The organism is Chryseobacterium sp. GW823-FHT05E08, assembly GCF_058795655.1.
In genome coordinates, this window is the sequence record NZ_JBXAHY010000001.1 from 677,047 (window position 1) to 734,717 (window position 57,671).

50 protein-coding genes and 1 tRNA gene (2 of these 51 only partly in view) are annotated in these 57,671 nt (G+C 31.6%); 19 read left to right on the forward strand and 32 right to left on the reverse strand.

Features of this window, described 5'->3' with window-relative positions:
* The 5 genes from AC1Q7L_RS03190 to AC1Q7L_RS03210 all read left to right on the forward strand — a co-directional run.
* Window positions 1-2,188, forward strand: partial view of a reprolysin-like metallopeptidase gene (locus AC1Q7L_RS03190; protein WP_492305460.1) — the 3' portion only. The gene continues 746 nt to the left of window position 1, outside the view; 2,188 of the gene's 2,934 nt are visible here — the last part of the coding sequence; the start codon falls outside the window, past its left edge; it ends in the stop codon at window positions 2,186-2,188.
* Between the two features lie 424 nt (window positions 2,189-2,612).
* Entirely contained in the window at window positions 2,613-3,080 is a 468-nt protein-coding gene (locus tag AC1Q7L_RS03195) for a pyrophosphohydrolase domain-containing protein (protein WP_492305459.1), read from the forward strand.
* A gap of 1 nt (window position 3,081) precedes the next feature.
* Window positions 3,082-3,648, forward strand: coding sequence for a TlpA family protein disulfide reductase (locus AC1Q7L_RS03200; protein ID WP_410690475.1), 567 nt, complete (start codon window positions 3,082-3,084; stop codon window positions 3,646-3,648).
* A gap of 3 nt (window positions 3,649-3,651) precedes the next feature.
* Window positions 3,652-4,257: a DUF4230 domain-containing protein gene (locus AC1Q7L_RS03205; RefSeq protein WP_492305458.1), complete on the forward strand. Its 606-nt coding sequence runs from the start codon at window positions 3,652-3,654 to the stop codon at window positions 4,255-4,257.
* A gap of 12 nt (window positions 4,258-4,269) precedes the next feature.
* Entirely contained in the window at window positions 4,270-4,455 is a 186-nt protein-coding gene (locus AC1Q7L_RS03210; RefSeq protein ID WP_410690473.1) for a hypothetical protein, read from the forward strand.
* A gap of 69 nt (window positions 4,456-4,524) precedes the next feature.
* Here the strand turns inward: AC1Q7L_RS03210 and leuB are convergent, their stop codons facing one another.
* The 4 genes from leuB to AC1Q7L_RS03230 form a co-directional block, all read right to left on the reverse strand.
* Window positions 4,525-5,649: a 3-isopropylmalate dehydrogenase gene (leuB, locus tag AC1Q7L_RS03215; protein WP_492305457.1), complete on the reverse strand. Its 1,125-nt coding sequence runs from the start codon at window positions 5,647-5,649 to the stop codon at window positions 4,525-4,527.
* Window positions 5,646-6,236: a 3-isopropylmalate dehydratase small subunit gene (leuD, locus tag AC1Q7L_RS03220; RefSeq protein ID WP_492305456.1), complete on the reverse strand. Its 591-nt coding sequence runs from the start codon at window positions 6,234-6,236 to the stop codon at window positions 5,646-5,648. The genes leuB and leuD overlap by 4 nt, the downstream gene beginning before the upstream one ends.
* 89 nt (window positions 6,237-6,325) lie before the next feature.
* The gene (gene leuC, locus AC1Q7L_RS03225; protein ID WP_492305455.1) at window positions 6,326-7,711 is read right to left on the reverse strand and encodes a 3-isopropylmalate dehydratase large subunit; all 1,386 of its coding nucleotides are present in this window, start codon (window positions 7,709-7,711) and stop codon (window positions 6,326-6,328) included.
* 30 nt (window positions 7,712-7,741) lie between these two features.
* On the reverse strand, window positions 7,742-8,905 hold the full coding sequence (locus AC1Q7L_RS03230; RefSeq protein WP_492305454.1) for a 2-isopropylmalate synthase: 1,164 nt from the start codon (window positions 8,903-8,905) through the stop codon (window positions 7,742-7,744).
* 147 nt (window positions 8,906-9,052) lie between these two features.
* On the opposite strand from AC1Q7L_RS03230, the gene AC1Q7L_RS03235 reads away from it, so the two are divergent.
* A complete protein-coding gene (locus tag AC1Q7L_RS03235) occupies window positions 9,053-10,597 on the forward strand; it encodes a hypothetical protein (RefSeq protein ID WP_492305453.1) in 1,545 nt (514 codons plus the stop codon).
* A 38-nt stretch (window positions 10,598-10,635) separates the two neighbouring features.
* Here the strand turns inward: AC1Q7L_RS03235 and AC1Q7L_RS03240 are convergent, their stop codons facing one another.
* Entirely contained in the window at window positions 10,636-11,610 is a 975-nt protein-coding gene (locus AC1Q7L_RS03240; RefSeq protein ID WP_492305452.1) for a dipeptidase, read from the reverse strand.
* A 140-nt stretch (window positions 11,611-11,750) separates the two neighbouring features.
* Here AC1Q7L_RS03240 and thrS point away from each other — a divergent pair, with 140 nt between their 5' ends.
* From thrS to AC1Q7L_RS03270, 6 genes are all read left to right on the forward strand, one after another.
* A complete protein-coding gene (thrS, locus tag AC1Q7L_RS03245; protein WP_492305451.1) occupies window positions 11,751-13,670 on the forward strand; it encodes a threonine--tRNA ligase in 1,920 nt (639 codons plus the stop codon).
* Window positions 13,671-13,770: 100 nt separating this feature from the next.
* Window positions 13,771-14,271, forward strand: a complete 501-nt coding sequence (gene infC, locus AC1Q7L_RS03250) for a translation initiation factor IF-3 (protein ID WP_410690464.1) — start codon at window positions 13,771-13,773, stop codon at window positions 14,269-14,271.
* 244 nt (window positions 14,272-14,515) lie between these two features.
* Entirely contained in the window at window positions 14,516-14,713 is a 198-nt protein-coding gene (rpmI, locus tag AC1Q7L_RS03255) for a 50S ribosomal protein L35 (RefSeq protein ID WP_072406970.1), read from the forward strand.
* A gap of 116 nt (window positions 14,714-14,829) precedes the next feature.
* The gene (rplT, locus tag AC1Q7L_RS03260; RefSeq protein ID WP_054508924.1) at window positions 14,830-15,174 is read left to right on the forward strand and encodes a 50S ribosomal protein L20; all 345 of its coding nucleotides are present in this window, start codon (window positions 14,830-14,832) and stop codon (window positions 15,172-15,174) included.
* Between the two features lie 103 nt (window positions 15,175-15,277).
* Window positions 15,278-16,450, forward strand: a complete 1,173-nt coding sequence (locus AC1Q7L_RS03265; RefSeq protein ID WP_410690461.1) for a M28 family peptidase — start codon at window positions 15,278-15,280, stop codon at window positions 16,448-16,450.
* A gap of 103 nt (window positions 16,451-16,553) precedes the next feature.
* On the forward strand, window positions 16,554-17,726 hold the full coding sequence (locus tag AC1Q7L_RS03270) for a M28 family peptidase (RefSeq protein WP_492305450.1): 1,173 nt from the start codon (window positions 16,554-16,556) through the stop codon (window positions 17,724-17,726).
* A 43-nt stretch (window positions 17,727-17,769) separates the two neighbouring features.
* Here AC1Q7L_RS03270 and hisIE read toward each other — a convergent pair whose 3' ends face one another.
* The 14 genes from hisIE to AC1Q7L_RS03340 form a co-directional block, all read right to left on the reverse strand.
* Complete coding sequence (hisIE, locus tag AC1Q7L_RS03275) at window positions 17,770-18,357, reverse strand: bifunctional phosphoribosyl-AMP cyclohydrolase/phosphoribosyl-ATP diphosphatase HisIE (protein ID WP_492305449.1); 588 nt, start codon at window positions 18,355-18,357, stop codon at window positions 17,770-17,772.
* On the reverse strand, window positions 18,351-19,106 hold the full coding sequence (hisF, locus tag AC1Q7L_RS03280) for an imidazole glycerol phosphate synthase subunit HisF (RefSeq protein WP_492305448.1): 756 nt from the start codon (window positions 19,104-19,106) through the stop codon (window positions 18,351-18,353). The genes hisIE and hisF overlap by 7 nt, the downstream gene beginning before the upstream one ends.
* Window positions 19,099-19,821, reverse strand: coding sequence for a 1-(5-phosphoribosyl)-5-[(5-phosphoribosylamino)methylideneamino]imidazole-4-carboxamide isomerase (gene hisA, locus AC1Q7L_RS03285; RefSeq protein ID WP_492305447.1), 723 nt, complete (start codon window positions 19,819-19,821; stop codon window positions 19,099-19,101). Before hisA ends, hisF begins: the two co-directional genes overlap by 8 nt.
* Before the next feature lie 2 nt (window positions 19,822-19,823).
* Window positions 19,824-20,402: an imidazole glycerol phosphate synthase subunit HisH gene (gene hisH, locus AC1Q7L_RS03290; RefSeq protein ID WP_492305914.1), complete on the reverse strand. Its 579-nt coding sequence runs from the start codon at window positions 20,400-20,402 to the stop codon at window positions 19,824-19,826.
* A gap of 1 nt (window position 20,403) precedes the next feature.
* The gene (gene hisB / locus AC1Q7L_RS03295; protein WP_492305446.1) at window positions 20,404-21,501 is read right to left on the reverse strand and encodes a bifunctional histidinol-phosphatase/imidazoleglycerol-phosphate dehydratase HisB; all 1,098 of its coding nucleotides are present in this window, start codon (window positions 21,499-21,501) and stop codon (window positions 20,404-20,406) included.
* Window positions 21,501-22,526, reverse strand: coding sequence for a histidinol-phosphate transaminase (gene hisC / locus AC1Q7L_RS03300; RefSeq protein ID WP_492305445.1), 1,026 nt, complete (start codon window positions 22,524-22,526; stop codon window positions 21,501-21,503). The genes hisB and hisC overlap by 1 nt, the downstream gene beginning before the upstream one ends.
* A 3-nt stretch (window positions 22,527-22,529) precedes the next feature.
* Window positions 22,530-23,807, reverse strand: a complete 1,278-nt coding sequence (gene hisD, locus AC1Q7L_RS03305) for a histidinol dehydrogenase (protein WP_492305444.1) — start codon at window positions 23,805-23,807, stop codon at window positions 22,530-22,532.
* Between the two features lies 1 nt (window position 23,808).
* Window positions 23,809-24,666 (reverse strand): ATP phosphoribosyltransferase, encoded by an 858-nt coding sequence (gene hisG / locus AC1Q7L_RS03310; RefSeq protein ID WP_492305443.1) that lies wholly within the window; start codon window positions 24,664-24,666, stop codon window positions 23,809-23,811.
* Window positions 24,667-24,916: 250 nt separating this feature from the next.
* Window positions 24,917-26,014 (reverse strand): glycosyltransferase family 4 protein, encoded by a 1,098-nt coding sequence (locus AC1Q7L_RS03315; RefSeq protein ID WP_492305442.1) that lies wholly within the window; start codon window positions 26,012-26,014, stop codon window positions 24,917-24,919.
* Window positions 26,011-26,787 (reverse strand): polysaccharide deacetylase family protein, encoded by a 777-nt coding sequence (locus AC1Q7L_RS03320; protein ID WP_492305441.1) that lies wholly within the window; start codon window positions 26,785-26,787, stop codon window positions 26,011-26,013. Before AC1Q7L_RS03320 ends, AC1Q7L_RS03315 begins: the two co-directional genes overlap by 4 nt.
* The gene (locus tag AC1Q7L_RS03325) at window positions 26,787-27,719 is read right to left on the reverse strand and encodes a glycosyltransferase family 2 protein (protein ID WP_492305440.1); all 933 of its coding nucleotides are present in this window, start codon (window positions 27,717-27,719) and stop codon (window positions 26,787-26,789) included. The genes AC1Q7L_RS03320 and AC1Q7L_RS03325 overlap by 1 nt, the downstream gene beginning before the upstream one ends.
* 7 nt (window positions 27,720-27,726) lie before the next feature.
* Window positions 27,727-28,896 (reverse strand): glycosyltransferase family 87 protein, encoded by a 1,170-nt coding sequence (locus tag AC1Q7L_RS03330; RefSeq protein WP_492305439.1) that lies wholly within the window; start codon window positions 28,894-28,896, stop codon window positions 27,727-27,729.
* A gap of 31 nt (window positions 28,897-28,927) precedes the next feature.
* Window positions 28,928-29,740: a 2,3,4,5-tetrahydropyridine-2,6-dicarboxylate N-succinyltransferase gene (locus tag AC1Q7L_RS03335; RefSeq protein ID WP_066758522.1), complete on the reverse strand. Its 813-nt coding sequence runs from the start codon at window positions 29,738-29,740 to the stop codon at window positions 28,928-28,930.
* Window positions 29,741-29,944: 204 nt separating this feature from the next.
* Window positions 29,945-30,514, reverse strand: coding sequence for a C40 family peptidase (locus tag AC1Q7L_RS03340; protein ID WP_492305438.1), 570 nt, complete (start codon window positions 30,512-30,514; stop codon window positions 29,945-29,947).
* A gap of 235 nt (window positions 30,515-30,749) precedes the next feature.
* On the opposite strand from AC1Q7L_RS03340, the gene AC1Q7L_RS03345 reads away from it, so the two are divergent.
* The gene (locus tag AC1Q7L_RS03345; protein WP_492305437.1) at window positions 30,750-31,397 is read left to right on the forward strand and encodes a hypothetical protein; all 648 of its coding nucleotides are present in this window, start codon (window positions 30,750-30,752) and stop codon (window positions 31,395-31,397) included.
* A gap of 184 nt (window positions 31,398-31,581) precedes the next feature.
* Window positions 31,582-31,655: transfer RNA gene (locus AC1Q7L_RS03350), tRNA-Ala, on the forward strand.
* Window positions 31,656-31,749: 94 nt separating this feature from the next.
* On the opposite strand, the gene AC1Q7L_RS03355 is transcribed toward AC1Q7L_RS03350, so the two are convergent.
* Window positions 31,750-32,280 (reverse strand): antirestriction protein ArdA, encoded by a 531-nt coding sequence (locus AC1Q7L_RS03355; RefSeq protein ID WP_492305436.1) that lies wholly within the window; start codon window positions 32,278-32,280, stop codon window positions 31,750-31,752.
* Between the two features lie 867 nt (window positions 32,281-33,147).
* Here AC1Q7L_RS03355 and AC1Q7L_RS03360 point away from each other — a divergent pair.
* Both AC1Q7L_RS03360 and AC1Q7L_RS03365 read left to right on the forward strand, forming a co-directional pair.
* Window positions 33,148-33,834, forward strand: coding sequence for a hypothetical protein (locus AC1Q7L_RS03360; RefSeq protein WP_492305435.1), 687 nt, complete (start codon window positions 33,148-33,150; stop codon window positions 33,832-33,834).
* Between the two features lie 704 nt (window positions 33,835-34,538).
* Entirely contained in the window at window positions 34,539-34,967 is a 429-nt protein-coding gene (locus AC1Q7L_RS03365) for a hypothetical protein (RefSeq protein ID WP_492305434.1), read from the forward strand.
* 31 nt (window positions 34,968-34,998) lie between these two features.
* Here the strand turns inward: AC1Q7L_RS03365 and AC1Q7L_RS03370 are convergent, their stop codons facing one another.
* The 12 genes from AC1Q7L_RS03370 to AC1Q7L_RS03425 all read right to left on the reverse strand — a co-directional run bounded on the left by AC1Q7L_RS03370 (window position 34,999) and on the right by AC1Q7L_RS03425 (window position 50,063).
* Window positions 34,999-35,331 (reverse strand): hypothetical protein, encoded by a 333-nt coding sequence (locus tag AC1Q7L_RS03370; RefSeq protein WP_492305433.1) that lies wholly within the window; start codon window positions 35,329-35,331, stop codon window positions 34,999-35,001.
* A gap of 6 nt (window positions 35,332-35,337) precedes the next feature.
* Entirely contained in the window at window positions 35,338-38,952 is a 3,615-nt protein-coding gene (locus AC1Q7L_RS03375; RefSeq protein ID WP_492305432.1) for a DUF6443 domain-containing protein, read from the reverse strand.
* Window positions 38,953-38,958: 6 nt separating this feature from the next.
* The gene (locus AC1Q7L_RS03380; protein WP_492305431.1) at window positions 38,959-41,967 is read right to left on the reverse strand and encodes a hypothetical protein; all 3,009 of its coding nucleotides are present in this window, start codon (window positions 41,965-41,967) and stop codon (window positions 38,959-38,961) included.
* Between the two features lie 6 nt (window positions 41,968-41,973).
* The gene (locus tag AC1Q7L_RS03385; protein ID WP_492305430.1) at window positions 41,974-43,515 is read right to left on the reverse strand and encodes a T9SS type A sorting domain-containing protein; all 1,542 of its coding nucleotides are present in this window, start codon (window positions 43,513-43,515) and stop codon (window positions 41,974-41,976) included.
* A gap of 344 nt (window positions 43,516-43,859) precedes the next feature.
* On the reverse strand, window positions 43,860-44,093 hold the full coding sequence (locus AC1Q7L_RS03390) for a hypothetical protein (RefSeq protein ID WP_492305429.1): 234 nt from the start codon (window positions 44,091-44,093) through the stop codon (window positions 43,860-43,862).
* Between the two features lie 160 nt (window positions 44,094-44,253).
* Complete coding sequence (locus tag AC1Q7L_RS03395; protein WP_492305428.1) at window positions 44,254-44,583, reverse strand: hypothetical protein; 330 nt, start codon at window positions 44,581-44,583, stop codon at window positions 44,254-44,256.
* Between the two features lie 15 nt (window positions 44,584-44,598).
* Window positions 44,599-44,949, reverse strand: coding sequence for a hypothetical protein (locus AC1Q7L_RS03400; protein WP_492305427.1), 351 nt, complete (start codon window positions 44,947-44,949; stop codon window positions 44,599-44,601).
* Window positions 44,950-45,227: 278 nt separating this feature from the next.
* The gene (locus AC1Q7L_RS03405) at window positions 45,228-47,177 is read right to left on the reverse strand and encodes a UvrD-helicase domain-containing protein (RefSeq protein ID WP_492305426.1); all 1,950 of its coding nucleotides are present in this window, start codon (window positions 47,175-47,177) and stop codon (window positions 45,228-45,230) included.
* Window positions 47,159-49,114 carry an ATP-dependent nuclease gene (locus tag AC1Q7L_RS03410; RefSeq protein ID WP_492305425.1) on the reverse strand — a complete coding sequence of 652 codons (1,956 nt, stop codon included), beginning with the start codon at window positions 49,112-49,114 and terminating at the stop codon, window positions 47,159-47,161. The genes AC1Q7L_RS03405 and AC1Q7L_RS03410 overlap by 19 nt, the downstream gene beginning before the upstream one ends.
* Window positions 49,115-49,294, reverse strand: a complete 180-nt coding sequence (locus AC1Q7L_RS03415; RefSeq protein ID WP_492305913.1) for an AAA family ATPase — start codon at window positions 49,292-49,294, stop codon at window positions 49,115-49,117.
* Between the two features lie 117 nt (window positions 49,295-49,411).
* Window positions 49,412-49,756, reverse strand: a complete 345-nt coding sequence (locus AC1Q7L_RS03420) for a hypothetical protein (protein WP_492305424.1) — start codon at window positions 49,754-49,756, stop codon at window positions 49,412-49,414.
* Window positions 49,757-49,763: 7 nt separating this feature from the next.
* Window positions 49,764-50,063: a hypothetical protein gene (locus AC1Q7L_RS03425; RefSeq protein ID WP_492305423.1), complete on the reverse strand. Its 300-nt coding sequence runs from the start codon at window positions 50,061-50,063 to the stop codon at window positions 49,764-49,766.
* Between the two features lie 291 nt (window positions 50,064-50,354).
* On the opposite strand from AC1Q7L_RS03425, the gene AC1Q7L_RS03430 reads away from it, so the two are divergent.
* The 3 genes from AC1Q7L_RS03430 to AC1Q7L_RS03440 all read left to right on the forward strand — a co-directional run.
* Complete coding sequence (locus AC1Q7L_RS03430; RefSeq protein ID WP_492305422.1) at window positions 50,355-52,268, forward strand: ATP-binding protein; 1,914 nt, start codon at window positions 50,355-50,357, stop codon at window positions 52,266-52,268.
* A 31-nt stretch (window positions 52,269-52,299) separates the two neighbouring features.
* On the forward strand, window positions 52,300-56,145 hold the full coding sequence (locus AC1Q7L_RS03435) for an nSTAND3 domain-containing NTPase (protein ID WP_492305421.1): 3,846 nt from the start codon (window positions 52,300-52,302) through the stop codon (window positions 56,143-56,145).
* A 579-nt stretch (window positions 56,146-56,724) separates the two neighbouring features.
* On the forward strand, window positions 56,725-57,671 hold the 5' portion of the coding sequence (locus AC1Q7L_RS03440) for a hypothetical protein (RefSeq protein ID WP_492305420.1). It continues 421 nt past the right edge of the window; the window shows 947 of its 1,368 coding nt (coding positions 1-947); the start codon lies at window positions 56,725-56,727; the stop codon falls past the right edge of the window.

Consider the following 57,671-nt stretch of genomic DNA (forward strand, 5'->3'; position numbering starts at 1 on the left):
TATCGCTAATAATGATGCGGTAATTTATACCAACGCTTCTACAGATCCATATTCTGCAGCTTCAGGAATGAGCAGTTGGAATTCTCAACTTCAATCAACCCTAACTTCTGTAATTGGTGAAGCAAATTACGATATCGGTCACTTATTCGGAGCTTCCGGAGGTGGAGGAAATGCAGGTTGCATCGGTTGTGTTTGTACAAACGGTTCAAAAGGAAGCGGTTACACTTCTCCGGCAGACGCAATCCCATCAGGAGATAATTTTGATATCGATTATGTAGCTCACGAAATGGGCCATCAATTCGGAGGAAATCACACATTCTCTCATACTAATGAAGGAACTGGTGTTAATGTAGAACCAGGTTCTGGATCAACAATCATGGGATATGCGGGAATTACTGCTCAGGATATTCAGCCACATTCAGATGCGTTTTTTCATGCAGTGAGCATTCAGCAGATCACTAATAATATTAAAGCTAAAACCTGTCCTGTAAGTACTTCAACAGGAAATTCAATTCCAACAGCTAACGCAGGTTTAGATTATACAATTCCAAAAGGAACTCCGTTTATGCTGACAGGAACAGGAACTGACGCCAACGGAGATTCATTAACATATGTTTGGGAGCAAATGGACAACGCTTCTTCTTCTCAAACAGGAGCTAGTTCTGCGGCAAGTGCTACGAAAGCAACAGGCCCAACTTTCAGATCTTGGACTCCACAGACTACTCCTGTGAGATATTTCCCAAGAATGGCCTCAGTTTTAACAGGAGCAACCACAACCGCAGGTTCAGAAATCACTGTTGAAGCTTTATCTAATGTTGCCAGAACGTTGAATTTCAGATTTACAGTTCGTGACAACAGAGCGGGAGGTTCAGGAAATAATTCTGATGATGCGATTGTTACAGTTAACGGAACGGCTGGACCATTCAGTGTAAGTTCTCAAAATTCCGCAACAACTTACACGGGAGGAACTTCTCAAACCGTAACCTGGAATGTTGCAGGAACTACCGCCAACGGAGTAAACGCTGCCAACGTAGATATTCTTTGGTCTACCAACTCAGGAACAACATGGACTACTCTATTGGCAGGAACTCCAAACGACGGAACTCAGGCTGTAGTTATTCCAAATGCTTCTACAACAACAGGAAGAATTATGGTAAAAGGTTCTAATCATATTTTCTTTGATGTAAATAATGCTAATATTACGGTAAATGCAGGCTCAGGAAGTGGTGATGTGATCGCTCCTACTGCTCCTACTTTAGCTGCTTCAGGAACAACTTCTACAAGTACAAATCTTTCTTGGTCTGGTGCAACAGATGCGGTAGGTGTTACAGGTTATGATGTGTATCAGGGAGCTTCATTAATAGGTTCTACGGCTTCAACTACTTACACTGCGACAAGTTTAACACCATCAACAACTTACAGCTTTACAGTTAAGGCAAAAGATGCAGCAGGAAACGTTTCGGTTGCAAGTAACTCTGTGAGCGTAACAACTCTTGCGGGAAGTGCAGTAAGTTACTGTTCAGCGACTTCAACAAATACAGCTGATGAGAGAATCGGAAATGTAAAATTCGGAACAATCAATAATACTTCTACAGGAACTGCTGGATATGAAAACTTCACAGCTGTTTCTACAAACGTAACAAGAGGAAGTGCTTATACTGTTTCAGTAACTCCGGTTTGGACATCAACGGTTTACAGCGAAGCTTACGCAGTTTACATCGATTACAACGGCGACGGTGACTTTACAGACAGCGGAGAATTAGCTTGGTCTAAAACAGGTTCTACAACAACTCCTGTAACAGGAAGCATCACAATTCCGGCAACAGCAACTGTAGGAAATACAAGAATGAGAGTAATGATGCAATATAATTCTGTTCCAACATCATCTTGTGGTTCATATACTTACGGACAAGTTGAAGATTATACACTAAATATTGTTTCTTCAGGAAAAGGCGATCTATTGGGTACTAAAGATTTAATGACAGACATTAAATTATATCCAAATCCTGTAAGAGATATTTTAAATGTTTCAAATACGACAACAGAAGATTACAAAATCTTCGATATGGGTGGAAAACTAATTAACTCAGGAAAACTTCAAAGAGGATCTGCGAATGTGAGCAATCTTACCAAAGGTGCTTATATGATCCAAATCGGTGAGATCTCAAAAAGATTCATCAAAAACTAAATAACCTTCATCACTTTAAATTTTGAGATAAAAGGCTGTCCATTTGGGCAGTCTTTTTTATGGGTAATGAGTAATAGGTAATAAGTAATTTTGATTATGAATTATGAATTATGAATTATGAATTATGAATTATGAATTATGAATTATGAATTATGAATTATGAATTATGAATTATGAATTATGAATTATGAATTATTTCTGTTAAGTTTCTATACTCCAATTGTCAACATCAATAGAAACGGGCTTTAGCCAAAACCTAATTTTCAATATTTTTTAACTCTTTTGGTCATACATAGAGCATCTTAATTTTAAACCTAAAAAATTAATTCTACATTCAATCAATGATAAAACGTGAAAAACTAATCTCTAATTTCTAGCTTCTAACTTCTAAAAATTTTATATTTGTCACAAATTTAAAAATTTCATGGAAAAAATTGACAGCCTGAACCAAGTAGCAGAATTCCACACAACTTTCAAAGCGCCTATTTTAGATACTCCACAGATTCCTTCTCCGGAAAGATGTAACCTTAGAGTTGAGCTTTTACAGGAAGAATTAAACGAATTAAAACAAGCGATTGCAGATAATGACATCGTGGAAATTGCAGATGCACTTTGTGATTTGCAATATGTTTTAAGTGGTGCCGTACTAGAATTCGGACTTGGCAACAAATTTGTAGAGCTATTCAACGAAGTTCAGCGTTCCAATATGTCTAAAGCTTGTGATAATGAAGAACAGGCACAGGAAACAGTTGAGTTTTATAAAGAAAAAGAAGTTGGATCTTTCTATGAAAAATCTGGAGAAAAATTCAATGTTTACAGACAGGCAGATCATAAAGTATTGAAAAACAAATACTACTCTCCTGCTGATTTAAAAACAATTATCGAAAAATAATATGAAAAAAATAATCACAAATGTTGTTACCATTTCATGCTTGGTTTTTGCAACTCAGCAGTTCAGCGCTCAAAAAGTAGTGGTGAACCGTGAAGTTGAAACGACTAAGGATGGAAAAATGCTTTTAGGAACTCAAACTAAAGATCAGTTTACAAAAGCACCTTACGCAGATTGGTATGTGAAAGAGCATGACGAATATGCAATTGACCAAAAAGCGATCAGTGAACTTAGAAAGGATAAAATAAATTCTTACAATATCACTGTTTTCATGGGAACTTGGTGCGAGGACAGTCACAGAGATTTTCCAAGATTGATGAAGATTTTGGAAGAAGTGAAATATCCCGAAGGAAAATTAACGATTATTGCCGTAAACCGTAAAAAAGAATCTCCTTCTGGTGAGGAAGGGCTTTATAATATTCAGAAAGTTCCTACGATTATTGTTCAAAAATATGGCAAGGAAATTGGAAGGATAATAGAAATGCCTACAACAGGTTATATTGAAAGAGATTTGGTTGAAATTTTAAAGAAAGACGACAAATCTGTAATAAAAGAAATATTTAAAAAATAGATATTGAGAAATAATAGAATCATATTACCATTTTTAGCAGGAGTTGCGATCATGTTGCTTCTCTTCTTTGGTCTTAAATCTTGTCTAAATCTTGCCGGAAAAACGGAAAAATCGGATTATTATATTCTGACAAATCAAATTTCTAAAATGAATAAAATGGTTGTGTTGGAGCAGGATGTTTCTTCGATGCAGAAAACAAAGATGGGTTACGAAGTGTTCGGAAGTGAAGTTTCGAGCAACAGCATTATTACTTATACAAAGACTAATGCTCAGGTTTCCTATGATTTAAACAAAATGAAAATGGAGGTTGATTCTATTAATAAAAAATTGATTATCACAGAATTACCCAATGCAGATATAAGAATCACTCCAAGTGTTGAAATACAGTCTCTTGACGACTCTTTTTTCAATAGAATTTCTGAGAAAGACATTAAAAATGTAACTCAAAAAGCAAAAGATGCTGCTTTGAAATCTATTGATCAAAATAAGCTAAGAAACGAAGGACGTCAACAATTAATGGAAAATCTTAATAATATTTTCGTTTTGGCAAAGGCTTTGAATTATACTATAGAAGACAAAACCGGTCAGCTAGGTATTTTAGGACTTTAAAAATTTAAAGCTATGAATTCAAAAGACGATAACAAAAAGAAAGAATCTACAAATTCTGCAGAATCAAAAAAGCAAAATCAGGATTTTCCTGATATTCCTGCTTCTTCGAAAAAAACAAATCCGCCTGATATTGATAAAGAAGACATTCAAAAAGCCTCTAAAAACAAAACAGGAAAAACGGATAATACAGATCAATAAAATTAAAAGTCTGCTTCGAAAGAGGCAGACTTTTGTTTTAAAAAAAAATAATATCAAACGTATAACGTACTACACGATGGTAGACTTTCCGATTTTAATATTCTCAAAATTATAATATGTTTTTTCAGAATATTTAATATAATCAACGATAAAATCTCCTACTTCACTCGTTGAATATGATTGTTTTGAATTAAGATCAGCAGTAACATATTTACTTTCAATTGTATACTCTACAGATTGTCTTAATTTATGAGCGGCATCCTCTAATTTTAAATGATCCAACATCATGGCAGAACTCAATATAGAGGCAATAGGATTTGCAATTCCTTTTCCTTTAGCCTGAGGATAAGAACCATGGATAGGCTCAAATAAAGCACTCGAATTTCCAATCGAAGCTGATGGCAACAAACCTATTGAACCTCCGATAACACTGGCTTCATCAGAAATAATATCTCCAAACATATTTTCCGTTAAAATAACATCAAACTGCTTTGGATCAAGAATCAACTGCATCGCTGCATTGTCTACAAACATAAAATCTAATGTAACATCAGGATATTCTTCCGCAATTTCTTTACATACTTTTCTCCATAATCTGGAAGTGTCCAACACATTCGCTTTATCGATAAGAGTTACTTTTTTCCTTCTTTTTTGCGCATCCTGAAAAGCCAAATGAGCAATCTGAGTAATATCTTCTCTGTTGTACCTGCAGACATCATAAGCATAAGCTCCATTTTCTTCAGTAAATTTTTCACCAAAATAGATTCCGCTTATCAATTCTCTATAGATCTGAATATCCGTTCCTTCAATAATTTCCTGTTTCAACGGACTTTTTGAAATAAGTGAAGAATATGTTTTCAAAGGCCTGATATTCGCAAAAAGACCTAGTTCTTTACGAAGTTTTAAAAGCCCTTGCTCCGGTCTTACTTTCGCATCAGGATTATTATCAAACGAAGGATCACCGATGGCTCCAAAAAGAACTGCATCAGAATCTTTGCAAAGTTTCAGAGTATCGTCCGGCAATGGATTTCCTGTTTTGAAAATAGCGTCAGCGCCAACGATTCCGTACTTGAAATCGAAATTATAATTGAATAAACTACCGATTGTATTCAATATTTTCACACTTTCATTGGTTACTTCCGGACCAATTCCATCTCCGGGAAGTACTGCTATTTTAAAATAATTTCTGCTCATATTATTTGTGTTTTTAGTTCAAATTCTTGTATCGCCTGTTTTTTGCTGATTAAAAAATCAATATCGTCATAGCCATTTAAAAGACATATTTTTTTATAAGAATCAATTTCAAAATTTTCTGTTTTGTTTTTAAAAGTGATCGTTTGTTTTTCTACATCTACGGCAATCTCACTTTCAGGATTTTCTGTGATCTCATTTAAAATTTCTTTTAAAAATTCTTCTGAAACTTTTATGGGAAGCAATCCGTTGTTGAGGGCATTTCCTTTAAAAATATCCGCAAAAAAACTGGATACAATAATTTTAAATCCAAAATCGGTTAATGCCCAGGCGGCATGTTCACGGCTGCTTCCGCAACCAAAATTATTACCTGCAACAAGGATTTCTCCACTGTATTTTGGATTATTTAAAACAAAATCAGGATTCGGCTCATTTGTATGAACATCATATCTCCAGTCTCTGAAAAGATTATTTCCAAAACCTTTTTTATCGATACTTTTTAAAAATCTCGCCGGAATGATCTGATCCGTATCTATATTTTCTGCCGGCATAGGCACGGCTCGCGATTGTAATCTAACTAGTTTTTGCATTTGTTTATCGTAAATAAAGATAAAAGCTGTCTTTGAGAATATGATGGATTTACATTTACAAAAACAGCATTCTCTCTCATCATTTGTTTCTAATTTAAATTTTCAAAAATTGAAATTCTTCCTTCAATGGCAACTTTTGCTGCGGTTAGCGGACTAGCCAAAATGGTTCTTGCTCCCTGCCCTTGTCTGCCTTCAAAGTTTCTGTTTGATGTTGAAACACAGTACTCACCTTCCGGAATTTTATCGTCATTCATAGCGAGACATGCAGAGCATCCGGGTTGTCTGATCTGAAATCCTGCCTCATTAAAAATTTTATCGAGTCCTTCTTCATAAATCTGCTTTACCACCTGTTGCGAGCCCGGAACAATTAAGGCCTGAACCTGATCTGATTTATTTTTTCCTTTAATATATTGAGCTGCAGAACGGAAATCTTCAATTCGGGCATTGGTGCAGCTTCCAATGAAAACGTAATGTACTTTAATATCAGAAAGTGGTTGACCAGATTTTAAACCCATATATTTCAGAGCTTTTACTTCTGATTCATTTTGAGGAACAGGAATTGTTTCATTAATTGAAATTCCCATCCCCGGATTGGTTCCGTACGTGATCATCGGATGAATTTCTGAAGCATCAAATGAATATTCTTTGTCAAAAACAGCCTGATCATCGGTTTTCAAAGTCTTCCAATATTCTACTTTTTCTTCCCATTCTTTGCCTTTCGGGGCAAAAGTTCTTCCTTTTACATATTCGAAAGTGGTTTCATCAGGAGCAATCATTCCGCCTCTTGCTCCCATTTCGATGCTCATATTGCAGATAGTCATTCTTCCTTCCATTGACATTTCTTCAAAAACATTTCCGGCATATTCACAGAAATAGCCTGTTCCGCTGTCTGTTCCAACTTTTGAAATGATATACAAAATCACGTCTTTAGGCTGAACATTTTTATTTAATTCACCGTTAACGGTAATTCTCATTGATTTCGGCTTATTCAATAATAAACACTGACTCGCAAAAACCTGTGCCACCTGACTGGTGCCAATTCCAAATGCAATCGCCCCAAAAGCACCGTGTGTTGAAGTATGGCTATCTCCACAAACAATACTCATTCCGGGTTGTGTAACTCCTAATTCGGGAGCAATAATGTGAACGATTCCCTGATATTCATGCCCTAAACCGTATAATTCAATATGATTTTTTTTGCAGTTTTCTGTGAGTTGTTCTACTTGATTTCTTGAAGATTCATCCCTGATCGGCTGATCCTGATCTAATGTCGGAACGTTGTGATCTGCAGTCGCAACAATCTGTTTTGGACGGAATACTTCCAGATTTCTGGCTTCCAATTCGGCAAAAGCCTGTGGGCTTGTTACCTCATGGATCAAGTGTTTATCAATGTATATAATTTGAGGGCCGTTTGGGATCGTTTCGACAATGTGAGCATCCCAAACTTTATCAAAAAGTGTTTTATAATTGTTCATTTAAAGGTCTATTAATGTAAAATGAAAGATCTATCCTATTTTTCTGGTAACTTTTTCGATAATTGCATTTAAATCATCGTTTTTAACTTCTTTTTTCATGTCGGCAATTTTTAAAAACTCCTCATACAAAAAGTCAAGCTCGTTTTTAGTAACATCAAAACCAATATGTTTAAATCTGTAAGCTAAAGCTGAACGTCCACTTCTGGCTGTTAAAATGATTGATGACGCATTTACACCCACTTCTGCAGGATCAATAATTTCGTAAGTTTCCCTATTTTTAATGACCCCATCCTGGTGGATTCCTGAGCTGTGGGCAAAAGCATTGCCTCCAACGATGGCTTTATTTGGCTGTACAGCCATTCCCATCAGATCAGAAACCAATTCACTCATTGAATTGAGCATTCTGGAGTTGATATCAGTATGTAATTTTAAATGTGAATGCTGTTTTAAAACCATTACCACTTCCTCCAATGCTGTATTTCCAGCTCTTTCACCTAAGCCATTAATGGTACATTCAATTTGTCTGGCACCATTGATCACTCCTGAAATAGAATTCGCAGTAGCCAATCCCAAATCATTGTGGCAGTGGCAGGAAAGTATGGCTTTATCAATTCCCTTTACATTTTCCTTTAAATATTTGATCTTGGCGCCATATTCTTCAGGAAGGCAATAACCCGTTGTATCAGGGATGTTAAGGACGGTTGCGCCTGCTTTAATTACTTCTTCGCAAACTTTTGCTAAATATTCGTTATCTGTTCTTCCTGCATCTTCCGCGTAAAATTCTACATCTTCTACAAAGGTTTTCGCATATTTTACAGCGTTCACGGCTCGTTCTATAATATCTTCCCTATTTGAGTTGAATTTATATTGAATATGGGAATCCGAAGTTCCTATTCCTGTATGAATTCTCGGTCTTTTGGCATATTTCAGCGCTTCTGCTGCAGTTTCAATATCTTTTTTGTTAGCTCTTGTCAATCCGCAGACTTTTGCGTTTTTTACTAATTTTGAAATCTCTGCAACAGAATGAAAATCTCCGGGACTTGAAATCGGGAAACCAGCTTCAATAACATCTACTCCTAGCTCGTCCAGTTTTTCGGCAATAACTAATTTTTGTTCTGTATTTAATTTACAGCCAGGGACTTGCTCTCCATCACGCAATGTGGTATCAAAAATTTCAATTTTTTCGGAATTCATAATGAAGTTTTTTACTTAATTTTGATTCAAAACTAAAGATTGAATTGTTCTTTGATTTTGATTTCATCAAAAAAATACAATATTCAAATGATGAAGTTTTAAACACAAAAAACTAATAATCAAATAATTATATCATTAAAATCTACAATGGCAGAATTACAGAAAGATTTTTTATTTGTACTTATTAAATCATTAACAACTTCCGAAAAACGACAATTTAAGCTCTATGTTAATCGCCTAGGAATTAATATCGATGCTAAATTTCTGTTACTTTTTTCAGAATTGGACAAAATGAATGAATATGATGAGAGCATTATTATAGGAAAAAAGATTTCGACGAAACAACAGCTTTCTAATCTTAAGGCTCATCTCTACAAACAGCTTTTAGTAAGTCTGCGCCTGAATCCAAGTCATCAAAATTTTAGAATTCAGCTTCGTGAGCAATTGGATTTTGCCAATATTCTTTATCAGAAAGGACTTTACAAACAGGCTTTAAAAATATTAGATAAAACCAAGCAGACCGCTCTGGAATTAGATGAAAAAAGTATCGCGTCAGAAATCATCGATCTTGAAAAAGTAATTGAATCACAGTTTATTACACGAAGTATTGCCGGAAGAGCTGAAGAATTGATCAGGCAATCTAATGCGGTAAGCAAGCAAAATCAATATACAACGCAGCTTTCTAATCTTTCATTGAAATTATACAGTGAAATGCTTACTCATGGCTACGTAAAAAATGATAAAGACCGAGAAGAAATCTTAGAAATATTTAATTCACAGATTAAAAATATAAAACCGTTTAAACTTAATTTTACCGAAAAGTTATGGTATTATAAGGCTCATGTATGGAAGAATCAATTACTGCAGAATTATAAATATACTTTAAAATATGCTTATCAGTGGGTTGAATTATTTCATCAAAACCCTGAAATGATCGCCAGCCATCCCGTTTGGTATATTAAAGGCAACACCTATCTGCTTAAAATCCTTTTTCTTTATGGTAATATTGATGTGTTGGAAAAGCAGTTTGAGCATTTTAACAAAATGGTTCAGTCACAAATTTTTGTACAAAACGAAAACCTGCAGTCCCTTATTTTTCTTACACATTACAATACCCTGATGAATATTCACTTTATAAAAGGTGAATTTTTCATGGGTACCAAGCTTATTCCGGAAATAGAGCTTAAAATGGATAAACTTCGCGATAAAATTGACGAGCACCATTTTATGATCCTCTATTTAAAAATGGCAGCTATGTTTTTTGGAAGCAAAAAATATGTAGAATCCATCTTGTATTCTATGAAGATCATCGAATCTAAAGGAAGTGTACAGGAGGATTTATTATTCCATACCAGAATTCTTATTTTAATGTCAAAATATGAATCGGGAAATGATGAAGATTATGACGAATTTATAAAAGCTACCTTGAAATTTGCGCTTAAAATGAAAAAACCGGAAGAGTTTCATTTTGAAAGCATTACATTTTTTAAAAATCTTAATGGATTATTTTTAAATAAAAGAAAAGAAGCCTTCAAGTCATTTAATAAAAAGCTGGATGAATTTTCTAAAAACGAATACTACAGAAGATCATTATTTTATATTGATATCCACGGTTGGGTGCAGTCTAAAGTTCAGCAGATAGACGTGATAGAAATTATAAAAAGAAGGGTGAAATATAAAAGGAAAAGTTAAAATGACGGTTTAAAAAAATATAAACCGCCACTTAAAAGTTATGCCCAAAGTTTTTCAATAAAACTCAAAGCATTTTTGTGACTAATCTTTTCCATTATTTCAGGTGAAAAATCCTCTGCTAATCTTTTGTTGATTGAATTATACATTGTTGAATTTTTAAACTCATCAAAGAAAAAAGGATAACGGGATTGATCGGGATGCTCATCGTCAAAGAAAAAGTCTGCTCCATACGCGATGCAATTTTCTGCACCTAAGTCCAAACCGTATTGAATATGCTCGTAAAATCTTTCAGGCTGGTGATGATCAATATAATCTTTGATAAAATTAAGTCCAATTAAACCTTCTCTTTTAATTAATTCTTTAACCAATTCATCTGGAAGATTTCTGTTATTTTTGTATACATTTCTATAGTTGGAATGACTTGCAAGAATGGATATTTTATAATTTTTCTGATCAACATAATTAAGAATATCATACGCTAATTGATCGCTTGTATGAGCCAAATCAATCGCGATTTTCTTATCTGCTATATAATCGATTAAAATTTTTCCGTCATCTTTCAAACCTACTTCAGAATTATTTCCACCACCGAAACGATTTTCAGAATGATGGGTAAGTCCGATATATAATACTTTTTGAGTATTTTGAATGATAGTTTCAAGGTTTTTAAATCCAATATCCAAATCAGTATCTTCTTCACAAAATGAGGAACCATTTTCAATAGAAGCAAGAACTCCTACTCTATTTTTATTTTCAATATTGCTGTAATTTTTAGTGTCAAAAAGAAAAAAATCTTCGCTTTTTAATAGATCTGCGAAAATTTCACTTTGTTTGATCCCTTCTGCTATACTATTTTTTCCCGTTGCTGTATAAATAGCCATTACCTGAAGCTTTACATGGCCTTCTTTTAAATAAGGTAGTGAGCATTTCACTTGTTTATCATCAGTTTTCGAATCTGGTCTTAATAAATAGTATAATAAGTCGCAGTGTAAGTCGATATTTAAGTCATTCATAATGAGAGTGTAAATTATTTATAGAAAATTAAAAAAGTTTTTCTTTACCTTTAGCATTAAATATTGCTTCAAATATACGTTAATATCGCTTTTTAAATAAAAAATGCGTATTTTTGCAACTTAAAATTTCTTAGTAAACAATGATAAAAATTACACTTCCAGACAATAGTGTCAAAGAATTTGAAGGAGCAGTTACTCCTTTAGATGTGGCAAAATCTATAAGCGAGGGATTGGCTAGAAACACCATTTCCGCAATTGTTAATAACAAACAAGTAGAGATCACCACACCTATAACCACGGATTCTACGGTACAGTTGTTAACCTGGAATGACGATCTTGGAAAGAAAGCTTTCTGGCATTCTTCTGCCCATCTTTTGGCGCAGGCTATCATGGAATTTTATCCAAATGCTAAGTTAACAATCGGTCCAGCGATCGAAAGTGGATTCTATTATGATGTAGATTTCGGAGACGAAGTTTTATCTGAAAAAGATTTTGAGAAGATTGAAAAGAAAGTATTGGAAAATGCTAAAAAAGCTTCAACATTCTCATTATACCCTGTATCTAAAGAAGAAGCATTAAAAACATATGCAGATAATCCTTACAAAGTTGAGTTGATCTCTAATCTTAATGATGGAGAAATCACTTTTGTAACACACGATAACTTCACAGATTTATGTCGTGGAGGACACATTCCTAACACAGGGATTGTGAAAGCAATGAAGATCTTAAATGCTGCAGGAGCTTATTGGAGAGGAAGTGAAAAAAATCCTCAATTAACAAGAGTTTACGGTATTTCTTTCCCTAAACAGAAAGAATTGACTGAATATCTTGAAAGATTAGAAGAAGCTAAAAGAAGAGATCATAGAAAATTAGGTAAAGAACTTGGAATTTTTGCTTTCTCTGAAAAAGTAGGTGCCGGTTTACCACTTTGGTTGCCAAAAGGAACTGCTTTGAGAAGAAAACTGGAAAATTTCCTTTCTGTTGCTCAGAAAAAAGGAGGTTATGAATTCGTAATGTCTCCACATATCGGTTCAAAAGAACTGTATGTAACTTCTGGTCACTGGGATAAATATGGTGCAGACAGCTTTCAGCCGATCAAAACTCCAAATGAAGGAGAAGAATTCATGCTGAAGCCAATGAACTGCCCTCACCACTGTGAAATTTACAAAACTTCACAATGGAGCTACAGAGATTTACCTAAAAGATATGCAGAATTCGGAACTGTTTATAGATACGAGCAAAGTGGAGAGCTTCACGGATTAACTAGAGTTCGTGGATTTACTCAGGATGATGCTCACCTTTTCTGTACTCCGGATCAGCTTTCGGAAGAATTTGAAAAGGTAATTGATTTAACGCTTTATGTGTTTAAATCTTTAGGATTTGAAGATTTTGTAACTCAGGTTTCTTTAAGAGATCCGGATAACAAAGAAAAATATATCGGTTCTGATGAAAATTGGGAAAAAGCCGAAAGTGCAATCATTAACGCTGCTCAAAAGAAAGGTTTGAAAACCGTTGTTGAATATGGTGAAGCTGCATTCTACGGTCCTAAATTAGACTTCATGGTGAAGGATGCTTTAGGAAGAAAATGGCAGTTAGGAACTATTCAGGTAGATTATAATTTACCGGAAAGATTTGATCTTCATTATATTGGAAGCGATAATGAAAAACACAGACCGGTAATGATCCACAGAGCACCATTTGGTTCTATGGAACGTTTTATCGCGATTTTATTAGAAAATACTGCCGGAGATTTCCCATTATGGTTAAGTCCTGATCAGTTTATAATTCTACCAATCAGTGAAAAATATGCAGATTATGCGAAAAAAGTTTCACAATTTTTAGAAAATCACGATATTAGCGGTCAGATTGATAACAGAAATGAGAAAGCGGGTAAAAAAATCCGTGATGCAGAATTAAACAAGATCCCATTCATGCTGGTTATAGGCGAAAATGAGGAAAGAGATGGCACGATTTCTGTGAGAAGACGTGGAGAAGGAGATCTTGGAGTGATGAAAATGGAAGATTTCGTCAATTATTTTAAAAAAGAAGCGGCAATATAATTATTGCCAAATAGAAAGTTAACCAATAAAATTTAATACAATAGCACAAAGATTTAACAACAGGGGCCCACAAAGACGTCCTGTACAGGAGGACTTACACTTGATCAACGATAAAATTCGTGTGAGAGAGCTTCGTTTAGTGGGCGATAACGTAGAGCCGGGAATTTATCCAATCGACAAAGCAAGACAGCTTGCTTCGGATCAAGAATTGGATCTTGTAGTGATTTCCGATAAGGCAGAACCGTTTATTGCAAGAATATTAGAATACAAAAAATTCTTATATGAGCAAAAGAAAAAACAAAAAGAACTTAAAGCTAAGCAAGTAAAAGTGGTAGTAAAGGAGATCCGTTTCGGACCTCAGACTGATGACCATGATTATGAGTTTAAAAGAAAACATGCTGAAAAGTTCTTGGAAGAAGGTTCAAAATTGAAAACCTACGTATTTTTTAAAGGACGTTCGATTATCTTTAAAGATCAGGGTGAAATCTTACTTCTAAAACTTGCTCAGGAATTAGAGCACGTTGGAAAAGTAGATCAGCTACCTAAACTTGAAGGAAAGAGAATGATTATGATGATGAGTCCTAAAAAACCAGCAAAATAATTTTAATAGATTAAAAATCTATTCTTTAAAATATAAACCTCAAAGCAATTTGAGGTTTTTTATTTTTATTAGTGTTTGAACTAAAATTAATCAAGAAACTTTAAACAATAAACTTCCCTTTTATAGCTTTAAAAATTCCTTTCACATCTCACATATTTTTCGTAATTTTGCAAACTATTATTCCTAGATGTCTTTAGGGATAATCAATACAGATATTGATAACAAAACAATAAAAAGCAAAAAAATGCCAAAATTAAAAACGAAATCAGGTGCTAAGAAGCGTTTTAAACTTACCGGAACTGGTAAGATTAAAAGAAAAAATGCTTTCAAAAGCCACATCTTGACAAAGAAAGAAACTAAGCAAAAGAGAAATCTTACGCAAACTTCTTATGTTGCAAAAGTGGACGAAAAAAGTGTTAAGCGTCAATTAGCAATTCAGTAGTTTTTATAATCCTTATTCGGTTTATAAGAATAACAATTCAATATTTTAACCCTGGAATGGTGCAAATAAGTGTAATGAAACAGTTTACCGCCCTTTTCAAAAAAACAATTTAAATTATGCCTAGATCAGTAAATGCCGTAGCTTCAAGAGCTCGCAGAAAGAAAATTATTAAGCAAGCTAAAGGTTTTTTCGGTAGAAGAAAGAACGTTTGGACTGTAGCTAAAAATGCCGTGGAAAAAGCAATGCAATATGCTTACCGTGGTAGAAAAGAGAAAAAGAGAAATTTCAGATCACTTTGGATCATGCGTATCAATGCAGGAGCTAGAGAGCACGGAATGTCTTACTCTCAGTTTATGGGAGCTCTTAAAAAGAACAACATCGAGCTTAACAGAAAAGTTTTAGCTGACTTAGCTATGAACTATCCTGAAGCTTTCAAAGCTGTTGTAGATCAAGTAAAATAATGTAAAATTTTTTGTTATCAATATAAATCCCGAGTTTTTTGCTCGGGATTTTTTAATTATCTACATTTGCTAAATTATTAAATATTTAAAACTTTATTTAAAAGTGAAAAAATTATCTACTCTTCTACTCCTTTCGTTAGCAACTTGTGGTTTGCAGGCTCAAAGTTTTATTCAGGCTTATCAAAACAGAGCGAACTTGGTTACTCAAACGAATATTACGACAAACTTACAGGAGTTTGGAAATTTTGGTGTAAAGACTACAGGTTCTGTAGCCAATACCAATGCGCTTAACTGGATCAAGAATAAGTATCTGTCTTACGGTTATACGGTTAGCCAGATGGAAGAAGATCCTTTTACAGTAGGAAGTTTAAGTTCTAAAAATCTTATCATAACAAAAACAGGAACGGTTTATCCTAATACATATGTGATTATTTGTGGTCACTATGATACCATCACAGGTCCCGGAGTAAGTGATAACGGAAGCGGAACTTCTATTATTTTGGAAGCGGCTAGAATTTTAAAAGATGTTCCTACGGAATATTCTGTAAAATTCATCCATTTTTCTGGAGAAGAACAGGGACTTTATGGAAGTGATCATTACGCAAATAATGTAGTTTTCAAAAATGGAGTTCGTGATTTAGACGTAAGATTAGTTTTCAATATCGATCAGGTTGGAGGTAAATTATCGAGCCCGAGCAATTCAATAAAATGTGAGAGCGATCAGGCTGGTCAGTCTGGAAATAATGCGGCATCATTGTCTTTTACACAGCAATTAGCAGCTTGTACTACTCTATATTCGCCATTACAAACGGTGATGTCTAATGCCTATTCATCAGATTATATGCCTTTTGAAGAAAATGGAGATATCATTACCGGATTCTACGAAACACCACAGAGTCACAATGAACATACGGTAAATGATACTTTTGCCAACGTAGATCCTACTTATGTTTTTAAAGTTGGAAAGGCTGCTGTTGGTGCGCTTCAACATTTTGCGGTTGCTTCAACTACAATTTTAGGTGTAAACGAGACTTCATCTCAAGGTTTAGAGTCTGTAAAAGTATATCCAAATCCGGCAAAAGATGTTTTAAATGTTGAACTACCAAAAAAGGTGAAAGATTTTAGCCTTGAAATTACAGATGTAAGCGGTCGTACGTTATTTTCAGTACAAAATCAAACAAAAATAAATGTTTCAAGTTTAGTAAATGGAACTTATTTATGTACGGTGAAGACAGATAATGAGAGCGTTACAAGAAAAGTAATCATTGAAAAGTAATTACATTACAATAATATAATTAATTGATCCTGAGTTTTTTGCTCGGGATTTTTTAATTATCTACATTTGCTGAATTATTAAATATTTAAAACTTTATATAAAAGTGAAAAAATTATCTACTTTTCTACTCTTTTCGTTAGCAACTTACGGTTTACAGGCTCAAAGTTTTATTCAGGCTTATCAGGATCGTGCCAATATGGTTACGCAGACTAATATTACGACCAATTTACAGGATTTTTCAAATTTGGGCGTTAAAACTACTGGTTCTGTAGCGAATGCAAATGCCTTAAATTGGCTAAAAAACAAGTATGCCTCTTTTGGATATTCTGCCAGTCAAGTTGTAGAAGATCCGTTTACTTTTAGTGGAACAAGTTCAAAAAATTTAGTAATAACTAAAACCGGAACAGTTTATCCTAATAAATATGTAATTATCTGTGGACATTTCGACAGTATTGTTGGTCCCGGAGTCAACGACAATGGAAGCGGAACATCAATTATTTTGGAAGCTGCAAGAATTTTAAAGGATGTTCCAACAGAATATTCCATTAAATTTATTCACTTTTCCGGTGAAGAACAAGGATTGAGAGGAAGTCAGCACTATGCAAATACGGTGGCTTATCAAGGAAGTACCCGTGTTTTAGATATAAAATTAGTCTTTAACCTGGATCAGGTTGGCGGGAAAATGGGAAATAACAATAATACCATTTACTGCGACGAAGACATGGGCGGAAATGCAAATAATACAGCTGCTGGCGTTGCTGCAACTCAGGAATTGGTAACGCTTACAGGTCTTTATTCTCCTCTTTTAACTGATATTGACGAAGCAGAAGATACAGATTATATTCCTTTTGAAACTAAAGGTGAAGTAATTACAGGCTATTTTGAAAAAATAAGAAGCAATTATCCGCACACGGCAAATGATACTTTTGCGAATACAGATCCTGTTTATATTTACAATGTTGGAAAAGCAACGGTTGGTGCACTTCAACATTTTGCAGTGGCAGCTACAACGATTTTAGGAACTAGAGATGTTCCGGCAAATAAGTTAGAATCTGTAAAGATTTATCCAAATCCTGCAAAAGATGCTCTTCATATTGAAGTACCCAGCAAAGTGAAAGATTTCAGTTTTGAGATCACAGATTTGATTGGCCATACTTTGATAAAAGAAGGAAATAAGACTCAGATTAATACTTCTAGCCTAGCTAATGGAGCTTATATTGGAGTGTTTAAAGCTGATGGGCAGACGGTTGTTAGAAAGGTTTTGATTGAAAGATAAAAATGAAAATTTAAGATATAAACTCGCTTTTTTAGCGAGTTTTTTATTTATCGCGAGTTTGTAATACCTTTTCAATTTCTTCTAATGAAAAACCTTTAGCTTTTAATAAAATCAAAAAGTGATACAACAAATCAGCCGCTTCATTTTTAAATAAATCATCATTATTATCTTTAGCCTCAATAACCAGTTCTACGGCTTCCTCTCCTACTTTTTGAGCTACTTTATTAATACCTCTTTCAAACAATGAATAGGTATAAGAAGACTCTACTTTATCATCAATTCTTTGAGAAATCTTAGCTTCCAATTCATATAAAAAACCTTTTGCATCTTTCTCTCCGAAACAACTAAAGCTTCCCGTGTGACAAACCACATTTTCAGGAATTACTTTAATTAAAATAGTATCATTATCACAATCAATTTGAATATTTTCAACCTTTAAAAAATTACCAGATTCCTCACCTTTCGTCCAAAGTCTGTTTTTAGAACGGCTGAAAAAAGTAACAATCCCTTCTTTCTCTGTTTTCTCAAAAGCTTCCTCATTCATATATCCTAACATCAACACCTGTAAGCTTCTGCTATCTTGAATAATTACAGGAACTAATCCATTGGTTTTACTGAAATCTATTACCATCTTACTTCAATTTTTTGATTACTTAATTCTTTTTTTAAATCCAAAATGCTCACTTCTCCGAAATGAAAAATACTTGCTGCCAAAGCGCCTGTCGCTTTCGTTTCTTTGAAAACCATTTTAAAATCTTCTATTTTGCCTGCTCCCCCCGAAGCAATCACGGGAATATTAATGTTTTCTGAAACTGATTTTGTGATTCTTATATCAAAACCATTTTTAGTTCCGTCACCGTCCATCGAGGTCAGTAGAATTTCACCTGCACCTAAAGATTCTGCTTCTTTTGCCCAATCTATTGTTTTCAAATTGGTTATTTCTCGTCCGCCTTTCACATGAACCCAATCGGAATTATTAATGAATTTGGTATCAATCGCCACAACAATACACTGACTTCCAAATTCTTTAGCCAAGTGAGAAATTAGCTGGGGATTTTTAACTGCTGATGAATTGATACTTATCTTATCCGCTCCCGCTTCCAAGAGTTTTTGTACATCTTGAATGGAAGAAATTCCGCCTCCAACTGTGAAAGGAATACTCAGTTCTTTAGAGATATTCTGTACCAATTCAACGAATGTTTTTCTCTTTTCAATCGTAGCGGTAATATCAAGGAAAACCAGTTCATCGGCTCCATTTTCTTCGTATCTTTTCGCTAATTCTATTGGATCTCCGGCATTTCTTAACCCCTCAAAATTGATTCCTTTTACCGTTGTTCCATCCTTGATATCCAGGCAAGGGATTATTCTTTTTTTAAGCATTTTCAATGAATTTTTGAAGTTCTTTTAATTCTATTTTTCCTTCATAAATTGCTTTTCCTATGATAGTTCCAGCGCAACCAATTTCTTTCATTTTCTCAATATCTTTAATACATGAAATTCCACCACTTGCAATAAGTTGAGTTGAAGTTTTATCTAAAATTTCTTTATAAAGCTCTGTTGATGGACCTTGCAACATTCCGTCTTTTGAAATATCGGTACAAATTACCTGCTGAATTCCTTTTCTCTGATATTGAAGAATAAAATCAATCACGTCTTTATCACTGCTTTCCAGCCAGCCTGAAGTTTTTATCATTCGGTTATTGCAATCGGCTCCTAGGATAATTTTATCAGCTCCATATTTTTCAATCAATTCAAAACAAAACTCAGGATCCTGAACGGCAATACTTCCAATCGTAATTTGCTTTGCACCAGAACTGAAAGCAATTTCAATATCTTCCAAGGTTTTCAAGCCACCTCCAAAATCAATAGATAAATTGGTTTCTTTTGCAATACTTTCCAATACTTTTTGGTTGACAATATGCTTAGATTTTGCACCGTCTAAATCTACCAAGTGAAGAAATTTAATCCCAAAGCTTTCAAACTCTTTTGCAACTTCTACAGGGCTTTCATTGTAGATTTTTTTTGTACTGTAATCGCCTTTTGAAAGACGTACACATTTTCCGTCAATAATGTCAATAGCAGGAATAATTTTCATACTTACAATTTTAAAAAGTTGTTTAATAATTCATTTCCAATCTTCCCCGATTTTTCAGGGTGAAATTGTGTTGCAAAGAAATTATCCTTCTGCAAAGACGCACTGAAAGGCAAAATATAATCACAAACAGAAGTTGTATATTCTGATAATTCACAATAATAACTGTGAACAAAATACAAGTCATTTTCTTTTTCAATTCCTGAAAATAATGGAGATTTTATTTCTGAAATTGTATTCCAACCCATGTGAGGAACAATATCTTTTGGTGGGAATTTCTTTACATTAATATCAAAAATTCCTAATCCTTCAGTGTCTCCTTCTTCATTATTTTTACACATTAATTGCATGCCCAAACAAATTCCCAAAACAGGCTGTTTCAAATTTGGGATCAACTTGTCCAGACCTTTTTCTTTTAATACATTCATCGTAGAAGAAGCTTCTCCGACTCCCGGGAAAATTATTTTATCAGCTTTTTGAATTAGCTCAAAATCATCTGTAATCATTGATTCTGTATTTAATCTATTCAGCGCATTTTGCACCGAATTGACGTTTCCTCCGTTATATTTTATAATTGCAATCATATTAAAGGCTTCCTTTTGTTGAAGGTAAATTAAAGTTTTCATCAGTCTGTTTTACCGCCATTTTTATAGCTTTTGCAAAGGCCTTGAAAACAGATTCTATTTTGTGATGCTCGTTATCTCCTTCAACTTTAATATTTACATTAGATTTAGAAGAATCGGTGAAAGATTTAAAGAAGTGATAAAACATTTCAGTCGGAACATCGCCAATTTTTTCTCGATTAAAATCAGCTTCCCAAACCAACCAAGGTCTTCCTCCAAAATCTATTGCGACCTGAGCCAGACAATCATCCATCGGAAGCAGAAAACCATATCTTTCAATCCCTTTTTTCTTTCCTAAAGCCTGAAGAATTGCTTCTCCAAAAACAATTCCTGTATCTTCAATCGTGTGATGCTCATCAACCTGCAAATCGCCATCGACTTTGATTTTTAAATCTAAATTTCCATGTTTTGAAATCTGCTCCAACATATGATCAAAAAAATGCAAACCTGTTGAAATCTCAGAATTCCCTTTTCCATCGAGGTTAACTTCAATCTCAATTTGAGTTTCATTCGTCTTTCTTGAGACTTTCGCTTTTCTAGGTTTTTGCTTTAAAAATTGATAGATCTCAGACCAATTTTCGGTTGTCAATTCAGCATTTTCATTTTGAATTTTATTAATAAAAATTGCTTTTGAGCCTAAATTTTCGGCTAATTGAATATCCGTGATTCTATCGCCAATTACATAGGAATTTTGTAAATCATAATCTCCGTAAATATACTTCCCAAGCATTCCAATTCCCGGTTTTCTTGTGGATAAATTTTCATGCTCAAAACTTTTATCAATTAGAATATCACTAAAAATTATTCCTTCATTTTCAAATGCTCTTAACATTTTTTCCTGAGGTTTAATAAAATCTTCAAAAGAAAAACTTTCTGTCCCCAGACCGTCCTGATTGGTGATCATCACCAATTCATAATCCAACTCTTTGGCTATTTTTGAAAGGTTTTGAAATACTCCGGGATAAAACTCTAGCTTTTCTAAGGAATCAACTTGAAAATCCGTTGGAGGTTCAATAATTAATGTTCCGTCGCGGTCTATGAATAATACTTTTTTCATCATTAAATATTTTTTAAGATAGTAATCAACTGCATATTTTCTTCTCTGTTTCCAATATTAATTCTGATACAATTGGGAATTTGAGGAGTTCTTTTACTTGTTAAAACTTCTTTATCCAAAAGATTTTCATATACTTTTTCAACGTCTTCAAACTCGATTAAAAAGAAATTAGCATGTGTAAGAAAGACTTTTGTAATACAACTTATACCTTGAAATTCATTTTTTAACCATTCTCTTTCCTCAAAAATATTATTCAAGTTTTGATTGAATTGATCTTTATTATCAATCACATTTAGAACCAATTCCTGACTTAAAGAATTTACATTATAGGGTGCTTTTACTGTATTAATCAACTTAATGATTCCTTCACTGGCATACGCAATTCCCACTCTTGCTCCTGCCATTCCCCAGGCTTTTGAAAACGTTTGAAGAACAATAAGGTTAGGATATTTTTCAAGAAGTTCGAGACTCGATTTCTGATCTGAAAATTCAATGTAGGCTTCATCCACAACCACAATTCCATCAAAATTTTGAATATAAAACTCAATATCTTCAAGGCTGTTTCCTGTAGGATTATTTGGAGAGCATAAAAAGAAAATTTTTGTTTGAATGTTCTGAGTGATTTTTAAGAACTCCTCTTTTTTGATTTGAAAATCTTCGTCTAGATCAAGTTTTACCACTGTGTTTTCATTAATGGTAGCATAAAATCCGTACATCGTAAAAGACGGATTCATCATCAGAATCGAATCTTTTTTAGGTTCACAGAAAATTTTAATAATTAAATCGATCAATTCATCACTGCCATTTCCTACAGCAATTTGATTAGACGAAATATTTTTAAACTCAGACAATTTCTTTTTAAGCTTTTTCTGAGTCGAATCCGGATAACGGTTACATTCTCCAAACGGACTTTCATTGGCATCCAATAAAACAGGATTGCTGAATTCATTATGATCTCTAAAACTGATGTAAGGCTGTAATGCTAAAATGTTCTTTCGAACGAAATTATTTAAGGTAAATTGTTTCATTTTTTATTGATTTAATCGGATGGTAACGGCATTTTTGTGAGCGAATAATCCTTCTGCTTCTGCCATGATTTCTATTGTATTTCCTAAGTTTTGAAGTCCTTCTTTCGACAAGTACTGAAAGGTAATTTTCTTCACAAAACTGTCTAAAGAAACTCCGCTGTAATTCTTTGCAAAACCGTTGGTGGGAAGGGTGTGATTGGTTCCGCTAGCATAATCTCCGGCGCTTTCACAAGAATAATTTCCCAAGAAAACAGAACCGGCATTTTGAATTTGAGGAATATAGTTATCAAACTCATTTAAGGCTAAAATAAGGTGTTCCGGAGCGTATAAGTTGCTAAATTTTATTGCTTCTTCGATGGTATTTAAAAGAATAAAATGACTGTTATTCAAGGATTGCTGTGCAAATTCATTTCTTGGAAGTTCTTTAACCTGCTTTTCTATTTCTTCAATCGTTTCGTTGAAAACTTTCACCTCCGTTGATATAAAAATTACCTGACTATCACTTCCATGTTCCGCCTGTGATAGCAAATCTGCTGCACAAAATGTTGGAATGGCCTTTTCATCAGCAATCACTAAAACTTCACTTGGCCCTGCAGGCATATCGATGGCAACTCCATAATTTTGAGCATATTCTTTAGCTGCAACAACAAACTGATTTCCAGGACCAAAAATTTTATAAACATTAGGAATACTTTCTGTCCCCAGCGTCATCGCTGCAATAGCCTGCGCCCCGCCCGTTTTGAATATTTTTGAAACACCACAAAGTTGAGCAGCATACAAAATCGCAGGATTTATGTCTCCCTTTTTATCTGGCGGACTACATAAAATAATCTCCTTACAACCTGCCAACTGAGCCGGAATTGCCAACATCAGAACGGTAGAAAACAAAGGCGCTGTACCTCCCGGAATATAGATTCCTACTTTTTCAATCGCTCGATTTTCTCTCCAACAAATCACTCCTTTTCTCGTTTCTATTTTTTCAGTTTCAGACTGCTGTGAAGCATGAAATTTTGTAATATTTTCTTTAGCCTGTTGAATTGCTTGCTTCAATTCTTCACTAATTAAGCTTTCTGCATTTTGAATTTCTTCCGTTGAAACTGTAATATTTTCAATATTTGCAGAATCAAATTTTTTATTGAATTCAAGCAATGCTTTATCTCCATTTTTTTTGACTTCTGAGAATATTTCCTTAATAGTTTTTGAAATTTCTTCTCTTTTAAAAGCTGGCCGTTTTGTAAGTTCCTGCCAATTTTCATGATTGGGATATCTGTAAATTTTCATATTAAATAACCATTTTATCGATTGGAATAATTAAAATATCCTGTGCTCCATTTTCTTTTAATTCATCAATAACGTCCCAAAATCGGTCTTCATTGATCACTGAATGAATACTGCTCCAACCCTCCTCAGCTAAGGGAATAACCGTCGGGCTTTTAAGCACCGGAAGTATTTTAGAAATATCCGCAATCTTTACATTGGGAACATTCATCAAAATGTATTTTGAATTTTTCGCTTTTAAAACAGATTGAATTCTGAATAAGAATTTTTCAAGAATGATTTCTTTTTCCTGATTGAGATTTGGAGTTTTAGCCAACACCGCTTCTGATTTCAACAAGGTAACCGTTTCTCTTAGTCCGTTCTTAAATAAAGTGCTTCCAGAGCTCACTATATCACAAATTCCATCTGCCAAACCAATGTTCGGAGCAATTTCTACAGAACCTGAAATAACGTGGATGTCCGCTGAAACATTATTTTCTAACAAGAATTTTTTAAGGGTATTGGGATAAGAAGTAGCGATTTTTTTATTCTGAAAATAGCTCAAATCGTTCGTTTCAACCTCTTTAGGAACTGCAAGTGAGACACGGCATTTTGAAAATCCAAGCTCCTGAATAATGTCGATCTTTTTTTGTTTTTCTACCAAAAGATTCTCTCCAACGATGGCAATATCTACCACACCATCTTCCAAATATTGAGGAATATCCGAGTTTCTCAAGTACATAATTTCCATCGGAAAGTTATCTACTGAAACTTTAAGCTGATCTTTTCCATTGTTAACGAAAATGCCACAGTCTTTCAGAAGTTGTAAAGAATCTTCGTAAAGCCGACCGCTTTTTTGGATTGCAATTTTTAATTTACTCATTTTTTCTACATTGAGTCTGAGCAAATAAAAACTGATTATTGAAAAGAAATTCTCGCGAAAATTTAGAAACAAAAAAACCGTCTATTGCTCAGACGGTTTTAAATATTTTTGATTTTAACACATGTTTATATCAATCAATTCCGTCTAACAGAGATGATGATAATAATGATGTAGTGTTAAAAAATTAGGTTTCATTGTTGAAATTTTGTGGTACAAATGTAGAACTTATTTTTAAACTTCAAAGGTTTTTCTACAGAATTTTTTGATAAAGCTTCATTAATTCGTTTGCAATTGGCTCGTCATTAAACTTTTGAACAAACTCAAACCCCTTATCAACACGGCGTTTTCTCTCTGATTCATTATCCCATAAAAATTTTATTTTTGATTGAATATCTAAATGATTTTTAGGATCGATGTAAACTGAGTCCGGACCACCCGCTTCAGGAAGACAACTTATATTACTTGTAATCGCTACCGTTTTTGAAAAAAGTGCTTCTATGACAGGAATTCCAAAGCCTTCAAAGAAACTTGGATAGACAAAAATATCGGCTAATTTATAAATCACGGCAAGCTCATCCATAGAAACTCCTTCAAGAAAATGAACTTGCTTTTCCATTTTATTTTTCTTGATATGTTGCTCTATTTTGCTGAAATATTTTGTCTTTTTTCCGACAACGACTAATGGAATCTCTGTTTTGTCGATGGCTTTTACAACATTTAATAAGTTTTTACGCTCTTCAATCGTTCCAACATTGAGAATAAATCTTTCCGGAAGGTTGAATTTTTCTTTTGTTTTTTGAATAAATTCTTCTGATTGATTTTCTTTAAAAGCATGATGACATCCTTGATAAATGACTTCAATTTTACCTTCAGGAACTTTTAAATATTCAATAATATCACGTTTCGTCTGTTCAGAAATCGCAATGATTTTATCGGCAGTTTGAGCTGCTTTTTTGAACTTCCACAAATGAATTTTTCGATCAAAAAAAGAGTAATATTGAGGATAACGAACAAAGATCAAATCGTGAATTGTAACCACTTTTTTAATTGGCTTTTTATCCCATTTTAAAGGTAATTCACCCGACAAACCATGAAAAATATCTGCATTTTGCTTCTGTGCATCTTTTCCCATTTTGAATTGGCGAGACATTGTTCCTTTTGATGTTTCAACAAACTGAATATTCGCATTTTCAAGAATAGCAGAACCTCTTTCAGACTTATTTTTATTGAGTAAAAGGTATTCGTTTTCAGGGAAATATTTTGCAAGAATTCTTACGAGGTCTCTGGAATAATTCCCTAAACCTGAGGTATTGTGAAAGAAACGTTTGGCATCGAAAGCGATTTTCATGATTCTATTTGTTTTTGAAATTCCTGAAATGTTCCGAATGAATAATTTTCACTTTTTAACCAAGAAACAAATTCATCAAATCTTTCTACCATATCTTTTCCTGAATTTTTTACTGTAAAACCTGGAAGTTTAAACGCTTCATCTTTAATTTCTGCAAATTCCCATGGATGGAAATAAATATTCAGATAATTATCTTTTTTCAAGGTATCTGAAGCCAGTTTTTTATAAAATGATAACGGGAAGTTATGAAAGCTCAACCAAAATAAAGGTATTCTAAAATTAGGCGAAACCGAAGCCGGAATCTGCGTTACATTTCCTTCTTTAAAATATGTTCTTGAAACTTTTAAGTTATTATACCTTCCTGGAAGAAAAGTTGGATTGATAGATGAATTGTAGGAATATCCTGCTTTTTCAACTTCTTTTTCGTCGACGGGCATCATTCTGGGCATTCTTAATCCTGTTACTTTCGTAGAAAATAATTCTTCTAATTTTTCTCTGGATTCTTTTAAATGTTTTTCTTCAAATTCAGAATGAAACCATGTGTGAGAAGCCAATTCATGACCTTCCTTTAGCAATCTTTCAATAAGGTACTTACTATTTTCCGCAAAAACTACAGTCGAAAAAAAGGTAGCTTTTGCGTTATATTTTTTAAGAATATCGAGTATTCTTTCTAATCCGTTTTGTGAGATAGAGATTTGCTTTTCAAAGGATATTTCACCTTTGTATTCGAATGGCATATCAAATTCTTCAATGTCAAAACTTAATAAAACCATTATTGAAAATTTTTATTTTTTATGATATAATTAGGCCTTTCTTTTACTTGCTTAAAGATTTTACCTAAATAAATTCCTATAATTCCTAAAATAATTAATTGTAATCCACCAAAGAAAACGATGGTCATAATTAAAGATGCCCAACCTGATATTTCTGTTTCAACTACAAAAGCATAAATAACATATAAAATATACCCTATTACAGAAATTCCTGAGAATAGAAACCCTAAATAAGCTGCAATTGACAAAGGTTTTACACTAAAAGCAGTGATTCCCGTAAAAGCAAAAGTGATCATTTTCTTTAGGTTATAGCTGCTTTCTCCTGATAATCTTTCGCACGCTGTGAATTCGATTCCGGTTTGTTTGAAGCCCATCCAGCTGGTTAATCCTCTCAAAAAGAGATCGTCTTCATTTAGACCTCTCATTACCTCTACTGCATTCGCATCCATTAATCTAAAATCTGAACCGCCACCTTTTGTAAGATCAACATCAGATAAGCTTGATAATATTTTATAGAAAAAATCAGAGGTTTTTCTTTTGAAAAATGAAATTTCTTTTGGATAAGTTCTTATTGTAAAGATTACATCATAACCTTCTTCCCATTTTTTGATCATTTCAGGAATGAGTTCCGGTGGATGTTGGAGATCGCCATCCATTGAGATGACAGCGTTTCCGTGGGCATTGTCCATTCCTGCTTTTACGGCAGGTTGGTGTCCAAAATTTCTTGAAAATTCGATGAATTTTACTTCATCAAACTGCTGGGAAAGTTCTTCTAATTTTTGCTGTGTATTGTCTCTGCTGCCGTCATTTACAAATATAATTTCAAAATCATAATGGCGCAATCCTTCGAAAACTTCTTTGATTTTCTGATGGATCATGGCAACGTTTCCTTCTTCGTTGTAGGCGGGAATTACGATGGAAATTTTTTTCATATTTATCTTAATTCAAGCTGTAATTTTTTTCAAAATCTTTAGTTAAAAGTTCATATACAACCCTCAACCAAACTACAATGCAAGGTACAGCTTTTAAAGAATATTTGATGATATAATCATTTTTCACACTTTTCGGGAATAAATCTGAACTTGAAAAACATGTGAAAATAATAACAAAAACTAATAATCCTATGGTAAAAGGTGTTCTTTCTTTTTGAAGGAAAAACCAAAGCATTACACCCGTTACAGCAATAATATACGTTGGAGATTCAGAACTTGAACTGAACAATACCAAAAACAGTAATGTTGAAGCTAAGATCATCAATTGGAAAGCATAATTTTTATATTGTTTAATTCTGATATAAGGTGCTGCAAATAAGGGTAATCCTACGGCTAAAAATACCAGATTAGAAATAGAAGCGTCTCCTAAAATTCTTCTGAAAAACCCCATCAATGAAATGTCCTGCATGTTTCCTAATACCTGATTCTCACTGTTTTTTTCAACAATTGAATGGAACCAATCTGCATAACTTTGAATCACAAACTGCGGACTGGAATACGCCATCGGAAGCACAAAAAATATTACTGCAATCACTAATCCTGAAAGAATAAATTTAATCTTATTTTTAATAAAGAAAAATTGGCTAAGACCAACAATTCCGTAGATTTTAACGAAAATTCCGATTAAAATTGCTGTTACAGATTTCACCTCTTTTCTTTCGTAAATATAGGTTGCAGATAATAATAAAAGCCCTGTTAAAGCCACATTAAACTGTAAACTTAACGCTGCCGTTATATATTCCTGCAAACAAAGTAATGCGAAAATTGCCTTTTTAGAATCTGAAAAAGGTAATTTATAGATCGCATAGACGAAAATGAAAGTATTAGCCAAATTCCAAAGAGAAATTCCCAGCCAATCGGGCATCATTGCAAATGGAGCAATTAATGCACTAAAAAATATTCCGTAATGATTTAAATCAAAATAAAGATCAGGGTAATGGATAAACAGGTTTTTCTGATGAATAGTATTAAAAAATACATTTTTAAAGATCAGATAATTATTGATCGCATAATCTCCTCTGAAATATTTGGAAATCGCCGTAACAACCGATATAATAAGATAAACCCCAAATATATATTTAGGGTTTAGCAATATTTTAAGAAATTTTTCTTTCAAAATTGGGTGGTATTAGTGTAAAGAATTAATCTTAAACCGCTACATTATTTTCTCTCAATGCATCATTAAGAGACGTTTTTTTATCTGTAGATTCTTTTCTCTGACCAATGATCAAAGCACAAGGAACCTGATATTCTCCAGCCGGGTATTGTCTTGTATAACTTCCAGGAATCACTACTGAACGAGCAGGAACTCTTCCCTTGATCTCGATAGGCTCAGGACCTGTTACATCGATAATTTTAGTAGATGCAGTAAGAACAACATTTGCGCCTAAAACTGCTTCTTTTTCTACGTGAACACCTTCTACAACGATGCATCTTGATCCGATAAAACAATCATCTTCAATAATAACCGGAGCAGCCTGAAGAGGCTCTAGAACACCACCGATACCTACACCACCACTTAAGTGAACGTTTTTACCGATCTGTGCACAGCTTCCTACCGTAGCCCAAGTATCAACCATTGTTCCTGAGTCTACATAAGCCCCAATATTAACATAAGAAGGCATCAAAATAACTCCTGAAGCAATGAAAGAACCTTCTCTCGCGATCGCATGAGGTACAACTCTTACTCCTTTTGCAGCATAATTTCTTTTCAAAGGAATTTTGTCATGAAATTCAAACGGACCTACCTCGATAGTCTCCATTGTTTGAATCGGGAAATACATTACAACAGCTTTTTTTACCCATTCATTTACCTGCCATCCGTTTTCTGTAGGTTCAGCAACACGAAGTTCTCCAGAATCTAATAAAGAAACAACCTCTCTTATTGCCTTTTTGCTATCTTCATTTTGTAGTAAATCTCTATTATCCCAAATGTTTTCAATTGTTTGTTGTAACGACATATTTCTAGTTTAAATTAATTTGAATAATTATACGAGCCCAAAGATACAAAAAAGTTCAGGAAAACCTTTTTATTGCAAGATTTGATTAAGTGCAAAATTTTTATAAAGCAAAGAAAAGTCTTTGTCATTTCTGAGAAATTTAAACATGATTTTTATAGATAAGATTTCTGCGGAATAGCAAACTGTATGTGAATTTTTTTCTAACTAAAGAACTCTTTGAGCGTGGAGATAAGCTTTGTTCCAGTATTTTTCGTTTAATGAAGAAATAATAACGCCTTTTGATGTTGAAGCATGAATAAATTTCACTTCACCATCTGTATTGATATCGTGAACAATTCCTACATGAGAAACTCTGCTTCCGCCAGCTGTTGCGAAGAACAAAAGATCGCCGGGTTTTACTTCCGTGATGTCGATTTTTTTACCTGCTTCCGCCTGATCGGTTGACCTGCGTGGAAGACTGAAATCATTTTCCTCAAACACTTTTACGGTAAATCCGGAACAATCGAAACCTGAAGAAGTATTTCCGCCAAATTTATAAGGTGTTCCGATATATTTTTCAGCATCTTTTAAAACGCTGTTGATGGTTTTTGGAACTTTTCCGTCGAATTTTGAGTCTAGTTTTCTGAGATTTTCAGATTTAACAACAGTTTTATTTGTATTTTTTTTAGTTGCAACACTTTTTGAGCTTCCGCAAGAAATAATAAGTGAGGATGTAATCAGCAAAACAGATAACTGCTTTATTCTAAAGTTATTTTCAAATATTCCCATTTTCATATTCGTCTGATTTTTAACATTGTAACTAATTATTTACAAATATACATTTTATATTTAAATTATAATTAAACTATACTAGAACTATACTATAAATATATGTTAAAATTTTGTATTTGATTATTAATCATTATATTTGAGACTTAAACACAAACGACACAAATATTTTCACTAATTACACGAATCGCTTTTGTTATTTCTGTGAAACATCTGTATTATGTTTGTTTATCAATGAATTATGGCGACATATGAAAGTTTAATTAAAATTAATGGCGCAGTCGGCGACCTCGTTTTTTATACTTTGAATGGCAAAAATGTTGTTCGAAAAAAAAGTGGGTTTAATAAAACTGCTTTTAAGAAAAGTCCTGCCTATGAAAAAGTTCGACAAAATAGCTCGGAATTCGGCCATTGTTCTAAAGTTGGGAAAATCATCAGACAAGTTTTAGATGAATATATTAAACAAGCGGATGAGCCTCTACTCTATCAAAAGTTTGCTAAATTAATGACAGAAGTTAAAGATTTGGACGAAATTTCAGAAAGAGGAAAAAGAACCGTCGAAAGAGGAATTATAACAGAAAAAGGAAAGCTTCTTCTTCGGAAATTTCAATTCGGAAATAAAAATAATTTTGATGGTGAAAATTCTGTTTCCTTAGATTTATTAAACGAAAAATTATATTTAAACAATACATTTTCAGCGAATGAAGCTGTTTTAATTAGTTTAAAAATTGATTTCGGAAATTATTTAACACAACATTTTGAAGAGAAAATTTTAGTTGGAGAAAAAGAAAAAATATCTTTTACCAAACAATTTTCTAATGATGATTTAATTCTTTATTTTATTGTTTTAAAAAAGAATGAGGAAATTCTTAATATGGGATTTGTGTAATAATATCTAAAGACAGCACTGATAAATTGACAGTTAAATAATTTTCTTTTGCCATTTCATTCAACGAAGCTTTAAAAAAAATGATTATTAGATAGCTAATATGGTAACTTATTAAATAAAATTTAATAAAGTATTTGTATATGTGGTTTAAATACTTACTTTTGTACCGCTTCGAAAAGAACGAGGGGAATTAGCTCATCTGGCTAGAGCGTTAGACTGGCAGTCTAAAGGTGACGGGTTCGATCCCCGTATTCTCCACTTGATAGTCAAAGAGTTGCATTGTTTTAAACTTGCAACTCTTTTTTGTTTGCACAAAATTTGCACAAAAACTCTTTGTTTTTATATTTGTATATTAAGCTTTAAAATAATGTCCTCCACTCGAATAATAATCATACATTAGACTTCTTGCCGTAGTTTCCCAATCAATATAAATGTAATTTGGCAAACTCTCAGGAATACTTTCTTCTAACATATATTGTGCAAATGTTTCATCATCTGAATACTCACCAATATAATTATTTATTACACTGTCATAAAGACTGTTAAAATCCATTTTTCCAATGCAATCAACATAAGCTTCAAAAACTTCAAGATCATAGCTAGAATCATTGATTTGTTCTATTATTTCGTATATATCTTTGGAAATATAACTTTCTCCGATTAATCCGAGTTTGTCAAACAAATCACAGTATTCATAATCCTGAAACATAAACTCTGGATCTTCTTCATCATTATGAAGTTCTTTCATAGCTTTAAATAGTTCGTCATAGTCTGAATAATAAGAAAGATTAAGCCATTCACCATAAAGGCATCCGTTGTTGTACTTAGCGTACGTGCCACAATAGATACTAGCAGTATCGAGACAATTTTGTAAATTTGCCATGTTGATAAGTTTTAGTGTAATTAAAATTTATTGATATTGCCTATTGTGTTCGTTGCACTTTAGGCATTTTTTATATATTATTGTGAGAATCTATGTAGAAAAAAGAACTTGAAACAGTTCTTTGACATATTAGTAAACTCAATATTCATGCCAATTGACAGAGATTTTAACTTTAAAATTAAAGTTTTAAAATATTTTTAAGCATAAACCGCCACCAACAAAAACTGTCAAAAAAAAACATCAATAAAAGATATAGTTTGAAGAGTATCATAAATAGAAAATGTAAGTGGAAAATAAAATCATATCCACAAAAACCAAATAAAACAAAATCTACTTTTGAGAAAAGGTAAGACAGTTTGGGCGGGGGAGGTAAAAAAGTTCGTCTGACACCCGTCATTCTATTCTTAGTCACGCCTGTCTGTACACTCATTATATATTTTTTTGGTGTCAAATTGTCGTAAAATCTTCTATAAAGGATTTTGAATTTTTGGAAGAGAGTTGGTGGGGGTACTTTTGTGAGTGGGGGGTTACCGTTGTCTTTTTTCACCCAAATAATAATGTAGTGTAGTTTCTTTACAGTTATTTTGGCAGATGATATCTAAAAACAATCTATTCATTAGAATGAATACAGCTTTTTTTGTAAATTACAAAACCTTTTATTGTAAAAATCACAAAAATAAATCCTAGATAATTGTACACAAAAACTTTTAATTCTACAGGTGTTGACCTGATAAAAATTTCATTTATTTGCGATGAGTGTAATCATCCATTTGAAAGCAATAAACTTGGTATTTTTAAACAAATATTTATACCTAATAACGAAACATATATTAGCCCTTCAATTGTTTCCTCACACAGATGCAACAAATGCGACAAAGAGTTTATTGTAACATTTTAAATAATCAATCTCAAACATCTATAAATATTGAGAATTTAAATGAAAATTCAGAAGTTATTTTAACTGATTTCACTTTAGAAGAACAGATAATTGAAGACCAAATTGATACTTTTCTATATGACACAAATAGAATGAAAATATTTAGAAGGGAAATTGATAAATTAAGACAACTTTTAAATATACCTATAGAAAATACTGATATTGGTAAAACGTTATTAAAACAAATCTATACCAGCTCAATTACTTGTATGGAAGATTATTTATCTACAACTCTTATACAGGAAGTTCTAAACGATAAAGAAGCTTTTAAAAAGTTTGTTATTGAAGACAAAGAATTATCAAAGCGTTCATTTAATCTTTCTCAAATATTCGATACTTATGAGAAATTAGAAAAATTGGTAAAAGAAAGATTATTAAGTATTCAATTTCACAATATAGCTTTTGTAAGGTCACTGTACAAAATAGTTTTTAATTATAAGTTTCCCGAAATAGCTGAAATAGCCAAAATTGTTAACAACAGGCATGATTATGTTCATAGAAATGGTCGTGATAAAGAAGGTAATGAAGTTGTTATAGATAGAAAAACCGTTAGCGAAGCAATTAATACAGTGGAAAAGTTTATCGAGGATATAGACGGGTTCGTAAGTCTATTATAATAAACGAACTTCTATGGTTTTTTTTTAATGATTCTATGTATTGAAAGATCTCTAAAAGTTCCTCATTACAATCACATCCTAATAAGTGTATTCTTGTATAGTATTTTAGTGGGAGCAAATTATCATTATTGAGGAGGTGAGGTAAAATATACCAATTAATAATTTCAAAACAAATATAATATTATAAATTACAAGTTTATAGAATTCACTTACCTACCAACAGTCAACAAAATTTTAAAAGTAAATCCTAATTGGTAAAATTCTCAACATTTTTTTTTCCAGACACTCAATAATAAAGCCCCACTATATTACATGTGAGGCTTTAAATTTTTATTCCAGATCTGATCAAATTCTGTTTAGTAATAAAATCTGATAGTTCTAAATTATTAGTAGTATGTAGATTGATATGTAATAAGTATAGAATAATAGAATATATACCTTTACGTTGCAAATTATTTGTTAAGCCCTTTATTCATAGTATTTTTGAAATATTATGATCAAGTCAGAAAAGATCAACTGGACAGATAGGTCAACACGATTTTAAAAGTAAACCCCATCTAATTTGAAAATATATCACATTTGAATTTTTATCTTCTTAAAGTCTTCCTTTTGGGGTGGTTTTTTTATTGTAGAGTTTCAATTCTTTATCAATTTAAAAGTTAAAATAACTACATTTGCTCAGCATTAGACAACATCAATACACAATGAAAAAATACATTTTAATATTAATTTCCTTATTGCTGGTAAGCTGTAATTTTAATCAGATTTATAAAAATAGAGAAGAAGATAAAAAAGATGCCGAAAAAATAACTAAAGAATTCTATTTCTTGTTAAAAAGTAATAGTCGAGAAAAAGCTTTTAAATTATTCAGTAATAAATTTTTTCAAGTAACAAATAAGCAACAGTTGAATCAAATGATTGATTGGACTAATAAACAAGGAGGTAATTTTTCTAATTTTACTTTAGCTAGTTGGGAAACATTTATAGTCAAAGGCTCTTATCCAAAAGCAGACTATTCTCTCATTTATTATGTTAAAAGAGATTCAATAAATACACAAGAGATTTTTTCTTTACAAAAAGAAGATGATATTATCAAAATTGTAGGTTATAAAATCAATTTAGATATCAAATAAAATCCCCCTTTTTAATTTAGGGGGATTGTTATTATTTATCAGTATTGTAACTCTTGTATAATTTATATTTACCGTTTTCTATTCTATAAATATCAAACTTCCCTGTATTTTGTTTTTTTGACAAAGAATCACCAATTTTCAAAGTATCTCTTTTGGTATCTGTGGTTGTTATACAATATTCATCTGCATAATAAAATTGTAATGACTTATTTTCATAGTTTTTTATATTTATAATTTTAGATTGAATTTTATTCTTATAAAAATAATTACTATTCTCATAGACAAATTTATAGAGATAGAAATAACTAAACGAAATAATGACTAAGATAGTAGCAATAAAGCGATAATATTTAATTACTCTCATAAATTATTATTTAATTTGGAAAATAGGTTTTACAACAGGAGTATACTGATAAGTTGCTTGTGCATTAACAACTGTTAAAGGACTACCTTGTATACCAACACCGATTTGTCCTCCTACATTTATAAAGCCACCTCCTTTAATAGGATTTTTAATATCTAAAGGTGCATAGCTTCCACTTAAAGAAGCATCAGCTAGAATTCCTATCCCTACAGAACCTCCAATAGCATGTCCTTGTAGCATACTACTTGTAATATTTCTAGAATCTCCAGTATATCTTCCTCCACTGAAACTAATTCCAGCATTGCCTTCTATACCATCCCCAATTGACCCACCAACTGATGGTGTAAAATATAACCCTGGCTCTCCTCGTGTAAGTAATGTAAAATTAACTGGTGTAGTTGATACTCCTAAAAATGCTGCAACACTAGACGACAAACCAACAGTATAAGAATCATTAACAAAATTTCTTGCAAGTCTACCATGCCATCCTCCAGCTAAATTTGATTCCGCCCCAGATATAGCATCTCTAAACCAATTCGACATTCCAAGAAGACCTGTTGATCCATTACTTCCATCAGTTGGTAAATAATGAGATTCTCCATTATAGCCTAAGTAAGTCATACCAGTATTTTCGGCATTACTATCTGTAATTTCGACATTTGGTTCAGCAGTTCCATCAGCACGAAAGTCTGTATATCCTCCTTTTTGATACGCTGCATCTCCCTCTTGCATTCCTTGTACAAATTGCCATTGATTATCCTTTAATCCCCAACCTAAACCTTCTCTTCCATCAGGATCAATAAAATTTATAGGATTATTAAGTGCATAAGTATAAGGAGTAAAACGTCTAGACTTCTCTGCCAGTGGATCAATTACGCCCCATCTTCCCAAGTCAGGCATATACATCCTTGCACCATAATCATACATTCCAGACTCTTGTAACTCCTTGCCATTATACTTATAATTTTCATAACCTCCTAACATTCCTTTCAATCCTCCAATATGGTTTAATCCAAATGGATAATAATTGTTGGTATCTGTAACTTCAAGAGCGCCTGTGCTATTTTTTGCATAGCTCACCCTTGCATTTCCTAAGTGATCTCTATATTGGTAAATGTAACGGTTTTCCGTGAAACTGTAAAATCCTTCTGAGGTAGGTACAAAATTAAGCACCCACTGTGGTGGAAGTGTTGGGAATATAGGATCCAGAGTAACTCCTTTGAATGCTTGCTGTTCATAAGCCACCTCTGTTCTGCACCATGCACAAGGTTCTACTGTCTCTTTAAAGCTATATTGGAAACCATCTAAATAATCTGTAATATTATTTGTAGTAGATTGACCTCTTCCTCCCCCAGATGTGTACGTTTTACGGACTTTTGTTCCATCAGCACGATATAAATAATTTAAACCAAAGCTTACAGAATTCCCCAATAGATCATTCTGAGTGATCGAATATGAATCTGGCAAGCTCAAATGATTATAAGCAATACCTTGAATACCTTTATCTTTCATATTGGTCATGCTTCCATTCAGATCATAATCAATCAAATTATTTCCTCCTTCATAGCCTGTACTATTTGATTGATTTTCAATAACCCTGTCTAAACGGTTCCCTGTGTACTGGTAATCAAGATCATCTACCAGAGTAGAAGTTATTCCTGAGACAGGAGTCGCTTTTCGTTTGAGATTACTTATGTTCCCATTCAGGTCATAGGTAAGATATTCATCAAAATTACCATTTTGAGGATTTACTGTACCAGGTTCTGCGTAGAATCCATTTTTTAATCTATTTTGATTATCATATTCGTAGCTATATCTTTTTAAGACATCTTCTGAAGAGTTTTTCCAATCAATTTCTGCAATGTTCCCATTATATTTACCTGTTGAATTATTTGTAAAAATAGGATTTGTATATCTCATTTCATACCCAAACAATTTCCCATTCAGATCAGCAGGATTATTGATCTTCGTCATCCAGCCACGAATATTATAAGTGTAATCAATACTTTGTAAAGGACTTGAAGCAACTATTCCTCCAACTTTTTTGTTTTTGAGTTGTGAAAGTTCATTATATTCATTTTGAACTAAGATTTCTTCCGTATTGTTGTCTACTTTATGTTTTTGAACAAGTAACCTATTTTGATGATCATATTCAAATGTTTGAGTAATTACCTTTTCAGTATCAGAATCTAATCTTTTGTGGCGGGTTATTGCCTGCTTTGTAACTCCCGCAAAATCAAGTTCAGATTTTGTTTCCGTAAATCCTCCCAAATGATTGATAGAATAGCTTTCAACCACTCTTCCTCTGGTGTCGTAATAGGAGTAATTCTTTGTCCAGTTATCATCTTCGATGTTTTTAACCAAGCTCATCACAGGAAGTCCTTTTGTACTTACAGTTGAGTTTGAAGTATCCTGCGGTAAAACATCCTGTCCCAAAACCTGTGCAGGAATCGCTGGTGATCCTGTCGGATAAGTATCATAATAATTAACTGTCAAAGCTGTATCGAAATACGGGAAACTATCATTGGAATAGTAGATCTGCATTCCGTTTTTTGTAAATCCTGTAGCACTTCTATACTCGGTAAGAATAAGATTATTACCAATTGCAGTCTGCATATCGTTTCTGTCAGTCCCCGAAACACGTCCAGTTATAATCGGTCTTCCAAATTGGTCATATTTAGTAAAAAGCCACTTGTTGTCAGGTCTCATTACGGCATCTTGTGTAAAAATCAAACGATCCGCTTTGTCATACACCATATGCTCCCAGCCTTTGCCAGGTAATTTCTTCTCAACCAAACGGTTTCTGCCATCATATCGGTATATGTAGCATAATTCATCATGTTTGGTGGTGTTAGCAACAATATCTCCTCTGATACTTGCTAATGGTGGGATTACATAAGCTAATTGATTATATTCATTATAAACATAATTAGTATCAGCATATTCATCATTGGCAATTACTTTTCTTAATAATATAGTTTGTCCTTGTCCGTTTTTAAATTCTATAGTTTCGTTTCCATCTTCATCTTTTACAGAATTTTTGTACAATTGAGCATCGGTATACAACCAGTTTTCACCAAGAGTACTTTTTGTAGCTCCATTTTCCCAAATGGTTGATGTTGTAAACTTTCTTACTCTGTCTGCAACTGTATTGGCATCGTAGCTAAATTTCACAGGTTTGGTACTCCAATCAGTTCCAACCTGTATCTGTTGCTGGATTCTGTCTAATGGTGAGTTTTCTAAGATTTTTTCTGCATAGATTTTTTCTCCACCATAAATAGCTGAGGCATTACCTAGTGGTGTCGGAAAAATAGCTCCGTCTTGAGTTGAAGATTGCGGGATAGGTAAAAAGTCTTTCGCCTGTCTTCCAAATCCGTCATACTCGATATGATTTACAACATCTCTTCCTAATGGTGAAGCTTTTACATTCACTACCTGTTTAGGTCTTCCTAAGCCATCAAAATATTGAACTGTATGGATTTGCTTTGCCGTTGAACTACTTATTGCTACAGGTTCAAGATAAGTTCTGGTTTCAATATAATTTTCTGTGTTAGGTAAATTCTGTGCATGGGCTAAACTCGTGATAAGCAAAGCTCCGATTGGAATAATTATCTTTTTCATCGTGTGTTAGTTTTTGTAGTTGTATTTAAATTCTTTCAGGATTTTATACTCTAAGCTACCGTTGGCATTCTTGAATTCTTGTTTTATTTCTCCCAATCTGTTAGCTGTATCATAGAAATATACCTCCCTGATTCCTGACGGTGGAGTGATACTTCTTACTCCAATCAAAGGATCGTAAGTGTAGGTTGTCACCAGATAACCTTGCAAACTGTCTCTGAACGTTTTTAAAACAGATAAGAATGAATTTTCATCGTTGTTTCTGCCCGCTAAAACATCGGTGTCGGAAGCAGTGGAAATCGCTGATACTAAACTTTGTACCTGAGCATAAGTTGCCCCTTCTACTTTGGCAATAGGCTGAGTATTGTTGTAACCCCAGATAATTGCTACAGGAATACCGTTTTTTGTGGTGTATTGTTGCAAGTTTCCTTTTACATCATATTTATCATAAGTTACTTCGGTTCCCATTGAATTAGTTTTCAAATCGTAAGTCAATTCAGAGCTTGGAAAAATTGTAGATTGATTATCATACTTCACTTCCTGCTTAGTTAATACTTTACCATTTTTCTTCTTTTCAACTTCAACGTGGGTATCAAGAATATTAGCATTAATCAACTTTTGTATGGATTTATCCTTAGCATTTCTGTAATACTCTTCCATAATGTCACCACTTGAAATTGTTTTTTTGTAGATTAACCTAGCATCATCATAACTGAAAGTATTTTCTTCTTTTATATTACCTCCTGAGAAGAATTCTTCCTTACTATTGGAGCTTGTATTGTTAAAATATCTTAATAAATAATTTGAGGCAGTATAAATCTCCTTTAAATTCTCATATTGATAAGATGAAAATGCCTTTTGCACTTTAAGAGAATCTTTTACATGATAATCATATGTATAAGTTTCTTTCTTTATAGGCGTGATCACTCCTTCTTTATAATAATTTACAGAAAGTAATTTCCCTCTTCTGCCATCAAATGACTGTACATAAGAGCTGGGGAATTTTAAAAATTTAAGGAGGTTTTTAACACCCTGATCATTAAAATTGGTGTCAGATACCATAAATTTATCAGGATAATCACTAAAATTGCTGTATTTTTTCTCTACAGAACCTTTTCCAGTTACTTCTTCTACTATTCTCGAATACCCAACAACTGCACTTGTATTAAATCCAATACCTGGTGAAACATATGTTCTTGTTATATTAGAAGGAGTTGTAGTAAAATTAATCTGCCCTGAAGATATATTGTTTGCATTGAGATATTTATATTTAATCTCTTTACTAATACTATTTTGAGAATCATATAATTTCATATTACTGATTCTTGTACTTCCTAAAATATATTTTTCTCCTTCATAGATAAAATCATCATTTTCATAGTTTAATTCTAAAGCTCCCCCCGAAGGATACACTACTCTTTGCAACAATCCTAATTTAGAAATATTGGAAGGAGTTTTATCTAATCCTGTAGGCTCAAAATATGCCTGTTTATTCACTAATTTAAATGGTAAGATATTATCATTAACCAAATCAGGATAAAAATAGGTTTTTGCTTTTGGAAAATAGTTCCATTCATATGGATGGAAATCAGTCTTTGAAAAGACAATATTAGAGTTGTTATTATTATAGTAACCTAAAAAATCAACTTTTGAAGAGTTTCTTGGCGGAAAATTATTAGTATCATAAGAAAAGTTATAATTCCCTAAAGAAGAGTCTTCAATTTTATCTAACCTTAGACGTTTACATTCATAATCACCTGCTGAACAATTACTTGAATTAAAGTACGAATATGTAAAATTGGCTTGCTTTATAACATTTCCATTTTTATTCTTTACCTGAATATTTGTGAGCCCATTCCCTGGATAATCTAATCTATTAAATGCATAAGCAAACTCAACTGTCTCTTGATCTGTTATAAGCCTTTTTAACCTTTTAGCAGCCAACTTAGATGTAGTAACTTTATTATATATCACAGGAGGAGTTTCAGAAATTGAGGAATTACTTCCTAAAGCATAATTAGATGCTACATTGTAGTTTCCAAAATTTAAATCTTCTAATGTATTAAGTGAGGGATGTTCATAATTATTTACATAACTTTCATATTCAAAATTGACTTCTCTACCTGAAACTGGATCTTTCATTTTGGTGAGATACCAGTTATTTACCTGATAAGCATCATGACTGAAAAAATCCTGAGGATATTCGGTTATTTTTCCTATTTCGTAATCATTAAAAGTATAGATATATCCATTTTCACCTACGATTTCAAATTTATCAACCTGATAAAAAACACTTGCTTTCCCACTACTTCCCCAGAATGTACTTTCATAGCCTCCACAAGTAGGTTTAATAGTTAAGATAAGGTTGTTATTAAGTTTAGCATTTGTAGAATTAAAAAAATTGGCTTTAAATTGGGTATCATTAATTCTCGTCAAATAAAATTTATCGTTAAATCCTGGTGCATTAATATAATAAAAATCAGGAGCTGAATCTACCATTCCATCGTCATTCCATTCAATTCGGGTATTTATACATAATTGTTGCCCAGTAATATTTGAATAGAATAATTGTTCTGGCCATGCTGTACACAAATATCCTTTAGATTGCCTATGCCATGACAACGATTGTGAAGGTTCAAAAGTAGAAGTTGTATAATAAGCATAGGTTTCTGTAAAATCATTCTGATCATTTACTTTAATCGTTAGATTTCCACCTGCGTTTAGATTCCAGCCCAACCCTACCGATGTAGCAATATCAGCTACTTTGTTTCCTTTTGTATTATATGATAGATCAATTGGTATTTTTATTTTTCCAAAATTAATATCATAAATAGGAACTGATATATTGGTTTTCCCGATATAATCAAGCTCAGAAAAGTCACTATACTTCATTAAACTTGATACTTCAGGAGAAGCAACATTATATAACTGCTTCTCTAGTAATGTTTGCTGTGATTTATATTCAGTATGTATAAAAAAAGAAAAAAGAATTATTAATTTATATTTATTTTTTTTCATTTGTGTTTACTTTTTTATGAGTTTAGCGTTGGCTGTTTTATTGGCATCAGTTTTAATCGTAATCAGATAAGCTCCCTGAATCAAATTCTGAGTATTAATCTTGGTAACTTTGTTTTTAGTTTTCAAACTTTGTAATTGTCGTCCAGACATATCATACAAAATAATATCAGCATCTTTGAAATCAAAACCAATTTCAACATAGGTGTAATCTGATACAGGATTAGGATAGATTTTAATGTCTTGTTTTACAATTAACTGATCAATTTGTTTGTCTCCAAGCTTAATGATTTTCCAGTTTTCTTTACCAAGCTCCTCAGCACTGGTTCCTGCTAAAATGATTGAACCGTCTCTGTTTAGTTTTATATCAGATAACCTTTCTTCTTTCTTATTTGATTGACCTTGGACGTGCTTTCTCCACTGCTCATTTCCATTTTGATCTAAATACAGCATCCAGAATTTCTCATCATCACTTTCAATTCTTCCCTCAGCTTGAGTATAACCTCCTAACAAAATTCCTTTTGAAGTTTTATCATCGGAATTGTGCAATACACTCATTCCCATCAAAATATCCCTATTTTTGAAATTGTATGACTTCTGCCAGATTTCATCTCCTTTTTCATTGAGTGAGATTAACCAAAGATCAGTTCCTTCTTCGATACCAACTGTTTTATTCCCTGAGTGCTCTGAACGGCTTTCACCTCCGATTAAAAATCCTTCCGATGTCAATGCCAATGTTCTTAAATGATCGTCACCTTTACCTCCGAAATTCTTTTCCCATTCAACCTTACCGTCCTTGTTAAGTTTGATAACCCAATAATCTCCTTCTCCGAAGTTTTCTGTCTTTTTTGAACCCCCTGTATTACTTCTGGAATAGATCCCTAATAAAGCACCACCGTCTCTAGTTGGAATCATCTTTTCAACCTCGTCTGATCCTTTTCCACCAAATATAGATTGTGACAGTTCTTTTCCGTTTTTGTCTAGTTTTATGATCAAAACATCTTTAGAACCGTAACCTTTTGTTGAGTTCTGAACGTTTCCAGCAACAAAGAATCCCTGATCAGTAGTTTGAATCACAGATCTTGCTTCTTCATCTGCATTGCTACCTAGGGTTTTTTGCCACAGTTCGTCCCCAAATTCGTTTAAACGAATCAACCATATGTCGCTTCCACCTTTAGAATCATCTTTTTTATCCAGACTTTTGCCTGAATAAGAAGTTGATGCTACTAAAAATCCACCATCTTGAGTTCCGACAGTTGCAGATAAAAAATCGTGGTTATTTCCTACGAAAAACTTTTCCCACACTTCCTCACCTTGCTGGTTAAGCTTAACCAAATGTAGGTCGTAGCCGTTGTTTTGTTTGTTTCCTGTAGAAAGTTTAGAAGCTTGAATACTACTTCCTGTAATAAGATACTGCTGATCAATTGTTGTGGTGACTTGCGACAAGAAATCCTGTGTATTGGATTTAATATCCTTTTGCCAAACTACTTCCTGAGAATACAATACAGCAGTTGTGCACACCATAAGTGCACTCATGTAAAGTTTTTTCATACTTGTGCTATTGTTAGTTTATATATGTTGTTGATATAACTGTGCATAGAAAATGCACTCGTTTTGAAGAGTAATTCTTTTTCATTTTTGTGTTTTCATTTAATTTTTTGCGAATTTAACATAATTTTCAATATCTATTGATTTATTTTTTTGTGTTTTTTATCACATCTCTTTGGTTTAATGTTCTATAGCAAAGATATGCTTGCAAAGCGACAGAACATGACGCATTAAATCTATTGATGCAATTATTTTGTAAAAAGTTGGAAATGTTTTATTTTTTTTATCAAATTGACAATCGTATTGTATGATAAGGCTTGTAACATATAAACCAATTGTAAATTATTTTATATCAGAGAAAGGTTTAATAACTCTTTTTTTAATAATTCTTCTAAAGGATTTTGAGGTTTGCTTGTTATTACTGTTTTTAAATCTCTTTCAGATAATTCAGCAAACTCAACGGTTTTTAATATTGAGAAAACAACATCTTTTAATCCTAACTTTCGGAGTGACATTCTGATTTCTTTATCAGTTGGAAACTGGCTGTCTGTTTGTTTTAAATGGATTTTGTGATTTTTCATATTATGTGATATATTTTGAATTTATTATTAATAGGTTGGCGGTGTTTGTCTCGTATATTTCTATGTTCTACCTTCCTATACATCCCTACGAATGTCTTGACAGTTTCCTCAATAGGGTTGACCAATGAATTAAAAAAAGTTGAAAATATATTTTTCATAACTATAACTTTTTATATCCATTAACAAAATCAACGTAATTATTTGAGGTATGAATTAAATGAAAATACCTTTGCACAAATCTATTCTTGTCCTTTATATAGTCACTATAACTAATTATTTCGTCCACCAATCCTGTGAGAGCCAATATAAATAATATGGGAAAAGCTGGAATAAGTAGAATACACCACCAGTATTTTTTTAAAATTGCTGTTGAAGGATTTTCGGGAATTGGTGGAAGGGTTCTTTTTAATTGCACATATTCATTCTCCGAAACTGGACTGTGGGGTTTTGTAAAATAATACCTGTATTGTTTTACTTTATGAATTGCCATAATTATATTATTATTTTACTTAGAAACTGTATCAAAAGGATTTTCTCCTGCACCCATAAAAACTGTTCCCATTCTTTTGTACTTCATTGGCTTTCCTGCAACACAAACTGAATACATTCCATTTCCCTTTTGTTCTGATATTCTTAAAAAGATTACATCCTTCTCGTTACAATCATTTTCTACAGCAATATGTTTTCTTAAATCTTCAATGGTAGCATCAGCACGTTTTAACCATGATTGGATTTTTTTATCTGGTTGAGGTTCTTGATAATTTTTAGGAAGATCACACTTATTGTCTTTTTCTGTCTGTTGGGCAAATGCCATTGCTGAAACTGTTATCAATAATGATGATAAAAACTTTTTCATATAATTAATTTTTGAATTTATGATTAGCTTTTCGGTAAACAGCTTTTCTGAAAAATAGAAAAGCAAGTGGTTCTCACTTGCTCTAGTTCTGAAGGCTCGGCAAAGCCTATGTTACATAGAAACAGGATAAGCCACTTGCCATATGACAAGTGTGCTGAACTGTTTGCATTTTGTAACATTTTAGAATTTTGCCGATTCACAGAACAAAAGCAAAAGTTTTTACACTTTTATTTTCCGATAAAATTTGAATTACAAATATATAAATTTTGATTCAATCTTTAGAAGTTATCAATATTTATTGTATTTTCTTCACCAAACCAAGCTATTGCAGTGTTTATAACAGATGGTTTCGGATTATGATAAAAAACAGCTAGTTTTTCTTTAGAACGAGTACAGCATACATAAAATATTTTTTCAGTTCTTTCTTTTATTTTAGGATAACTTGACAATTTCGATTTTGTTTTTGATCTTCCGTCAATCAAAGATTTATAGACTGTACCATCATCAAAAACATATTCAAAATTATAATTATTCCAACCTCCTCTATCTAATATTACAAGGACTTTTTCAAATTCTCTTCCTTTTGTTTTATGTTGGGTTGAGAAAGGAGTAAACCCTTTTAAATAATTATATAAATTAATGAATTCAGAATATTTAACTTTAGAAATTCTATTATAGACATATTGCTTATTGTGCATAAACTCGTATAGTTTATCGTCAGCATAAACCAATTTATATTCACTTGCTTTTTCAATTACATCACCAATCGTTTTTTCATCAGTTTTTGAAAGAGCTTCTATATGATCTTGTAATATTTTCTTGTCTTCAATTGAATTAATCTTATAATCTGTAATTTTCAAAAATTCATTATATCTCTTTTCGTTATAAAGCCTTATACAATTTTGGATTTTAAATAAATGTTTTAATAAATTATCTCTTTTTGTTCCTTTCTTATTTAAATCTTTTTCATTTTGTTTTTTATCGTCCGTAAGAATATCACTATTTAGATAAATTTTTCTAAACAAATTAAATTTATATGATTTAGCTTCGTTAAATAGATCAATATTTAAATTAATGAAGTCAGACATTTTACCACCATTAGGAAGTTGTCCAGATTTTTCTATTGCATCTCCAAAAGTGTCATTTTCATCAATTTGAATTTGTGGATTATTTTTTAAGAAAACATCAATAAGATATTTATATTCTAGTATTTGGTCATTGTTATAAATGTCCATTAAGGATCCAAATTCAGATTCTTTTGCTATAAGATTATGAGTTAGATTTAACTCTTTACACTTTAAATTACCGTCTTTATCCCTCTCATTAAAATCCCATTCTAAATATTTTCTAACTTTATCCAAATTATTTTCCGCAGAATATAAAAATCTAATTTCCCCTTCTTTAATTGTACCATCTTCATTCATATTTGGGGGAATAGGGTTCGTTTTTTCCAATTGCGGTAATTGCTCTAGACCATCATTTCTTACTTTATTAGCTAAATTAATTACATTAAGTGGACTTCTTCTATTTTCTAGCTTCTTAACTTCTTGAACCAAGTCACCTGCATTTTCTTTATACATATTTAAATCTCCAATACCGTCTTCATAAATAGATTGCATTGCATCTCCGAAAAAGCCTATTATATTTTTTTTTGAACCCTTTCTGAAATGATCTAGAAAAATCTTTATCACTAATTCGCTAGTATCCTGATACTCATCGATCAATATAAAATTAAATTTATCTTTGATTACATCACATAATTTTTCATAATTTTCAAATAAATATTCAGCTATTACTAATAGTTCATCATGTGAAATTATTCCTTTAGATAAATTTAGATTTTCCATATATCTAATACCTTCGGAAAACATTTCTACACTAGGGTTTTCTATATTTATTTTTTTCTGCAAAGGATTATTAGCTAGAGTAACTATTGCATATTTTAATTCATTTTGAAAATTTTTTATACAATCCCATAAGAAGTCGTGAATGGTTAAAACCTTTAAATTTTCATGATCTATACGCTCTTCAATTTCTTTAACAGCAGAATTTGTATATGTGATACAAGCAATTTTATGATCTGGAAACTTATCAATTATTCCAATTATACACTGCACTAATGTATACGTTTTTCCACTTCCTGCTCCCCCGCTTAATAAAAAATTATCTCCTTTTTCTATAAGATCAAAAATCTGATCTATTTCATTTTTTAATTCTCTTTCAACCATAATAAACCTTCTTTTATATATTCAGGAATTTCCCAATTAGAATAATCATCATTACTATGATATAAGATATCTAAAGCAAAATGAGTTTTCTTATTAATACATTCATTTGCTAAATCATAAGAATCTTTATTTTCATCATCAAAATGTCTAGGATTTTTAACTCCTTTAAAGCTATCTATTTTACTAGTAACTAAATTCTTATTTTGCGGTATAACTAAAAAAGAGTCTTCAAAGCTTCTTGCTGTATATCCATCATAATCAGTTTGATAAGTAATACATACAGTTCCATTTTCATTTTGAATCCATTTATCATCTGTTTTAATCAAACATTTATCTTTTAATGTAAGAGATTTTAATTCTTCGAGAGTTTTATTATTTAAGAAAAATCTAAGTGCGGGATTTGAATAATCTTCTCCCATTGCAACTCTGCAAGCTTCGTTAACAATAATTTCTTCATTCTTTTTATTTAGTTTTTTGATCTTATGTGTACTATCTAAATCTGTAAGAATAAGAGTTTTTACACCTATAAAATCTATAAAAAGTTCAAATATCTCAGAATAAGCTCCAACCTCGAGGATTGAAATATTTTGAGATAATAATGGGATTTTTTTTTCTTCTTTATCAGAGTGAGAGAACTGAATATCTATTTTCTTCATTATTGTTGGTAGAAGTATGCGCTCCGTATCTCCCTCTATTAAAATAGCTTTGTCAGCAAAAAAAATTTCAGCTCTACTTATAGTAAGGTATTGTTTAAGAAATTGATACTGTTTTCCAGTTTCATCATATAGATTTTTTAAATCCTTTAAATTTTTAGAAGTTATAGTATCTGTCTTTTTTAAATATTTAATTTCATCAAAATCACTATCCGCAACAATATGAGAAGAATGTGTAGAAATTACTGTCTGTAAACTACGGCAAATTTCAAATTCTATATTATCAATATTTTTAATTTTTTTTGATATTTTGTCTCCAACAATTGTTCTAATGTTTTTTATAAAAACATATTGCATTTGTGGGTGAGTATGTGCTTCTGGTTCTTCTATAAACAATAAATTAATATCTGCAGGAGCTTCTAATAAAGACCTTTGAAACTCATATTTTTTTATTTCAATTTCAAAGATCATACTTATAAGATTTAAGTATCCCAAACCATTATAGTGCTCTGGTAAATCTGACAGTTCATGTTTATAGTAAACATTTGTATTACCTTTTAAAAGTTCTCTAGACTGTAGTGTGGAAAGTACACTTAATACTGATTCATTTTCACGTATTCCACCTAGGCTTTTTATTTTCTCAATTATATCTTCAAAAAAGACTTTGTAAATTTTTGATAGTTCTTCATCAGTATTAATTATAGTATCATGAAAATCATCTATTTTCTTAGCTTCATTTTCATCATTTTCTTTTCTTTCGTATATCTTTGATGTTTGTAATGATAATGTTTTATCTGTTTCTTTATTAGTAACATCTCTTCTAGCTGAAATGTATTTAAAACTAATAAAATCAGATATTTTCAAGTCTTCAATTAATATATAATTATCCTCAATTATTTTTTGTGAAGTCTTGTCATAGAAAATTGATTTTTTCCTAGTTTCAAAATATTTTTGATAATTTAATTTGAAAAATTCCGAAAATCCTTTTACATTATATTTTCTAGGTGGCTCACAGGCTTTTGCCTCAGCTTTTTTGATATTTTCACGATGTTTGTATTGTGCGAGATCTTTCCTAATTCCTAAATAATTTTTATAACTTAAATAGTAATCAAATCCTAATACGATATAATTATTTGCGGGATCAAGATCTAACATTAATTTTTGAATGTTGATAAAACTATCAGTATTATTATACAATACTAATATTCTTAATGAAATACCATTGTAGCATTTTAGATATTCTTCTTCAGAAAGCTCTGTAGTATCTTCAATAAGAATTTGCAATTATTGTTTAAAGGACAAATTAAAATCTTCAATTGAAAAACTATTCTTATCACTTTGATTTAAAAACTTATCCAGAACTGTAAGAATAGAAGTTTTACCTGAGTTGTTTTTTCCTATAACTAACGAAATTTCATCTTCTAAGTCAATTTGAAAATCAGAAAGTATTCTAAAATTTTTAATAAAAAGTTTTTTTTATATTCATGGTTATTAATGTTTTAAACTTTTAAACTTTAGGAAGAATTTGAAATTCAATATTGGTTATGCTTATATTTTTATTTTTTTTCATTTCAGTATTTTTTAATTTTTTCGATTTGGAGTTATAATTATTTTATAATTTCCAATTTTTCTATTATTTGAGTGACAACCTTTTATAAGAAGGTATTTATCATTTTCATATACCATTTCATCAAATTTTGCCTTAAATACAGTTGGATACAAATCTGTATCAAGTGTACTTTCAATAAAAGTTACTACAACCCAATTAAATGTATCTGCAAAAGATATTATGACCTTCGTTTTAATATCTATACTATTTAAATATGTATTTATTGATATATCAGCGTTAAAAATTTCATGCTCTTCTAAGTTTTGTTCGCTAAGAAATTTATTAATTTCATCTATACTAGAATAAGGGTGCTTCATAATTCTGTTAAAATTTAATTTTACTTAATTCATATTTAATTCTATAGAGAAGATTATTTTTAAAAATTAAATCTAAAAGTTCACCTGATACGATTGTAGTTTCTTTAGATTTTGCAAGGTCAAAAATATTTTTAATTTTGGGATCACTCATATTATCAATATTTATAGCAATCAAATAATTAATCTCATCTAATTGTTTATCAAGATAGTTATCTAAACTTACTTTATCCAACATCTCAATTTCATTTTCTTTTTCGTAATTAAGCGATATTAATTGCTTCTTTAATTCTTCTAATGTGTAATTCATAGATTTTATAATTTTTTTATTTCGATTATTTTACTTCAAATAATCACTAAATTAAATAAATATCATTACAAATCAATTTCTAAATATGAGATACTTATATTTATGTCCTAACTTAGGTGAAGTAATATGGATTTATCTTTAAGTATTTGCAATATTTTGATATTGAAATAAGGCACATTTACTGAAGCTTAAAAATTAATTTTGTAGATATTTACATAAAAATATTAGTTTTATATACTAAATCTATGATCAACGTCTAATATTACTATTTAAACTAATAACTAACACACAATGAAAAAACATGATTTTGTACAAGGTTCTTTATTTGAAGAAGATTTTTTATTGAGAACATTGGGCAATTTAGGATCTCAACCTGACATTGCTTTAACTGAACTAGTTGCAAATGCGTGGGATGCAGGAGCAACTGAAGTCGATATTTTCTTGCCAGATGAGTATGGGCAGCCACTAATCATAAAAGATAATGGTACTGGATTAACTGCTGATGAATTCAAAGCTCGTTGGATGAAACTTGGGTACAACAGATTGAAAAATCAAGGAAAAAAAGTTGAATTTGCAAAGGGTATAGATCTAAAAAGGATTGCATATGGTCGAAACGGTGTTGGAAGACATGGATTACTATGTTTTAATGATGAATATAAAATAATCACTAATAAAGATGGCAAGGAATCGACATTTACTATTACTACAAAAGATGATACAGAGCCATTTATAATAAAAAAGGAACAATTTGCAAAATCAAGCTATTCTGGGACAAAATTGGAAGTAATTGTAAAAAAAAATATTCCCAAATCTTCTGAAATAAATGATATTATTTCCGCTAGATTTTTACATGATCCTAATTTTAAAATTTCTATAAATAAAAAAATAATTAATTTAGAAAATCATTCGGGCGTAGTTAAAACAATTCCAATTGAAATAGAGAAATGTAGTTTTATTATAAGTTTAATAGATACTAAAAAGTCAAGAAAAAATACGCTTTATCAAGGTGTGGCAATTTGGCAATCAGGTAGATTAATTGGTGAGCCATCATGGGCATTGGGAACAAATATTATTTTAGATGGGAGAACGCAGGAAGCAAAAAAATATTCTGTCATTATCCAAACAAATGATCTCGAAAGTTATATTAGAGAAGATTGGTCTGGCTTCAAAAAAAGTAGAGACTTAGATTTTATTTTTGAAAAACTATCAGAAGAAATAGGAATTATTTTTAACGAAATTGCAATAGAAAATGTTGAAGAAACAAAGAAAATTGTTAAGCAACACTATAATAAAGATTATGCATCTCTTACACCATTGGCAAAATATGAATTTAATGAAGCATTAGATCATATTACTAAAACAAACCCAACTGCTAAGCAAGAATCAATTAATCTTGCAATGGAAACATTGATTAATTTAGAGAATACAAGGAATGGTTCTGAATTGCTTCAAAAGATCTCCACACTTACAAGCGAAGATATAGATGGTTTGAATAAGCTTCTGGATAATTGGTCAATAAAAGATGCTTTAATTGTTTTAGATGAAATTGATAAAAGAATTTCTGTTATAGAATCCATAAGAAAATTATCATCCGACAAGACAGTTGATGAGCTTCATGTTTTACATCCACTAATTGCTAGTGCGAGATGGATATTTGGTCCTGAATACGACTCTCCAGAATATTCCTACAATAATCAGTTACATACTACAGTACAGAAAGTTTTTGGAAAGAAAATCGATAAGGATAATTTCAACAATAACAAAAAAAGACCAGATATCGTTGTAATGGGAAATTCCACCTTTTCAATAAATTGTATTAATGATTACGATACTGAAACAAGTATTTCAAATATCAAAAAAGTTTTAATTATAGAATTAAAAAGAGGAGGCTATAAACTCGGCAGAGAAGAAAAAAATCAAGCAGTAGGTTATGTAGAAGATTTTATGAACTGTGGTACTCTCCTTGGAAATCCTTACATAAATGCATTTTTAGTTGGCGAATCATTTTCAGAAAAGATACAACCAAATCATACCGTTTCAAACTCTAATAATGTTGAAATGGGTAAAGTTCAAATTTGTTTATTTTCTCAAATTGTTGACTCTTCTGAAAAAAGATTATTTAATCTTAGAGATAAACTTTCTGAACGATATTCAGAGTTTACAGAACAAGATATATTAAGTACTCAGAAAAAAATTGTAATCTAATAACTATACCCAAAAAAGCTAATAACCTGACATGAGCGTACAATTATCTGGAATAAAAGGATATGAATATCAATACAAAGTAACCGTACTAAAAGCATTACTGCTAAGAGACAGTAATATAGAAATGCATGTTGAAAAAGGCGGCACTGAAGATGCTGTAGTAGAAATCAAAAATGATGATGGTACTCAGCAGAGTATTGAAATACAAGTCAAAAGGGAAAGTGGGCTTTTAGAATTGCCTAAATTGATAGAATGGTTATGTCATTTTGAAGCACATAAAGATGATAATAATTTATTAAAAAAACTTATTGATTACGAAAACGTTAAAATCCTGTTTGTAACACATTCTAGATGTAGTGATGCTATTTTGTTTTTAAAAAAAGAGTATAGTCAAATCAATGAAACAGCACAATTTTCTATTTCCCAAGAGTTTGCTGATTTTTTCTTAGATGAACTTAAGAAAATAAGAATTGGAAAAACTCCACTAAAAAGAAGAAGAGAAGCTTTTTGTCGTACACAAGCATTACAACTTGATCGTCAAAAAATTAATGACCTATTAAAGAGATGTATTATCGTTGAAGAATTAACAGATGAAAGAGTCGATAAGGCAATATTGCAAATCTTAAATAATAACTGTCAAATAGCCCAATCAAAAGCCGAAGAAGTTTATTTAAAACTTTTGCAGATTGTAACAATGGGCAGAGATGAAGGATTTGATATTAGTGAAAGAATAAACAAAACTTTAGAATTAAATAAGATAGGTAGCCCCAATGTCGATCAATCTTACCAAACCCGCCCTGAGGAGGATGAATTAATATCAAAACTTAAAGAAGATTCTTTTTTATTGTTAACGGGTAGATCACAATGTGGTAAAACTCAATTAGCAAAAAAAATATCCGAGAGCTTTGTATTGAAAGGATATGATTTTTGCATAGAAAACGAAATTACTGAAGTAAAACAATTTTTACAAACCAATATTCACGATAATAAAATAGCTATTCTTTCAGATCCGTTTGGACATAGTGAACTTGTTGAAAGGCATGTAGAATTAGCAAAAAGGATTGATGAGTTATTAACAGAAAAACAAAGCCATCATTTATTGATAATTACCAATCGTTCTGAAATTCTTCTTGAAGCATTTAATACTCAATCTTTAGAAGATTGTTCTATAAATCAGAAAAAATGGTATGACATGACTTTAAGTGATGCTCATGTAATATCATCGTTTTGGAGAGCTATATCTCAAGAAAAATCTATACCACAAACTATCACAAGTATTGTTGATGCTGGCATATTAGAATCTGGAGATGAAGATCAACTACAAATTGGTCAATTAAGATATTTAGCAAATGAAGATATTCAAAAATTAGAAGGTAGGAATTTTTCAGATCTTGCTTATATAGCAAGAAGGGATTCAAGGGAAATCGCAAATCAGTTAAAGAGCGCAAATCCAGTATCTGCAAATTTATTATCAGTAATATCTATTTCTTCAACACCCGTTTATGGTATTAACATCGAAGATCTGGCTTATATTATGTCGGATGAAAAATTACTTCCTAGTATACAAGAAGAAGCTTATATAAAAGTTTTATCTTTTAATGATGAAGAGTCTGAGTTTCCGACATATTCTGAAAATTTTATATTAGATGAATCAATAACAAATGCTTTAGGATACTTGGAGGAAAGAAACTTTATCTCAGCTACAGATTCTGATCTACAAATATTTGCAACTACTCATTCCACTTTTCATGTCGCAGGACAAAATCTGTTTTTTGAAAATAGCACTATTTTATTGAAAAAAAAATTAGAATTATACAAAAAATGTATTTCTTGTCTTAATGATCAAACAGCCTATATTGCATCGAAGAATTTATACTTTATATACACTCAAATAAGTCCAAATTTTAAAACACAAATAATAGATTATGCCTTCTTAGGTTTAAGATCAATTTTTCCAGCAGTAGAGGACAACTCACTTCTATTTTTAACTAAGGTTGTTGAAGACTTATCTTTAGAGCAACAGGAAAGGTTATTTGAAGACATACAAAGAGGAGGAACTGATGATTATGAAATCGAATGGTATGAAGGTATCCCATTTAAAGGAAGTGAAGATGGCAATTTTGAAAATTTATTTTTCAAACTTCCTGATGATGATATCTCTATTATTTCAGAAAAACTATCAAATAGTGAATTCCCATCAAGTTATCAAATTTGGGGCTACATTAAAACAGTTAAGGGGGAAGATATTGATAAAAATTCATTCAAAATTTTACTTCAAGTAAAAGAAGCCTTTATAAGGGCTGAAATTATGCATAAAGTCCTCAAAAATACAGAAATTCTGGATAAGGATTTTACTGAATTTTTATTTCAGGATGAGCACCCAACTGTAATATTTAATTTAATCAGCTCTATAATTCAAAATTGGTTTAACTTTTCAGATGAACTGAAAAGCTTATTTAAAGATTTAATGATAAAATCATTCAACAAAACAGATGTCGCAATAAGAGCTTATGGAGTAATAGCAACCTTTTCTGTAGATTATGGTAGTGAATCAATTGTTGAATGGAAAGATTTTGATGAAGAGCAAACAATAGAATTATGGAATTTATGGGGGGAAATTTACCCGTATGTTGTCAATAGTATTCCTTTAAAAATTTACTTAAATGGTGCTAGGTTTATCTCAACAATATCTACTGCTATAAAATATATTGAGTTAGAAAATGGAATGGGAGTTTTCAACGCATGGTATAAAAGACTCGATTATCAAATTTCAGAAAATCAAATAATTGAAGAATATGAAATGTCCATAATGATTGATTTATTGAAATTAACTAATGATAATTTTGAAATAAGAGAAAATATCTTTACCGCTCTCATTAATTATAATAATACAAACTTTTTACTTTCAAACTTAAAATGGGCATTAGCTGGATGGAGATACTTAGTGGAATCGGAAAAACAACAAATTTCTGATTTACTAGAAATTGAAAGAGAAGATCTACGATGGATTCGAGCTGTAATCCTAACTTCAGAAACCCCACCAACAGAATTAGTTGGTAAGATTTTAGGTGATGGTGACTTTTTTAATAAAGATATAAGAGATTTTATATCTAAAATTCCTGAAAATTTACTACTTGATTGTTTAAATGTTTTTTGTGGTACTCCAAACACTTTATCGTCGTTAGCATTACATAATAACAACCATGATTTTTGGTTTAATGTAATGCAGAAAATTTTATTAAATGAAAGTAATTCAAGTTTTAAAATTTGTCTAGAGGATTTTTTAAGTGATGGTGTTAATGGTTCTACAGAAAAATGGGGGGATTGGAAAAATCTTTGGGAAACTATTTGTTCAACTAGCCAAAATAAAAATTATTTGTTCCAAAGATTATTATTTAATACTTCACGCTGTAGCTGTAACATAACAACTACAAAAAAGCTGTGGACAATTTTAATAGAGAATTATAAAAGCTCTGATGAATTAAGTGCTATTAAGGATTTAATCATCGAAAATATTGAAATTCTTCAACAGACAGGTCATAAAGAGGATATCTTCAAATTTTTTGATAAGGATTTCTTTAATGAAATTTTTCCAGACAATAAAGTTTATCAAGTTTTATGTACAATAAAAGACAATGAAGATTTAAGTGAAATTGGTTTACTTCATATAAAAAGGCATATAAAACATTGTAATACTCGGATTTTTATAACATTTGATTATGCTAAAAAGTTTTTAAATACTAGCAATCAATTTCATCAAGAAATTATAAGTATTTTAGAAATACAAGATAAAGAAAGATATAAAAAAGGCTCTGAAAATAAGAAAAAATTAGATATATATAATTATAAATTAGATAATTGGATAGGTGTTAATTAATTTACTTACAGTTATAACAAAAAAGGGGAAGTGTATTTTAGTGACAATACACAATTTTATAATTAATATTATGATTCCAGACAAATAAATTTTGGAGTAACTTATAATTTCGGAAATAATAAAGTTCGTGGAAATAGTAAGCAGATCAATTTTGATGAAAAAAATAGAGCTGCTAAATAATTTAATAAAAGACCATCTGATTTAGGTGGTCTTTTTATTTTATATTCAATTTTAGTTTATAATTCTCAATCATCCATTTTTTGAGTTGATATGGATATTTCTCCTCATGTCAGTCATTGGATAAACTATAGGGAAAACCCTTATTGTTTTTCAGGGAAAACCCTGTATTATTTTCTTATTTTTCAGTTAATTTTAATATAAAATTCTTTCAAATTACACAAAAGGGTAATTGATTAATAAAGTTTATACATTTAGTTTTGATTCAAATAATAAATCTAAAAAACATAAAATTCATTCATAGATTTTTTTGTTTCTTTTTTCAAAATTGAAAATTAAATTCTAAAAAAATCGCTTTTAACTGAAAGGCTATCAAATCAACTAATACTAAAAAAATGCAAAATGGTTAATTTAAAAAAAAATTTAAAATTCAACTTAGCTATACTATTCAGTATTTTATTGTGGACTAGCACTTATGGACAAGTTGTATGTGCTAAACATTGTATAGTTGGCTGTGAAAACGAATGTGAAACTGGTTATTTATACAATGGCAGAGAAAATACAACCATTGCTTCTAAGTCAAAGATATACATAACCATGAAAAACGATATGGTTTATATACAATCAAATTTTAAACCTGATAAATCATTTGAATACCCTATCAAACTCGCCACCCCCCCACAGGAAGGTTATAGTAATTTAGATAATTATTTAACAAATATTTATTTTTTTGGGAGAGAAACTCCACCATCATTGGATGAGGCAAATTCTATCTTTAATAACTTAAAAAAAAATATAGAAATTACTATAGAACCATCTGTGCTAAACGATAATAATTTTGGAAAATTAAATTTCAATAATTATAAAAATCTAAAAATAGCATGCCCCGATGGGACTTCCAGAGATGCAATTGAAATCATTAACAGAAAAAAAGGTACTCGAGAGTTTGTAATAAAATATAATAATAATATCTCTACAAGAATCAAAAATCAAAATTTAGATTTTATTTTTTCAAATTTAAAAAATAGAAAGTTTGATTCTAAAAAATTGAAAATAGTATCATTACTGGAAAATACTAATACTAAAGATTTAATCCGAGAAGAGTTTTCGACTCATGCTTTGGATGTGAATTATAGTATTGACGATTTTAAAAAAGTTTTATTAGAAAACAAAGGAAATAGAACAATAATATTAGGACATAATGAGAATGAGAAATTTTTAACACTTGATAAAAGTGGGAAAGTAATTTTTGAAATATCTATCGAAGAAATAACAAAGTTTCAAAAAGAAAATAATTTATCCCTATTACTTCTCTGTTGTAACTCGGGTTATAGCTCAAGTACTGGAGT

Coding starts and splice junctions, on each gene's coding strand:
- leuC (WP_492305455.1), bottom strand. CDS start 7,711: ATGAACAATTATAAAACACTTTTTGATAAAGTTTGGGATGCTCACATT.
- AC1Q7L_RS03235 (WP_492305453.1), top strand. CDS start 9,053: ATGGCAGAATTACAGAAAGATTTTTTATTTGTACTTATTAAATCATTA.
- AC1Q7L_RS03380 (WP_492305431.1), bottom strand. CDS start 41,967: ATGAAAAAAAATAAATATAAATTAATAATTCTTTTTTCTTTTTTTATA.
- AC1Q7L_RS03325 (WP_492305440.1), bottom strand. CDS start 27,719: ATGAAAAAAATTTCCATCGTAATTCCCGCCTACAACGAAGAAGGAAAC.
- AC1Q7L_RS03430 (WP_492305422.1), top strand. CDS start 50,355: ATGAAAAAACATGATTTTGTACAAGGTTCTTTATTTGAAGAAGATTTT.
- thrS (WP_492305451.1), top strand. CDS start 11,751: ATGATAAAAATTACACTTCCAGACAATAGTGTCAAAGAATTTGAAGGA.
- AC1Q7L_RS03435 (WP_492305421.1), top strand. CDS start 52,300: ATGAGCGTACAATTATCTGGAATAAAAGGATATGAATATCAATACAAA.
- AC1Q7L_RS03420 (WP_492305424.1), bottom strand. CDS start 49,756: ATGAAGCACCCTTATTCTAGTATAGATGAAATTAATAAATTTCTTAGC.
- hisB (WP_492305446.1), bottom strand. CDS start 21,501: ATGATGAAAAAAGTATTATTCATAGACCGCGACGGAACATTAATTATT.
- AC1Q7L_RS03230 (WP_492305454.1), bottom strand. CDS start 8,905: ATGAATTCCGAAAAAATTGAAATTTTTGATACCACATTGCGTGATGGA.
- AC1Q7L_RS03315 (WP_492305442.1), bottom strand. CDS start 26,014: ATGAAAATCGCTTTCGATGCCAAACGTTTCTTTCACAATACCTCAGGT.
- AC1Q7L_RS03240 (WP_492305452.1), bottom strand. CDS start 11,610: ATGAATGACTTAAATATCGACTTACACTGCGACTTATTATACTATTTA.
- AC1Q7L_RS03395 (WP_492305428.1), bottom strand. CDS start 44,583: ATGGCAATTCATAAAGTAAAACAATACAGGTATTATTTTACAAAACCC.
- AC1Q7L_RS03200 (WP_410690475.1), top strand. CDS start 3,082: ATGAAAAAAATAATCACAAATGTTGTTACCATTTCATGCTTGGTTTTT.
- hisD (WP_492305444.1), bottom strand. CDS start 23,807: ATGAAAATTTACAGATATCCCAATCATGAAAATTGGCAGGAACTTACA.
- AC1Q7L_RS03345 (WP_492305437.1), top strand. CDS start 30,750: ATGGCGACATATGAAAGTTTAATTAAAATTAATGGCGCAGTCGGCGAC.
- AC1Q7L_RS03405 (WP_492305426.1), bottom strand. CDS start 47,177: ATGGTTGAAAGAGAATTAAAAAATGAAATAGATCAGATTTTTGATCTT.
- AC1Q7L_RS03370 (WP_492305433.1), bottom strand. CDS start 35,331: ATGAGAGTAATTAAATATTATCGCTTTATTGCTACTATCTTAGTCATT.
- leuB (WP_492305457.1), bottom strand. CDS start 5,649: ATGAGCAGAAATTATTTTAAAATAGCAGTACTTCCCGGAGATGGAATT.
- AC1Q7L_RS03375 (WP_492305432.1), bottom strand. CDS start 38,952: ATGAAAAAGATAATTATTCCAATCGGAGCTTTGCTTATCACGAGTTTA.
- AC1Q7L_RS03390 (WP_492305429.1), bottom strand. CDS start 44,093: ATGAAAAATCACAAAATCCATTTAAAACAAACAGACAGCCAGTTTCCA.
- AC1Q7L_RS03355 (WP_492305436.1), bottom strand. CDS start 32,280: ATGGCAAATTTACAAAATTGTCTCGATACTGCTAGTATCTATTGTGGC.
- AC1Q7L_RS03360 (WP_492305435.1), top strand. CDS start 33,148: ATGCGACAAAGAGTTTATTGTAACATTTTAAATAATCAATCTCAAACA.
- hisG (WP_492305443.1), bottom strand. CDS start 24,666: ATGAGTAAATTAAAAATTGCAATCCAAAAAAGCGGTCGGCTTTACGAA.
- AC1Q7L_RS03425 (WP_492305423.1), bottom strand. CDS start 50,063: ATGAATTACACATTAGAAGAATTAAAGAAGCAATTAATATCGCTTAAT.
- AC1Q7L_RS03335 (WP_066758522.1), bottom strand. CDS start 29,740: ATGTCGTTACAACAAACAATTGAAAACATTTGGGATAATAGAGATTTA.
- hisF (WP_492305448.1), bottom strand. CDS start 19,106: ATGCTTAAAAAAAGAATAATCCCTTGCCTGGATATCAAGGATGGAACA.
- hisC (WP_492305445.1), bottom strand. CDS start 22,526: ATGAAACAATTTACCTTAAATAATTTCGTTCGAAAGAACATTTTAGCA.
- AC1Q7L_RS03210 (WP_410690473.1), top strand. CDS start 4,270: ATGAATTCAAAAGACGATAACAAAAAGAAAGAATCTACAAATTCTGCA.
- hisIE (WP_492305449.1), bottom strand. CDS start 18,357: ATGGTAATAGATTTCAGTAAAACCAATGGATTAGTTCCTGTAATTATT.
- AC1Q7L_RS03340 (WP_492305438.1), bottom strand. CDS start 30,514: ATGAAAATGGGAATATTTGAAAATAACTTTAGAATAAAGCAGTTATCT.
- rpmI (WP_072406970.1), top strand. CDS start 14,516: ATGCCAAAATTAAAAACGAAATCAGGTGCTAAGAAGCGTTTTAAACTT.
- AC1Q7L_RS03400 (WP_492305427.1), bottom strand. CDS start 44,949: ATGAAAAAGTTTTTATCATCATTATTGATAACAGTTTCAGCAATGGCA.
- AC1Q7L_RS03320 (WP_492305441.1), bottom strand. CDS start 26,787: ATGGTTTTATTAAGTTTTGACATTGAAGAATTTGATATGCCATTCGAA.
- AC1Q7L_RS03195 (WP_492305459.1), top strand. CDS start 2,613: ATGGAAAAAATTGACAGCCTGAACCAAGTAGCAGAATTCCACACAACT.
- leuD (WP_492305456.1), bottom strand. CDS start 6,236: ATGCAAAAACTAGTTAGATTACAATCGCGAGCCGTGCCTATGCCGGCA.
- hisA (WP_492305447.1), bottom strand. CDS start 19,821: ATGAAAATTATTCCTGCTATTGACATTATTGACGGAAAATGTGTACGT.
- rplT (WP_054508924.1), top strand. CDS start 14,830: ATGCCTAGATCAGTAAATGCCGTAGCTTCAAGAGCTCGCAGAAAGAAA.
- AC1Q7L_RS03365 (WP_492305434.1), top strand. CDS start 34,539: ATGAAAAAATACATTTTAATATTAATTTCCTTATTGCTGGTAAGCTGT.
- AC1Q7L_RS03385 (WP_492305430.1), bottom strand. CDS start 43,515: ATGAAAAAACTTTACATGAGTGCACTTATGGTGTGCACAACTGCTGTA.
- hisH (WP_492305914.1), bottom strand. CDS start 20,402: ATGATTGCAATTATAAAATATAACGGAGGAAACGTCAATTCGGTGCAA.